This is a genomic window from Nocardia amamiensis (assembly GCF_015477605.1).
Lineage (GTDB): Bacteria > Actinomycetota > Actinomycetes > Mycobacteriales > Mycobacteriaceae > Nocardia > Nocardia amamiensis_A.
In genome coordinates, this window is sequence record NZ_JADLQX010000009.1 from 114,530 (window position 1) to 172,200 (window position 57,671).

Below are 57,671 nucleotides of genomic sequence, written 5' to 3' on the forward strand. Positions count from 1 at the left end.
CGAAGTCGACGGAACGCCGGTCGACGCGAGCAAGGCGCCCATTCTCTTCAGCAATTCGGTCGGGGGATACCTGTCGTCGTCGGTGACGAGCGGCGATGGCATCGACGACGGCGGCGATCGGTCCAGGAACCCGGACCTCGCCTTGGTCGCGGGTTATGTCGTGGTGGAGTCCGGCGCTCGCGGGCGTGAGCTGGTCGCCGAGGACGGCACGTACTACGGCGTCGCGCCTGCCGCCATCGTCGACCTGAAGGCCGCCGTCCGGTATCTGCGGCACAACTCCGGTCGCGTACCGGGAAACACCGACCGGATCGTCACCACCGGGGTCAGTGCGGGCGGCGCGCTGTCCGCACTGCTGGGCGCGTCGGGCGACAGCCGGATGTACGACCGGTACCTCGATGAGCTGGGGGCGGCGGACGCCAGTGACGCCGTCTTCGCGAGCGCCTGCTACTGCCCCATCGCCGATCTCGAACACGCGGATATGGCCTACGAATGGAATTGGGGCGCGAACCCGCTGGGCTCCGGGGAACTCGACCCGACCGTCTCACGGGAATTGAGCAGGGCGTTCGTCGATTACCAGGCGTCACTCGGCCTTCAGGGGAAGGACGGATTCGGGCCGATCACGGCCGACAACTACGGCCGGTATCTCGTGCGTACCTACCTCGAACCGGCCGCCACCGCATATCTCACGGATTTGAACGGCGCCGAACGATCCGGCTACCTGGCCGACAACACGTGGATCACGTGGGCGGGCGATCGAGCGGAGTTCCCATGGCAGGACTTTCTCGTTCACGTGGGACAGCGAAAGAAGAACGCCCCGGCGTTCGATGCGTTCGACCTGTCGTCGGGAGAGAACAACCTGTTCGGTGCGGGAACCACCAGGGCCAGGCACTTCACCCCGTACAGCCTGCGGCGCGCGACCGGCGACCCAGGCGCCCGACTCGACCGCGACCTGCCCGAGAAGATCACCATGATGAATCCGATGCACTTCCTGGAGCAGCCGAATCCCGCACGGGCCGAGCATTGGTGGATTCGCGTCGGCACCAATGACACCGACACCTCGCTGACCATCGTGGGCAATCTCGCCGCCGGACTCGAGAACCTGGGCGACGACGTCGACGCCGCCATGTATTGGGACGCGGGGCACGGCAGCAATGAAGACCCGGAGGACTTCATCGAGTGGATCGGCAAGGTGACCGGCTACGCCTAGGACGAGGACCGCGGTTGCCCGCGATTTCCGCGGCGCATCAACCGGTGAGAGACGCGGAGAGCAGTGCCGCGGTGCCGGCGAGGAGTTCGTCGGCCTGGCGTGACGCTCCGGTCGCCAGACCCGACTGTGTGCCGGGAAATCCGGTGTACAACTTCGTCCACGGTGACAGCTGCTGACAACCGTGTAGGTGTCGCGGCCGGGGCGAGGCATCGTCCGCCTCGTCCCGGCCGCGTCATCGGGGTCGTCCGGCCCCGGACGGTATCAGCGCAAGCGCAGGGGCAGAGTTTCGAGGCCGCGGAAGATGTCGGCGGGGCCGCCGTATTTCCACTGCAAGTCTTCCAGCGGCCGGGCCAGCGCCAGGTCCGGAAACCGATGCAGCAGTGTGCCTATGGCGATCTGCCCCTCGATTCGTGCGAGCGGGGCACCCAGGCAGTAGTGGATGCCGTGGCCGAACGCCACGTTGCCGTGACCGGTGCGCGTGATGTCGAGTTCGTTCGCCGCCGGCGTGTGATCGGGATCCCGGTCGGCCGAGGCCAGGGCTATGGAGACCACGCTGCCCGCCGGTATGGTCGTCTCGCCCACGTCGATGTTCTCCGTCGCGTATCGCGGCGTTGCTCGTTCAACCGGGCCGTCATAACGCAGCAACTCGTCGACAGCTCCGGGTAGCAGTTCGGGTTGCGCGCGCAGCAGCGCCAGCTGGTCGGGGTGGCGCAGCAAGGCGAGCATTCCGTTGCCGATCAGGTTCACGGTTGTCTCGTGTCCGGCGACGAGGAGCAATTGCAGCGTGCCGAGCAATTCCTGCTCGGAGAGCCGGTCGTGCTCATCGGCGGCGACAAGGGCGCTCACCAGGTCGGGCTGGTCATCGATGCCGAGGGTCGATTCGGTCTGTGACCGCCTACGCGCGATCAGATCGGTCAGGTAGCCGCCGATGTCCTGCCTGGCCTGCCGCATGGCTTGCAGACCGTCGGGTGTGAGCGGCGGCGCGGTGAGCGCTTGGCTCCAGACGCGGAACGAGTCCCGGTCCTGCGCAGACACACCGAGGAGCTCGCAGATCACGATGATCGGCAGTGGGAAGGCCAGGGCGGCGATGAGGTCGACCTCCGCCACCGGCATGGCGTCGATCAGCGTGTCGGTGATCTCCTGGACCCGGGGTCGCAGATCGTCGATGCGGCGGCGGGTGAACGCTTTGGAGACGAGTTTACGCAGGCGGGTGTGCGTGGGCGGGTCGGCGGCAAGCATGTTGAGGCCGACTCGCCCACCGTCGTCGGTGACGAGACCGAGGTCGCGCATCCACACCGGGGCATTGCGGGGATCCTTGGACAGTCGTGGGTCGTTGAGCGCGGCTCTCGCTTCCTCGTAGCGGGTGATCAACCACACCTCGACGCCCATGGGACCGTGCGCTTTGTGCACTGGTGACTGCTCGCGCAGTCACGCGTACCCGGGGTACGGGTTGTCGCGGAATTCTTCGCTGAACAGATCCATCTGCTGCCTTGCTATCGATCGGAACGACCAACGGGTCGTGACTGATGGGTGGCGGCGGCCGCATGGTGGATCACGGCCGCGAGACGATCGTTTTCGGGGGCGTTGAAGGCGAACGCGGCACGGCGGCGGGTATAGCCATAGGTTACGCCGCTGTGCGGGTCGGCGAATCCGTCCGACCCCGCGGACCCGGTGTGGCCGAAGGCGTGCGCGCCGAGGAACCGATGCATCAAGCCCTTCGCCTCGAAACCGACGGCGTAGGGCGCCCGGTCGCCGCGGACCAGATCCGCTCCGCTGGAGTGGATGGTGGCGATCTCGGCGATGGTGTCCAGCTCGAGCAACGGTGGGTGCCCGTCGATCCCGGAGATCGCCGCGGCGTACATGGCGGCCAGCCCCCGGGCGCTGCCCACCCCACCGCCGGAGCCCTGGCCGAGACGTCGCAGCCGGACATCGTTCGGCAGCGTCATGATGTCGGCCGGGGCGAATCCGCGGGCGTTCAGGTTGTACGCGATGCCCGGAATACTATACGGGCCAGGCGAATTCGCCGTGAACGCCGCCTCCATCTCCGGAGTCGCCGCCCAGGGCAGGATTTCCCGATAGCGGAAGTCCTGTTCCTCGGGTAGTCCGAGATACACGTCGAGCCCGTAGGGTGCGCGAATACGTTCCTCGAACAATTGCTGAATGGTGCGGCCGGTGATCCGCCGTACCACCTCGCCGACGATGGCAAAGGTGACGAAGCCGCCGTAGCCTTGCGCGGTGCCCGGCCGGAAGTACGGCCGCTGTCCCACCAGGCGCTCTACGATCACCCGCTCGTCGGCGAGTTCGGCCACGGTGAATCCGGCGTCCACACCGATGACGCCGGCGCGATGGGTCAGCACATCCCGCACGGTGATGTGCTGCTTTCCAGCCGCACCGAATTCCGGCCAGCGCGCGGCGATGGGCTCGTCGAGATCGAGCACCCCGTCCTGCACGAGCAGCGCGACGGTCAGTGCGGAGGCGCCCTTGGTGGACGAGTGCAGACCGGTCAGCGTATCGCCGGTGATATCCGGTCCGGCCCAGAGATCGACGACCAGCCGGCCCCGCAGGAACGCAGCTAGCTGCGCGCCCGACTCACCGTTCTCCTCGGCTACGACGGCGGCGAATTCGGTCCGCACCGCCTCGAATCCCTCGGCGACGGCGCCGTGTACTTCGATACTGTTCATGGTTCGAGCTCCTGATCTCGTTCTCGGTTACCACGCACGCGTGTTCCTGCGCGGTCGGTTGCGTTGGGGGGAATGCTTCAGCGGGACAGTGCGGCCCGATACTCGGCCGGCCGCTATGCGCGAGCGGAAATTCCGGTGAATGCAGGGGAATTCGTCCAAAGCTTCGATTCGCGCTGCGACTGCGAACTGAACGCCCACGACAGCAGTCCAGCGGCGAGGAAAGGCACCGGCATCATCGATCCGGAAACCCCGTCACCGGCGAGGAGATGCGAGAGGGTCGCACCGCTGTAGATGTAGGTCAATCCGGCGTAGGCCCATTCCTTCAACCGGGGAGCGCCGGGAGTCAAAACGGCGGCCACCGCGGCCAGCTTCGCCGCGCCCAGGATCGTCGCGAAATACATCGGATATTCGAGCCGATCGAACACCTGCCGCACATAGTCGACGCGCGAAAGGTCCCAATACGCGCCGTACAGCGTCTCGGCTACGAGAACAGCGGTGGCGCCCCAGTATGCGATCGTGCGCACCTTGGAGCGAGTGAAAAGTTTGCGTGACATGGTGGTGATACTCCGTTTCCGGGTGGTAGCCGGTGCCCGTCGATTCGGACGGTCCACTGCACTGACGAACCGCGGCCGACAGACGTAACCGCGGCCGAGCCCGGCGGTCGCGGTCACGATCGCCCGCGCCGATTCGTCAATATCTCGGAGACCGAAAAACGAGAGGCGTGACCACAGGTGAACGAATCCGACTACCTCGCCGGCCAGTTCGAGACGCACCGAACACATCTGCAGGCGGTGGCCTACCGGATGCTCGGCTCACTGGCCGAAGCCGAGGACGCGGTGCAAGAGGCATGGTTGCGGCTGGCGCGCTCGGATGCGGCCGAGATCGGCAACCTCGGCGGCTGGCTGACGACAGTGGTCGGCCGGGTGTGCCTGGACATGCTGCGCTCGCGTCGCGCACACCCGGTGGAATCGCTGGAGGTCCAGCAGTTGCCCGACCCGGTGATCAGCCGCGACAACGAGCCGGAGCAACAGGCCCTGCTGGCCGATTCGGTCGGCATGGCTCTGCTGGTGGTGCTCGAATCGCTCAGCCCCGCCGAAAGGCTGGCGTTCGTCCTCCATGACATGTTCGCGATGCCCTACGACCAGATCGCCCCGATCGTGGACCGCACCCCGAAGACCGTGAAGAAACTCGCCAGCCAGGCTCGTCGCCGAGTGCAGGGCAAGGCGCCGATCCCCGACCCGGACCTGCCGCGCCAGCACCGAATCGTCGATGCCTTCCTCGCTGCCGCCCGCGACGGCAGCATCGACGCACTGGTAGCGATCCTCGACCCCGATGTGATCCTGCGCGCGGACGCCGGAGCGGCCACCATCCCCGGTGGAATGCGCGTCATCCGCGGCGGCGCGGCAGTAGCCGGACAGGCCGAAACCTTCCAGCGCATGGCCACCAGCTACACGACCCACACAGCCCTGGTCAACGGAGCTGCCGGACTGGTCAGCACGCTCGACGGCGTGCTCATGTCGGTGATCGGCTTCACCGTCGTGGCCGGGCGGATCGCCGAAATCGACATTCTCGCCGACCCGGACCGGCTGGCCCGGCTCGACGTCGCCGCCATCACCGCAAGCCAGTAGGTCACGGCAGGCACCCGCCTCCGCGGCTAGCTCAGAGGCGGTTGGATGCCCAGCTCACGCAGGCGGTCGCAGTAGTGCTCCACGTTGGCGAGCTTGATGTCCTCGTAGCCCCGGACGAGATCGGCCAGGCCCGCGGCCTCCACGGCACGGTCGTAGTTCGCCGCGTCGAGGGTGTCGGCGAGGGTGGTCACCATCTCGAGGTAGTGGTCGCGCAAGGCACGCTCGACGCGGCGCACGTGGGCGTAGCCGAACGGATCGAACTTGGTACCGCGCAGTCGCTTCCCCTTGGCCAGCAGGCGCAGTGCGAAGTGGCCGCGTGGGCCGATGCCGATCTTCTTGTCCCGGCCCATGGCGCGCAGGATCGGCGGGTGCAGCCGGTAGGTCAGGTTCGCACCGTCGGGCAGCTGGGCGGCGACGTCGTCCAGGAAGGCCGGATCGGTGAGCCTGCGCGCCACCTCGTACTCGTCTTTGTACGCGGTGAACTTGTACAGCCCGCGCGCCACCTGTTCGCTGAACTCGGTGCGGTCACCGACCCGGCTCTGCGCTTCCCAAACCCGTTGCACGGCGGCCACGTACCTGCGAGCGAGCCGGACGCTCTGGAATCCGATCAATTCCCCGGCACGCAATTCGACCAGCCGCCGGGTCTCTCCCATCGCGGTGAATCCATCGAAAAGCTCTGCCGGAACCTCGGTTCCGGGTTTCGGCCGGCGCTGTCGTGCGGTGGCCGCGGCGAACTCGTCCGGCCGCGCCACCGCGACGCGGCCCCAGCGGAACGCGGCGATGTTCGCGGCGACCGCGACGCCGTTGATCTCGATCGCCTCCTCGATCGCCGCAGCGGGCAGCCGCAGGCCGCCGACCTGGTAAGCCGCGCCGATCAGGAGGAAGTTGGCGGCGGCGGTGTTGCCGAACAATGCTTCGGCCGCGGCCAGCGCGTCGAAAGAGTGCACCGAGCGCGACACCTGCTCCAGGCGGTTCAGCAGCAGCCGCGCGTCCGGATAGGACACCGACTTGTCGTAGACCATGTCGCCGGTCGGCGTCTTGCTGGTCGACGCCACCGCGACGGTGGCCGTCCGCGAGCCGTAGGCGAGATTCTTGTTGTCGGTGGCAGCGAGCAGGTCGAAGGCGACGACGCAGTCGGCGGAGGCGGGGGCCAGCCGGTTCGCCGGTTCCAGCTCGCCGAGCGCGAACCGGAGATGAGATACCACCGGACCCGCCTTCTGACTCAAGCCGATCTGATCCAGGCTCGCGACCTCGTATCCGGCGCGCATCGCCGCGGTGGCCAGCACCTGGTTGACGGTCACGATGCCGGTTCCGCCGATGCCCGCGAGGAAGACGTTCTGTGTCGAGGCCGGCGCCGCATGGGGAAGGTCGGGCACTCGCGGCGGCTCTGGGCGGCGAATACCCGTGCGCTTGTTCGCATTCGCCGGATCGGGCAACTCGACCGTGACGAACGAAGGACAGTCACCGTTCAGGCAGCTGTAGTCGGTGTTGCAGGAGGTCTGGTCGATCCGGGTCTTGCGACCGAATTCGGTGTCCACCGGCTGAACCGAGAGACAGTTGCTCTGCACCCCGCAGTCCCCACAGCCCTCACACACCGCCTCGTTGATGACCACCCTGGTGCGCCGCACCGGCAGCGTTCCGCGTTTGCGCTGCCGCCGGGCGTCGGCGGCGCAGTGCTGGTCGTAGATGAGCACCGTGACGCCGGGCACCTCGCGCAGGATGCGCTGCGCTTCGTCGAGCCGGTCCCGGTGCCAGAGCAGGGTGCCCGGGGCGAGATCGCGCTTGCGGTAGCGCTGGGGCTCGTCGGCGCAGACGATGATCCGGCGCACGCCTTCGGTCGTGAGCTTGTGGGTGAGCATCGGCACGGTGAGCGCACCCTCGGCGTGCTGCGCGCCGGTCATCGCGACGACGTCGTTGTGCAGCAGCTTGAAGGTGATGTTCACGCCCGCGGCGACGCACGCCTGCACGGCGAGCTGGCCGGAGTGGAAATAGGTGCCGTCGCCGATGTTCTGGAACAGATGCCCCACGTCTGTGAACGGGGCCTGACCGATCCATTGCGTGCCTTCGCCGCCCATCTGGGTCAGCCCGGTGACCTTGCTGTCGGCGCGACCCGACATGGTCACCATGGTGTGACAGCCGATGCCGCCGCCCGCCAGCGAGCCTTCGGGGACGGCGGTCGAGCGGTTGTGCGGGCAGCCGCTACAGAAGTAGGCCGCACGCTTCGCGGGCAGGACGTCCAGCGACAACGGCTGAGGCAGCGGGCGTTTCAACTCGAGATAGCCGTCGAGCGCGCGGCGCAGCGGGCCGGCGATGCGCCCGGAGGTCAGTTCGCCGTCCTGGCCGAACAGGGAGCGGCCGGACGTGTCACGCTTGCCGACGATTTCGGGGGCGCCGGGTGTGCCGTACAGGATGTCCCGGATCTGGGTTTCGATGAAGGCGGTCTTGTCCTCGACGACGATCAGCCGCGAGAGGCCCGCGGCGAACTCCCGGACACGGTCGGGCGCAATGGGATACGGCATGCCGATGCGCAACAGTCGAATTCCGGCGGCGCGCAACGCGTCGTCATCCGCGCCGAGGTCGATCAGCGCTTGCCGTACCGCGTCGAAAGTCGTTCCAGTGGCGGCGATCCCAACGGCGGCACGGTCCGGGTACACCTCGATCACGTCCAACCCGTTGCGCGTGCTGTATGCCTTGACCAATTCCCAGCGCGGGCCGTAGAGGTCCGCCTCCGCGAGCAGGCTGTCCGCGGGCGCGGCCATGGGACGCTGCCGGTAGCTGAATGGCCGGCCTTCCCAGTCGATCTCGGGCACCACCATGTCGATGTCGCCGACCGAGCCGTCGACGGTCCAGGCGCCGTCGGCGACATCGGCGACGATCTTGAGCGCCACGAGGCATCCCGAGGCACGCGACAGGGCCACGCCGTGCAGGCCCATGGTGATGATTTCGCGGGCGTTGCGGGGAAACAGCACCGGGATGTTCATCGCCGCCAGCGAGCGCTCGCTCACCGCGGGCACGGTGGAGGACTTCGACGCCGGATCGTCGCCGACCAGCAGCAGCACACCGCCGCGCGCGTTCGCGCCGTACATGTTGGCGTGGCGCAACGCGTCGGTCGCCCGGTCCAGCCCCGGCCCCTTGCCGTACCAGACACCGACGACGCCGTCGTGCGTGGCGGTACCCGCGGGCAGGTCGGCCTGGCTGCCCCACACCGAGGTCGCGGCCAGTTCCTCGTTCAATCCGGGAATGAACGTGATGTCGTGCTCGGCGAGGACATCCGGCATCCCGGCCAGCATCTTGTCGACGCCACCGAGCGGACTGCCCTGATACCCGGATACGAACGTGCCGACTCGCCGGCCCGCCCGCAGATCACGCACGTGCTGCTCGACCAGCTGCCGGGCGATGGCCTGGACACCGGTGAGGACAACCGTCGCCGCGCCGACGCGGTAACGGTCGGCAAGGTCATAGGGAGCTGCGATCAGATCGCGGTCAGCGAGCTCGGTCATACAGATCCACCCGTCCGCTCGGCACCGGTCGAGCGCCTCGCATCGTTGTGCACTTAGTGCCGACATCGTGTCTCTAAAGATCTGGTCGCACAACCTATACGTGACGGACTGAGCATTGTGCCCAATCCAAGGAGTTCATAATGAGCACCGCCTATGCACGATGCAAGGTAATTTGTGACGACGCCCACAGGGCGTCCCGGCCGGGTGGAGAGGTGGCCACGCCACACCGCGTTGCTCCCCCACGCGGGTCCGCACCTGTGTGAAGGTGGAGAGATGGGTATGCGCAGGAGGCGCGCGGCGGTCGTCGCGGCGGCCGCGCTGTGGGCGTTGACCGCGTGCGGGCAGCAGGCGCCGCCCGCGGATCCTGGCGTCACCTCCGCACGGGACCCGACCGGCGTGGCGGTGCCCGGAACCAAGGCCGACCCGGGTTCCCGCAGCTACTCGGGCGGAACGATGGTCGTCCTTCCACATGCGGCAGATCTGGAGCCCAGTGCGGCGATGGCCTTCTCGGAGTACGACATCGACGACGGCACGAACAAGCTCGCGATCCACATCCCCGGACCGGTCGGCTGCCCGAGCATCGGCTTCACCGCGCGGGTCGAGGAATCGGCCGAGCTGGTCGGTGTGCGGCTGATCCGTGGCCTGCACCGCGGCATGCCGCCATGCCAGGGCGCGGGCCCGGAGCAGAAGCGCGAGTACGGCGTGGTCGTGGTCGATCTGGAACGACCACTGGGCAATCGGACGGTGCTCAGTCTCGCGTGAGCCGCGCGCCCGGTCGGCGTACCTGGCCGGGGGACGACCGCTCAATAGTGATCTTGTCGAAACCCACGCCGCGCGTGTTGTGAATTGTCCCTTTCGTCGTTTCTCTTTCGCCACCGCGCTCGTTTCGACGCTATTTTCGCAGCGGATGGTGTCGCCTCCGCGGCCACCGGCGGTCCCGGAGCAGAAGGAGGGTGCACCAGTTCGCCGCGATCGGCCCACAGCCGGTAGCGGTGATTCCTTCTGTTCTTCCCGTGGTGAACGAGGTGGTTCGCCACGGCTTTCCGTGCAGTGCCGGTCCGCCCGAAGCGCCGACGCCGCGGCATGACTGCCGTGCGCCGGTGCGATGGCGGCTGACTTTCGAAGGAAAACCGTGTCCAGAATTCCGTTCCGGATCGCGATCTTGCTGCTGTTGAGCGTCATCTCGGTCGGCCTGCTCGGCCTCCCGGCGACGGCTCAGCCGCTCTATCCCACTCCCGATCCTGATCCGTTCTACACCGCGCCGCCGGACCTGGCGGCCCTCACACCCGGCGACGTAGTGCGGACGCGCAGGATCGACACCGGCCTCTACCTGGGGACCGAGGGCTGGCAGGTGGCGTTCCGGTCGACCAACTCGCAGGGCAAGCCGGTCATGGGCGTCACGACCGTCCTGCTGCCCGTCGGCGTCCGGAACCCGCCGCTGGTCTCCTACCAAGCGTTGATCAATTCCCTTGGCACCCAGTGCAACCCGTCGCGTTCGCTGTTCAACGGCGAATTGCAGGATGCGGTCGGCGCGATGCTGCCCGTCGGTCGCGGCTGGGCGATCTCGCTGCCGGACTACCTCGGCCCCACCTCCGCCTATGGAGCGGCGCGGCTGGGCGGCATGATGACGCTCGACAGCGTCAAGGCCGTGCAGAAGGTCGCCGAGCTCGGTCTGCGCGACTCCCCGGTCGCCATCGCGGGCTATTCCGGCGGCGGCATGGCCACTGCCTGGGCCGCCGCGCTGCAACCCAGCTACGCGCCGGATCTGCGCCTCACCGCGGCCGTGGCCGGCGGCATCCCCGCCGACCTCGAGGAGATGGCGCTCGCGCTCGGCTTCGAGCCGCACCCCGGCTTCGGGCTCGCGTTCGCCGCGGCTATGGGACTGGAGCGCGAGTACCCGGACCGGCTGCCGGTCTCCGATCAGCTCAACGAGAACGGCCTGTGGTTCCGGGAATTCACGCACGACGCCTGCCGCCGGTTCCTGCTCTTCCACGGCGCCTTCCGCAGTGCCGAGCAGATGGCGGCGACCAAGAGCCTGATGGACAGCCAGGAAGCGCGGACTGTGCTGCGGGAGAACAGCCTTCGCCATTTCCAAGGTGTGCCGACCGTTCCCACCTATCTCTGGCAGGGCCGATTCGACACGCTGACCTTCCACGGGCCCGTCGCCGAGGTCGCCGACCGGTACTGCAAGGCAGGTGCGCCGGTGCAGTTCCACACCTATGACATCTCCGAGCACATGACCGCGGCGGTCGCCGGATTCACGGACGCGTGGAACTACGTCGAGTCCAGGTTCCGCGGTGAACCCGCGACGACGAACTGCTGACCACTGACGAGCAGCGGCCCGGGAGACGGTCTCCCGGGCCGCTGTTCATTCCTCAGCTGATGGAGCGGACCTGCCGCTCGTATTCCCCGCGGGTCTTCTCGTCCGCGGGATGCAGCGCGCGGTCGCCGTCGAACAGCCTGCGGACCAGACGCACCGCACGTTCCGGCGCCGCGGCCAGCGCGATGTCCACCGGACCGAGGTAATTCGGCACGGCCACTTCGGCTTTGCGAGTCCCACAGGTGCGCACGATCGCGGCGGCGACGTCCTCCGGGTCGACGGTCGGCATGCCGTGGCCGAGCGCCAGGCCCGAGGAGAGACGGGTGCGCACCGCCGACGGCAGGACGCAGCTGACGCTGACGCCGTGTTCGGCGAACTCCAGACGCGTGGCCGCCGAGAGACCGACGGCCGCGAACTTGCTCGCGTTGTAGACGGCGAGGCCTGGGATCGGGACCTTGCCCGCCAGCGAGGCGACGTTGACGATATGGCCGCGGCCACGCTCGATCATGCTCGGCGCGGCGGCCCGCATGCCGTGGATGAGGCCCCACACGTTGATATCCAGCGTGGCCTGGCCGACCACGTCCGGCTCGTCCAGGAACGCGCCCGCCGGCATGACGCCCGCGTTGTTGACCAGGATGTCGACCGCACCCACCGCGTCGATCACGGTGTCCCACTGACCGCGCGAGCGCACGTCCAGTTCGTAGGCGACCCCGCCGATCGCGGCGGCGGCCGCTTCGGCGGCGGGCTTGTCCACGTCCGCGAGCACGACCCGAGATCCTTTGGCGGCGAACAATTCCGCGGTGGCTCGGCCGATGCCGCGGCCGCCGCCGGTGATCAGGACCGTAGCCGCACGCAGGTCGATGCCGGGATAACCGGTTCCGAGAATGCTCATTCGAAGGCTCCTTGTTCGAGCGCGCGGCGAGTGCTGCGCAGGCTGTGTTCGAAAGTGGCGAGACGGCGACGGCCGTCCATGAAGTTTGCGCCCATCACCGCGAGATCGTCGGCGGTGGCGCCCACGAAGAGGACCTTGGTTCCCGCGGCGCGCAACCGCACGATCTCGGCGTCGAGCCCGGCGCTCATGCGATTGCGCATCTGCCGCTCCAGCAGATGACCCACACCGGTCGCGGGAATCCGTCCCGCCGAGGCCATCGGGGCGAGCACGAGCACCTCGTCGAGCTTTTCGCGGGCGAGCAGGTCCACCGATGCGGTGGAGCCCGCGCCGCCGTCGACGAAACGCCGTCCGGCGATCGTGACCGGCGGGAACCAGCCGGGGATCGCCCACGACGCCCGCAGCGCTTCTCCGATGGTCGCGTCGGGTGCGTCCGGCGAACCGAACGCCACCCGCTGTCCGGTCTCGTAGTCCATTGCCACCAAGCGGGTTGCCGGATGCGGTACCCACGAGCGGCCCGGGTTGAGTTTTTCGGCCAGCCGCTGCAACCAGCCGGGGTCACCGCCGCCGATCGGCAGCAGCCCGCTTCCCGCGGACAGCAGTGCCTGCCCCGGCTCGTGGCGCCGCAGGAGCAGCCGCGGTGAGCCGAGCCGTGGGCGCGGCAATGGAGGAAAACGCCCCGGTTCGGTTTCCCCGTGCTCGCGCAAGATCGGATCGGTGGAGCTGCCGCGTTGCATGGCGACCAGCTCGTCGACCGAGACGCCGCTGCCCAGCATCGTCACCGCCTCCGCGCCCGCTGAGGTGCCGATCAGCACGTCGGCCTCGCGCGGATCCCAGTCGAGCACATCGTGCGCGGCGGCCAACGCGGCGACGATCCACGCGGCCCCCACGGTGCCACCGCATCCGATGGCCAGGCCGCGGCGCTGCGGCCCATTGTTGTTACTCATAGTCTCAGACACTAGCCGGACTACGCCGGAATGCCACCCCGCTCGGATCCTTCGACCGGCCTCAGGCCGTGAAGTGCAGTGTCCATTCGCCGCGATAGTGCAGGCGGGTCACGCTTCCGGGCGGGATATCGATGCGCCAGAACGATTTCGGCGGGGCGTCCAGGGTCACCAGCAGAGCGGCCCGGATGACCGCCGGGTGGGTCACCGCGATGGTGGACACGGCCTGGGCGGCGACCTCGGCCATCCACAGTCTGGTCCGCTCGATCACGTCCACCACGGACTCGCCGCCGTGCCCGCGGAACTCCGGATCGGTGAGCCACGCGTACAGCTCGTCCTGGGGTACCGACATGAGTTCCCCGCCGCGCCAGGCGCCCGCGTCCAGGTCGCGCAGACGGCTGTCCTCCTTGCCCGGCAAGCCGAGCAGAGCGGCGGTCTCGATGGTCCGGCGTTCGGGTCCGGTGAGCACCCGCGGAGCTGTCAACGGTCCGCATCCCGACATCGCCCGGCGACCCGCCTCGGTGAGCGATTCGTCCACCGGAAAACGTGCCTTGCGCATCGCCTCGGTCATGCCATGGCTGACCAGGTCGAGTCTGAGCACCTTTTGCACCTGTCGAAGCGTACGGCGCGACGGCTACCGCCGCGCACGACTTCGCCTCGCTGCCGCTCGGCTCCGTCGCGCGCGAGGCGGCTGGGCATTCGGTTCACTCGCTGACGCTCGGCTGTGTCCATTGTTCGCTCGCTGACGCTCGCTCATGTAACGGCACGCGCGTGCCTGTCGGTGGCGCGGTGCACACTGATGCCATGGCCCAGTTCTCCCGCGCGACCCAGGAGTGGTTCGACGGCGCGTTCCCGGCGCCCACGTCCGCTCAGCTCGGGGCGTGGCGGGCGATCGCGGCGGGCGAGCACACCCTCGTCATCGCGCCGACCGGCTCCGGGAAGACGCTGTCTGCGTTCCTTTGGGCGATCGATCAGCTGGCTACCCGGGATGGACCCGGCGAGCGTACCGGCACCTCGGTGCTGTACGTGTCGCCGCTGAAGGCGCTGGCCGTGGACGTGGAGCGCAATCTCCGGGCTCCGCTGGTCGGCATCACGCAGACCGCCAAGCGGCTGGGCGTCCAGCCGCCGGAGATCACCGTCGGCGTCCGTTCCGGCGACACCAGCGCCGCCGACCGGCGGTCCATGCTGCGCACCCCACCGGACATCTTGATCACCACGCCGGAATCGCTGTTCCTCATGCTCACCTCGGCCGCGCGGGACACACTGCGCGACGTGCGCACAGTGATCGTGGACGAGGTGCACGCGATCGCCGGTTCCAAACGCGGCGCGCACCTGGCCCTTTCGCTCGCCCGCCTGGACCTGCTGACCGAGCGGCCGGCCCAGCGTATCGGCCTGTCCGCCACGGTCCGGCCGCCGGAGGAGGTCGGGCGCTTCCTCGTCGGCAATGCGCCGATCACCCTGGTCGCGCCGCCCGCGCCGAAGACGTTCGACCTGTCGGTGCGCGTTCCGGTCGCGGACATGACCGAGCCGGGCGACTCCGACCAGCCCGGGTCGATCTGGCCGCACGTGGACGAGGCGATCGTCGAGCTCGTCCTGGAGCACCGGTCCTCGATCGTGTTCGCCAACTCCCGCAGGCTGGCCGAGCGTCTCACCGCCCGATTGAACGAGGCGTACGCGGCCCGGCTCGGCGAGCCGGTGCAGACCGAGCACAAACCGCCCGCCCAGCTCGGAGCTTCCACCGAGGTGATCCATGGCGCGGGGGCGCTGCTGGCGCGGGCGCACCACGGTTCGGTGAGCAAAGAGCAGCGAGCGCTGATCGAAGACGATCTCAAAAGCGGGCGGCTGCGCTGCGTCGTCGCCACCAGCAGCCTCGAACTCGGCATCGACATGGGCGCGGTGGACCTCGTCGTGCAGGTCGAGGCGCCGCCCTCGGTAGCGAGTGGATTGCAGCGGATCGGACGCGCCGGTCATCAGGTCGGCGAGATATCCCGCGGAGTGATCTTCCCGAAGCACCGCACCGACGTCATCCACTGCGCGGTGGCGTCGCAGCGTATGACCGCGGGGCAGATCGAGGCGATCCAGATCCCAGCGCACCCGCTGGACATACTCGCGCAGCAGACCGTCGCCGCCTGCGCGCTCGATCCGATCGACGTCGACGCGTGGTTCGACGTGGTGCGCGGCACGGGGAGTTACGCGGCGCTGCCGCGCTCGGCCTACGAATCGGTGCTGGATCTGCTCTCCGGGCGTTATCCCTCCGACGAGTTCGCCGAGCTGCGGCCCCGGCTGGTGTGGGACCGCGACGCCGGGACGCTCACCGGACGGCCCGGCGCGCAACGCCTGGCCGTGACCTCCGGCGGCGCGATCCCCGACCGCGGGTTGTTCGCGGTGTACATGGTGGGCGAGAAGGCATCGCGCGTCGGCGAACTCGACGAGGAGATGGTCTACGAGTCACGGGTCGGCGACGTGTTCGCGCTCGGCGCGACAAGCTGGCGGATCGAGGAGATCACCTTCGATCGAGTGCTGGTCACGCCCGCTTTCGGGCAGCCGGGCCGGTTGCCCTTCTGGCACGGCGATGGGCTCGGGCGGCCCGCGGAACTCGGTGCGGCGCTCGGTGCGTTCGTGCGCACGGTCGGGCAGCGGCTCGCGTCCGAGCCGGACGGTGCGACCGGAAGCCGGAAGACATTGCGGCCCAAGACGAGTTCGTCGGCCGGCCCAGCAGAGGACGACATCGCGCAGGTGCTGCGATCGGCCGGTCTGGACGACAACGCGACCGCCAACCTGCTCACGCTGCTGGACGAACAGCGCACCGCGGCCGGCCATCTGCCCAGCGACCGCACGCTGGTCGTGGAGCGTTTCCGCGACGAACTCGGCGACTGGCGCCTGGTCCTGCATTCGCCCTATGGACTGCCGGTGCACGCGCCGTGGGCGCTGGCAGTCGGGGCGCGGCTGCGCGAGCGGTTCGGCGTGGAAGCCGCGTCGAACGCCTCCGACGACGGCATCGTGGTGCGGCTGCCCGACACCACCGACGATCCGCCCGGCGCCGAGCTGTTCGTGTTCGAATCCGACGAGATCGACGACATCGTCACCGAGCAAGTGGGCGGCTCGGCGCTGTTCGCCTCCCGGTTCCGGGAGTGCGCGGCACGCGCCCTGCTGCTGCCCCGCCGCGACCCCGGCAAGCGCGCCCCACTGTGGCAGCAGCGCCAGCGCTCGGCCCAGTTGCTCGACGTGGCGCGCAAGTTCCCCGAGTTCCCGATCCTTTTGGAGACGGTGCGCGAATGCCTGCGCGATGTCTACGATCTGCCGTCGCTGCGCGAGTTGCTCGGCCGGGTCGGGCGCCGCCAAGTGCGGCTGGTCGAGGTGGAGACCGCGACGCCGTCACCGTTCGCGAGCGCCCTGCTGTTCGACTACATCGGCCAGTTCATGTACGACGGCGACAGCCCGCTGGCCGAGCGCCGCGCCGCCGCGCTGTCGCTCGACTCCGGTCTGCTCGCCGAGCTGCTCGGCCGGGTGGAGCTGCGCGAACTGCTGGACGCCGCGGTCATCGACCAGACCGAGCGAGAGTTGCAGCGGCTCACGCCGGAGCGGCGCGCGAGGGACGCCGAGGGCTTGGCGGATCTGCTGCGGCTGCTCGGGCCGCTCACCGCCGCAGAAGCCGCCGAGCGCTGCGAAGAGCAGCCCGCGGAATGGTTCGCGAGTCTGGTGGCCGCGCGGCGAGCGCTGGAAGTGTCGTTCGCGGGCCGGAGCTGGTGGGTGGCGGTGGAGGACGCGGCCCGCCTGCGTGACGCGTTGGGAGTTCCGCTGCCGATCGGAACGCCCGCGGCGTTCATCGAGCCGGTGGCCGATCCGCTCGGTGACCTGATCGGCCGCTACGCCCGCACGCACGGACCGTTCGGCACCGAGGCGGCCGCGGCCCGGTTCGGGCTCGGCACCGCCGTCGCCGCTTCCGCGCTGCACCGGCTCGTCGCCGAGAAACGCGTGGTGGAAGGCGAATTCACGCCCGGAGCCGCGGGGTCGGAATGGTGTGACGTGCAGGTGCTGCGCCGGCTGCGCCGCCGATCGCTCGCCGCCGCGCGGCACGAGGTCGAGCCGGTGTCCACCGCCGCGTTCGGCCGCTTCCTGCCGTCCTGGCAACACATCGGCACCGGCGCACTGCGTGGTGTCGACGGCGTCGCGGCCGTCGTGGAACAACTTGCGGGCGTGCCGATTCCGGCCTCCGCATGGGAATCGTTGATCCTGCCCGCGCGGGTGCCGGACTACACCCCCGCCATGCTCGACGAACTGATGGCGACCGGCGAGGTGATCTGGTCCGGACATGGCGCCATCACCGCGAAGGACGGCTGGATCGCCCTGCACTTGGCCGACCAAGCCCCGTTCACGCTCGCACCACCGGACGAGATAGATCTTTCGGACGTTCAACTGCGGCTGCTCACGGCATTGGGGGCGACCTTCGTGCCAGGTACATCGCCCGGAACCGCCGATGCCCCGGCAGGCCGCGAGCCGGTAACGCTGGACGAGCCCGATCCCTCGGCGGTCGACGGCAGCGGCGAGCATGCCGATTCGACCGGAGGCCGGTCCGCTGGGCGAGCACCACATATAGGCGGTGATGGGCTCAGAGCGAACTCCGCGGCACACAATGACGAATGGTCACCGATCGGCTTCGGGTCCCCGGACGATAGAGAACAACTCGGCGGAGGACAGCGACTGGTGCCGGTGCCGCAAGGAGGCGGTGCGTTCTATTTCCGGCAGCTGTCGGACGCCACCGGCCTGCTCGACGACTCCGTGGTGGTGACGGCGCTGTGGGAATTGGTCTGGGCGGGCTTGGTTTCCGGCGACACGTTCGCCCCGGTACGCGCGCTGCTGTCGGGAACGGCGCGGAGCACCACCGCGCATCGCACCCCCCGGCGCACGCCCCGCGGCCGTGCCTACCTCCCCAGGCCGAGTATGCCGACTCGTTCCGGTCCGCCTTCGGTAGCCGGACGGTGGTCGCTGTTGCCCGAGCGCGTCTCGGACAACACCGTGCGCGCGCACGCGACCGCGGATCAGCTTCTGGAGCGGTACGGGGTGCTGACCAGAGGATCGGTGCAGAACGAAGGAGTGCCGGGCGGATTCGCGCTGATGTACCGGGTGCTGACCGAATTCGAGGATCGCGGGCGTTGCCGCCGCGGGTATTTCGTCGACTCGCTCGGCGGCGCGCAGTTCTCCACCACCGACGTGGTGGACCGACTGCGCTCCTTCGACACCGAGCGAGCCCGCCCCGAGTCCAGGCAGCCGACCGGCACGGTGCTGGCGCTGGCCGCCTGCGATCCCGCCAACCCGTACGGCGCCGCGCTGGCCTGGCCGAAGAGCGACGTCGAGGGCGGGCATCGTCCCGGACGCAAAGCCGGCGCGCTGGTCGTGCTGGTGGACGGGGAACTCGTCCTCTACCTGGAACGGGGCGGCAAGACCCTGTTGACCTTCACCGAAGACCCCGACGCGCGCCGCGGCGCCGCGCAGGCCCTGGCCGGCCTGGTGCGGCACCGCCGCGTGGACTCGCTGGTCATCGACCGCGTCAACGGAGACACCGTGCACGGCAACACTTTCGCCGGCTTCCTCACCGAGGCGGGCTTCTCCACCACGCCACGCGGACTGCGCCTGCGGAGCCGCCCGTGAGTCCGGATGGTCTCCCTCGCGGCGGGAGCGTCGATGTCCGCGCCAGCGCACCGGGGCCGCCTTGTGCCTGAGGGTGACACCGTATTCCTCACCGCCAAACGTCTTCGGGCTGCCTTGGCAGGAAAAGAACTGGCGCGCAGCGACTTCAGAGTCCCCCGTTTTGCGACGCTCGACCTGCGCGGGCAAGTTGTCGAGAGCGTCGGCAGCTACGGCAAGCACCTTTTCATCCGTACGCCGACCGTGAGTATCCACACGCACCTGAAAATGGAGGGCAGCTGGAGGGTGTTCCACTGCGGACAGCGCTGGACCAAACCGCGAGTCACCGCACGGGTCGTGCTGAGCACCGAGGAAGTGGAAGCGGTCGGGTTCTCGCTGGGTACCGTCGACGTGGTGCGGGCCGGCGATGAACACCGGATCATCGACCATCTCGGGCCGGATCTGCTCGGTCCGAATTGGGATGCGGCGGAAGCGGTCCGGCGGCTGGAGCGGTATCCGAACCAGCCGATCGGTGTCGCCGTGCTCGACCAGCGCAACCTCGCGGGCATCGGCAATATCTACCGCAGCGAGGTCTGTTTCCTGCGCCGCGTCCACCCTGCCACCCGAGTCGGCGACGTCTCCGATCTGCTCGCCCTGGTCGACGAGGCGCACCGGGTGCTGACCGAGGCCGTGCGCAAACCTCCACGACGCCCGCTGGCCTACGGCCGAACCCACCGCCCATGCCAACGCTGCGGTACACCGCTGAAGGCCGGCTTGCTCGACTACACCGCCCCTGATTACGACCGCGTGGTCCAGCGCGAACGCGGCATCTATTTCTGCCCACACTGCCAGCCCGTTCCGCCGATGTAGTCCTCAGGCCGTGCCGATGCCGCCGCTCCGGCTTCCCGCGGTGTGCGCGGGACAGCCGCAGCCGGTGTCGTCCGGCGGCGGTAATCGCACTCCGTGAGCATCAACCCTCGGACGGCACCGGTTCCAGGATCTCCGGGCGGGGCTCGGGGGCGGCGATCCGCAGGGCGTCCGCGGAGGCGTCGTCGGGCTGGGTCTGCGAGCGGACTTCCGCGTCGACCCGCGCCTGATAGGTGCGGACCTCCCGATCGGTCTCCTCCTCGTCCCAGCCCAGGATCGGGGCGACCAGCCCGGCCACTTGCTCGGCACAATTGGCGCCGCGGTGCGAATACTCGATCGAGATCCGGGTCCGCCGGGCCAGGATGTCGTCCAGGTGCAGCGCGCCCTCGGCCGCGGCCGCGTAGACCGCCTCCACCTGCAAATAGGACGGCGCGTCCGTGATCGGTTGCAGCAGCTCGGGTTTGCCCTCGGCCAAGGCCATGACCTCATAGATCAGCGAGCCGTACCGGTCCAGCAGGTGCTTGATCCGGTAGGGGTGCACGCCGTACGTCTCGGCCAGCTGCACCGTCTGGTTGACCAGCGCGAAGTAACCGTCGGCGCCGAGCAGCGGCACCTTCGCGGTGACCGACGGAGAGACCCGGGCCGGAATGTCCTGCGCCGCCTCGTCCACCGCGTCGTAGGCCATCACGCGATAGGTGGTGTACTTGCCGCCCGCGATGCCGACCAAGCCGGGCGCGACCCGGGCCACGGCGTGCTCCCTCGACAGCTTGGAGGTCTCGTCGCTCTCCCCCGCCAGCAGCGGGCGCAGCCCCGCGTACACGCCGTCGATGTCGTCGGCTGCGAGGGGCGTGACCAGCACTTGGTTCACCCGTTCGAGCAGGTAGTCGATATCGGCCTTGGTGGCGGCCGGGTGCGCCAGGTCCAGGTTCCAGTCGGTGTCGGTGGTGCCGATGATCCAGTGCGTGCCCCACGGAATGACGAACAGCACCGAGGTGGCGGTGCGCAGGATGATCGCGGTGTCGCTGACGATCCGGTCACGCGGCACCACGATGTGCACGCCTTTGGACGCCCGCACGTGGAACCGGCCCCGCTGATGCGACAGGGCCTGGACTTCGTCGGTCCACACACCGGTCGCATTGATCACGACATGTCCGCGGACTTCTCCGGTGCGCCCGTCCTCGGTGTCGCGCACCTTGACGCCGACCACCCGATCGGACTCGCGCAGGAATCCCACCACCTGGGTGGACATGCGGATCACGGCGCCGTAATGCGCGGCGGTGCGCGCGACCATCATGGTGTGGCGCGCGTCGTCGACGACGGTGTCGTAGTAGCTGACACCGCCGATCAGCGAGTCGCGCCGCAACCCGGGCGCGAGCCGCAACGCGCCCGCGCGGGACAGATGCCGTTGGCCCGGTACGGTTTTCGCGCCGCCCATGGTGTCGTAGAGGACCAGCCCGGCGGCCACGTACGGACGCTCCCAGGCACGGCGGGTCAGCGGATACAGGAAGCGCAGCGGCTTGACCAGATGCGGCGCCAGGGTGGACAGCGAAAGCTCGCGTTCCCGCAGCGCCTCGCGCACCAATCCGAACTCCAGCTGTTCCAGATACCGGAGTCCGCCGTGGAACATCTTCGACGACCGGCTGGAGGTACCCGACGCGAGATCGCGAGCCTCCACCAGCGCGACCTGCAAACCCCTGGTCGCCGCGTCCAAGGCGATGCCTGCCCCCACGATTCCGCCGCCGACGACGACCACGTCGAAATGATCCTTGCCGAAGCGCTCCCAAGCCGTCGTGCGCTGCTCCGGGCCGAGGAACTGCGAATTCGGTTTGTTGGCCATGCTCGACTCCTCCCGCCGACGCGGATGTGTCCGACACGAGCCTTCCACACCCAGGCTAGGCGAATCGGCAGCGTTTGTTCCGCAGCGCCGGTAGCCGAGTACTGGAAATACTCGGTTTCACTTTGCTCGGAACACGCCAGCGCAGCCGCACCGGCCGAAAACCCTTTTTCGAGCATCGCGAGACAAGTAACCTGCACGAATGCGTCGTTATGTGGCCGCCATCGACCAGGGCACGACCTCGAGCCGGTGCATCGTCTTCGACCGGCAGGGACGCGTGGTCGGCGTCGCGCAGCGCGAACACGAGCAGATCTTCCCGCAGCCGGGTTGGGTCGAGCACGATCCCGGAACCATCTGGCGCAACACGGAATTCGTGCTCGGCGAGGTGCTGGAGCACACCGGACTCGGCGGCGGCGACATCGCCGCGGTGGGGGTCACCAATCAGCGCGAGACCACGGTGGTGTGGGATCGCGAGACCGGCGAACCGGTGCACAACGCCATCGTCTGGCAGGACACCCGGACCGATCGCTTGTGCACCGAGCTGGGCGGTGGCCTTGGACCGACTCGCTACCAGGACCGCACCGGCCTTCCGCTGTCCACCTACTTCGCCGGGCCGAAGCTGCGCTGGATCCTGGACAACGTTCCTGGCGTGCGGGAGCGCGCGGAGGCGGGCGAGCTGTGCTTCGGCACGATCGACAGCTGGGTGCTGTGGAACCTCACCGGCGAGCACATCACCGACGTGACCAATGCATCCCGCAGCATGCTTATGAATCTGCATACCCTGCAATGGGATTCGCGGATCTGTGCGGAGTTCGGCGTGCCGGAGTCGATGCTGCCGCGGATCGCGAGCTCATCGGAGGTCTACGCGCCGATCAGTTCCGGGCCGCTGGCCGGGGTGCCGGTCGCGGGCATCCTCGGCGACCAGCAGGCCGCCACTTTCGGCCAGGCCTGCCTGTCGCCGGGCGAGGCCAAGAACACCTACGGCACCGGCAATTTCATGCTGCTGAACACCGGAACCACGCCGGTGTTCAGCAAGCACGGCCTGCTCACCACGGTCTGCTACCGCCTCGGCGACGCCGACCCGGTGTACGCGCTGGAAGGATCCATCGCGGTCACCGGCGCGCTGGTGCAGTGGTTCCGCGACAACCTCGGCATCATCTCCGCCGCCGACGAGATCGAGCCGCTGGCCCGCAGCGTCCCCGACAACGGCGGCGCCTACATCGTGCCCGCCTTCTCCGGGCTCTTCGCGCCGCGCTGGCGGCCGGACGCACGCGGTGTGATCGCCGGGCTCACCCGGTTCGTGACCAAGGCGCACCTGGCGCGGGCGGTGCTGGAATCCACCGCGTTCCAGACCCGCGAAGTGGTCGACGCGATGCGCGCCGACGCCGAGTCCCAGCGGCTCGGCCTCGAGCTGACCACCCTGAAGGTGGACGGCGGCATGGTCGGCAACGACCTGCTCATGCAGTTCCAGTCCGACATCCTCGACGTACCCGTGGTGCGTCCGGTGGTCAACGAGACCACCGCGCTCGGCGCGGCGTACGCGGCCGGGCTCGCCGTCGGCTACTGGCCGGGCACCGACGACATCCGGGCCAACTGGGCCGCAGACAAGACCTGGCATCCGACAATGCCGCACGCGGACCGGGACGCACACCTCGCGGCGTGGAACAAGGCGGTCGAACGCACCTACGACTGGGTCGGCTGAGCGTTCTCCGGCGCTACCCGACGGCGTCCGCGAGCCGGTCGATGGCCAGTTCCAGCGTCGCCGCGTCGGACGTGGTGAAGCACATCCGCATCGAGTTGCGGTAGCCGCCGTCGACCGCGAACGCGGAGCCGGGGACGTAGGCGACACCGGACTCGAGCGCACGCGGCAGGAGCCGGTCGGTGTCGGTGCCGTCGGTGAAATCGGCCCAGACGAACATGCCGCCCGCGGCGTCGCCGCACCGCACGCGGTCGGCGAACCGGGTGCGCGTCGCGTGCACCAGCGCCTTCGCCCGCTCGCCGTAGACCGCGCGAACGTGGTCGACATGGCCGGCCAGCCACGTCGTGTCGGCGAGCAGGTCGGCGGTGATCTGCTGGGTGAGCGCCGAACCGCACAGGTCCGCTCCCTGCTTCAGCAGTTCGACCGCGCGGCAGACCGGTTCGGGCGCGACCATCCAGCCGACGCGCAGGCTCGGCGAGAGGATCTTCGACGCGCTCGAAAGCCGAATGACGTTGCTGGAGTACGACGCCACCGGCGCGGGTGCGGGGCTGTCGAACCACAGCTCGCCGTACGGATCGTCCTCGATCACCCAGAATCCGTGTTGCTCGGCCAACCTGGCCAGTTCCATGCGCCGCCGCGGGCTCATGGTCACGCCGCCCGGGTTGTGGAAATTGCTCACCGTGTGGACCACGGCCGGGCGCTCGCCACGCGCGATCAGCGCGGTGATCGCCTCGGTGCGCATGCCCTCGCCGTCCAACGGCACCGCGGCGATACGCGCACCCGCGGCCCGGAAGACCTGCAGCGCACCGACATACGCCGGATCCTCGACCACCACCAGCGCGCCAGGGTCCAGCAGCACCTCGGCCAGCAGCGACAACGCCTGCTGCGAACCATGCGTCACGAACACCTCGGCGAGCCGCACCGAACGGCCGAGTCCCGCCGACTCCCGGTGAGCGAGCACCTCGCGCAGCGGCGTCCACCCGGTCGACTCGGTGTACTGCAGGCAGCCGTTGTGGCTCAGCGCCGCGTCCGCCGCCGTGGCCAGGCGCTCGCGCGGCATGAGCTCGGCGTCCGGCAGGCCACCGGCCAGGCTCACGATATCGGCGCGCGAGGTGAGCTTCAGGAGATCACGGATCGCCGAACTCCGCAGGCCCTCCAGTTTGCCTGCCAGCGGTGGGATGGTCGGCGACATGGGAACCTCCGGGGGACGCCGCGGGACGCGATATCCCACTGTCGCATATCTCGACCAGAAGCTGAAATATTCATCCCATGATCTGGAACGTCCCTGGTAGAGCTGGCTACAGGCGGTCCCTGATCGCGTAGACCAAGGTTTTGCCGTCCCGGCTCGCCGTGGTGACCGTCTGCTTGTACACCGTGGTGGTCCCGTCGGGGCGATGCTCGGTCAGGTCGACGTCGAAGGTGTCGGCGGCCGCTTCGGTGATCCGCAGGCAATGCGTGGTGCCGACCGGCACCTGCTCGTCGATGCCGCGCTGAATGACCTCCGCGGCCGAGACGTTCTCCGCGTCGGGGGCGACGAACCGCCTGGCCCGCTCACCGCTGCGGTCGACGTAGAAGGCGTACTGCAAGCCGAGGATGGCCCCGGGGCCGCTGCTGGTGTCGCCCGCGCCGTTGCCCACCGTGATCTTGCCGTCCTTGCTCGACGGGCAGCTCAACGCCGCCGTGGTGGTGCCGACTACGGGAGCGGCGCCGGTGTCACCGTTGTCGCGGGAGACCGCGATGATGGTCACGGTCAGCGCGATCAGCACCACGACCGCGGCGAGCGCCCCGAGCACGACCCAGCGGTGCGAGGAGCCGGAGCGACGCGCGGGCGAGGATGGCGTCGGGGGCACGCGCAACGCCAGCCGCATGGCGATCGGGTCCTCGGCCCAGGACAAGCCGGACTCGGATGACGCGGGCGGCTTCGGCACGGCGCCCTCTGCGGTCGCCTGCTTCCACCATGAGTCCTGCTCGCCGCCCGTGTTCTGCGGACGCGCGGCCTCCGGAGCGGGCTGCTCGGGCTGGGCGGGCGCCGACGGCCGTTCGGTGTAGACCGTGGAATCCGGCGCGCGATACTGCGGGGCCGGTGCGGGCGTCGCCTCCGGCTCGCCCGCGGGGCGCCAGCCGAGTTCGGGGTGGTCGCTCGGCTGCTGCGGGACCTGCCAGCTCGGGCCGGTATCGGCGCCCATCGGTGGACCGAATTCCGAAACGGGCGGCCCGAATTCGGAAACCGGCGGCCCGAACTCCCCCAGCGGCGGACCGAATTCCGACGCGGACCGGTCGGAGTCGTTCTCCCTCGCATCACCCTCGGAGGTCACACCCAATCCTTTCCCAGGACACACGAGTGGGGCGGTCGTGAACGACCGCCCCACCCGTCGAGATCAGCACGCGTCAGTACTGGAGCGAACCACCCCACTGGGCGGTGACGCCAGCCACGTCGACGGTCTGCGGAGCAATCTCGCCCGACTGGAACGGAAGCTTAACCTGTGCGGCCGCCTCCAGCGCGGCCGCGCCGCCCGGCTGCTCCCGGATCCAATCCTCCACCGCGGCCTTGGCCATGTTCAGCTGCGTGGTGTCGAACACCGCGGTGGTGTTGTTGTCGGCCAGGCCCTCGCCACCGGTGTAGGTGGTCAGCTTGACGGTGTTCTTGTCGACGAACTCCACCGAGACGCCCGCTTCGCCCTGGCCGGTCGGCGTGCGGTAGCCGATGGTGCCGACGTAACCGGCCTCGTTGCTGAAGTGGTGCGTGTTGGCCACGTAGCCCGGCAGCACGTGATTGCCGTTGAGGTTCGCGCCGATCTCCGCGTGCGGACCGGTCATCTCCACGACCGGAGCGGGCGGGGCGGCCTCCTGTCGCGGCGCCTGCCAGCGCGGCTTCGGCTGCACCAGCGTGGAGTTCTCCGGCTGCTGCGCCTCGGTGTTCTCGCCACCTTGCGTGCCCGGCTGCGGGGTGGCCTGCTGTCCGGGCTGCGGAGTCGCCTGCTGCCCGGGCTGCGGGGCGGCCTGATCCGGCACCACCGCGGGCTGCGGCTCGCCCGGCTGCTGACCGGGAACCGGCAGCGGCGCCACGCGCGGGGTGGTCACACCCGGCTGCGTCGGACGGCCCAGTCGCGGATCCTTCTGATCGGGCGCGGCATGGTCGGAGTCCGGAGTGGTGACACCGGGCTGGCTCGGGGTCGGCTTGCTCTCCGGCTTCTGCGGATCCTGCTTGGACTCCGGCTTGTTCGGCTCGGCCTGGGTGGTCTCCGGCGTGCTCGGCGACTCGGTCACGCCCGGCTGCGTCGGCTGATCGTTGGGAGCCGCCCCCGCCGGCGCCGCGAAGAGAGTGGCCACTGCGGCCGCTGTGGCCAGTGGCAACGAGGTGCTCGCCATCGCTCGCTGCGCCCGACTCGGCTTACGATGTTTCACTTTTCGCAATTCCCTTCCGGGTGCGGCTGGTCGGCCGCATTCAGTTGTCCCTGGTGAGACGCCCGATCGTCGAACGACCCGAATCGTTCGCCGTGCCGATTTGGAAAGGAACCCATCCCCCCGCACCGAACCTCGCGACCGCCCTCCGATCGCATCTCCTGTCGAGGAGTGAACCACATGTGCGCACAATGAGCAACGCAGTGAATAGCCAAGGGTGGCAAGCCCACCCGCGCCGCATGCCGGCCCCGTGTTCGCGGGGCACGATGTCCGATACCGGACACGGCACGGCGCGCGTCAGGTCGACGTCAATCCAGGTCGTCGTGGCGCATCAGCAAACGGGCCGCCTCGGTCACCGAACCGGTGAGCGACGGGTAGACCGAGAAGGTCTGGGCCAGGTCGTTCACCGTCAGATTGTTCTGCACCGCAAGCGCGATCGGCAGAATCAGCTCCGAGGCGATCGGCGCCACGACCACGCCGCCGATCACGACACCGGTCGCGGGACGGCAGAAGATCTTGACGAAACCGCGTCGCAGACTGGACATCTTGGCGCGCGGGTTGGTGTTCAGCGGCAGCATCACCGTGCGAGCGGGCACCTCGCCGTTATCGATCGCGGTCTGGCTGACCCCGACGGTCGCGATCTCCGGCCGGGTGAACACCGCGGAGGCAACGGTCTTCAAGCGAATCGGGCTGACGCCCTCGCCGAGTGCGTGGTACATCGCGATCCGTCCCTGCATCGCGGCCACCGAAGCCAGCAGCAGCAGACCGGTGCAGTCCCCCGCGGCGTAGATACCGGGCACCGATGTGCGCGAGACGCGGTCAACCCGCAGATAGCCGCCACGATCGAGTTCGATGCCGACCCGGTCCAGTCCGAGCCCTTCGGTATTGGGTGTCGAGCCGACGGTCATCAGCGCGTGCGAGCCGGAGACCGTGCGCCCGTCGGACAACTTGACCACGATGCCCTCGGCGGTTCGCTCTACCGCGTCCGCGCGGGCGTGCTTGACCAGCTCGACGCCACGCTCGGCGAGCGCGTCCTCCAGCACGAGCGCCGCGTCGGCGTCCTCGTGGGGCAGCACGCGGTCGCGGCTGGAGACCAGCTTCACCCGCACGCCCATCTCGGTGTACGCGGAGACGAACTCGGCGCCCGTCACACCGGAGCCGACCACCACCAAGGTCTCCGGCAGCTCCTCCAGGTCGTAGAGCTGACGCCAGTTGAGAATGCGCTCGCCGTCCGGTTCGGCGCCGGGGAGCACGCGGGGGCTGGCGCCGGTCGCGATAAGCACCACCTCGGCCTCGATGGTCTGCTGCGCGCCGTCGGCCAGCTTGGCCAGCACCCGGTGCGCGGCCAGACCACTGCCGGGATCGATCAGCTCGCCGCGGCCGGACAGCACCGTCACCCCGACTGTCTGCAGCTTCGAGCGGATATCCGACGACTGCGCCAGCGCCAGCGCCTTCACGCGCGCGTTCACCTCGGGCAGCTGGACGTGCGCCTGGTTCGGGTCGAGGGTGATTCCGAGATCGCGGGCGCGGCGCAGGTCGGTGCGCACTCCGGTCGACGCGATGAACGTCTTGGAGGGGACGCAGTCCCACAGCACACACGCCCCGCCGATGCCGTCGGAATCGATCAGCGTCACCGACGCACCGTGCTGGGCCGCCACCAGCGCCGCCTCGTAGCCGGCCGGTCCGCCACCGATGATCGCGATGCGGGTCATTGATACCTCCGCTCGTGCTTCGCACCGGGATCTCCGGCACGATGTCAACGTTATCCGGCAACCACCTCGCACTGCCGACCGCGTTGCCGGTGCGCGGCAGCTCCCAGCCGTGCGCCGCGCCGCAGGTGCGGCAATCGAACGCGGTCGGCGAAGGTTATTGGCTACCCTTTGCTGGTGCCGATCTATGCCGCCTACGGGTCCAACATGGACGCAACGCAGATGCTCGAGCGCTGTCCGCACTCCCCCATGTCCGGGACGGGCTGGTTGGATGGCTGGCGGCTCACCTTCGCCGGTGACGACATCGGCTGGGAAGGGCCTCTCGCGACCGTCGTCGAGGACCCGGATTCCCGGGTGTTCGTCGTGCTCTACGACGTGTCCCCGGAGGACGAGCAGCGGCTGGACCGCTGGGAGGGCTCGGACTTCGGTATCCACAAGAAGATCCGCCTGCGGGTCACCCGCGACACCGACGGCGACAGCGAACCGACCCTCGCCTGGCTCTACGTACTGGACGCCTACGAGGGCGGGCTGCCATCGGCCCGCTACCTCGGCGTGATCGCGGACGCCGCCGAAAAGGCAGGCGCGCCAGCGGATTACGTGCACGAACTACGCACCCGGAACAGCCGCAACGTGGGGCCGGGCAACTTCGGCTGACCACGCGTTCCACGCCGGACGACAGCGAAGTGGCCGAACTTCCGGTTCGGCCCCTCCGCTATCCGATCAACGCACTACCAGCCCGGTCGGGTGCGAGACCATCGAGCACCGTTCGCGGCATGGCTCGTGTCCAAGTGGGCGAAGCGCATGCGCCGCAGGCGCGAGTCTCGCCCGCACCGCTCACCGGATCACTACCGAATCCCACCCAACCCCGCCGGGTGCGAGTCTTACGAGCACCGTTCGCGGCCCGTCTCGCGTCCGAGCCTGCGAAGCGCATGCGCCGCAGGCGCTGGAAATCAGGCAGAGAGCACGATATTGCTCAGCACCCGGACGCCGACCGCGAGCGCCCGCTCGTCGATGTCGAAGGTCGGCTGGTGCAGATCCAGTTGTTCGCCTTCGCCGGACCAGACGCCGAGGCGGGCCATCGCGCCCGGCACCTCTTCCAGGTACCAGGAGAAGTCCTCGCCGCCGCCGGACTGCATGGTGTCGGCCAGCGCGTCGGGACCGAGCGCCCGGATGGCGTCCTCGAACATGCGGGTGGAGTGCTCCTCGTTGACCACGGGAGGCACGCCGCGCCGGTAGTTGAGCTGGTAGCGCACGCCGGTCGGGGCGAGCAGCCCGTCCACGATCTCGCGCACCATCGGCTCCAGCAGCGACCAGGTGTCGTGATCGCCGGTGCGGATGGTGCCGGTGAGCATGCCGGTCTGCGGAATCGCGTTCGGGGCCTTGCCCGCGCTCACCGCGCCCCACACCATCACGGTGCTGGTGCGGGGGTCGATGCGGCGGCTCAGCAGACCCGGCAGGCCGGTGATCACGGTGCCGATCGCGTAGACCAGGTCGCTGGTCAGGTGCGGACGTGAGGTGTGGCCGCCCGGGGAGTCCAGGACCAGCTCGATCGTGTCGGCCGCCGAGGTGATCGCGCCGACGCGGATGCCGACCCGGCCCACCTCCAGACGGGGATCGCAGTGCAACGCGAAGATCCGCTCGACGCCCGCCATCGCACCGGTGGCGACCACGTCGATCGCACCGCCCGGCATGATCTCCTCGGCGGGCTGGAAGACCAGGCGCACACCGACCGGCAGCTCGGGCACCTCGGCCAGGGCCAGCGCCGTGCCGAGCAGGATCGTGGTGTGCGCGTCGTGGCCGCACGCGTGCGACACGCCCGGCACGGTGGAGGCGAAGCTCAGTCCGGTGAACTCCTGCAGCGGCAGCGCATCGATGTCGGCGCGCAGACCGATCCGGCGCCCCTCGGGGCCGATGTCACAGATGAGACCGGTGCCGCCCGGCAGGACCTGCGGCGACAGGCCCGCCTTGGTCAGCCAGGCCGAGACGAACTCGGTGGTGCCGAACTCGGTGCGGGACAGTTCCGGGTTGGCGTGGATGTGCCTGCGCCACCCGATCAGGTCGACCGTGTGATCGGCCAGCCACGACTCCACCGCTTCCCGCCCGGTTCCCATGGTCTCCGGCACCGCGAAGCTCCCGAGGCCTTCCGTGACTACGCGGGCGCCCGCTGTCGAACTCGACGCCTGCGCCGCCGAACGGCCGGTTGTGCTCACCGAATGTCCTCCTGTCGTTGAACTAGCCGTTGCAACAACCTGTCTCTATGGATGTCATCGCGTGCGACCCTGATCGCGGTACGCGCGAGCGCGAGCGCACCGTCGAGGACCGCGCGATCGGCCGAGGCGTTGACGCTCGCCGCGGCGAAGCCTGGCTGATGTGTCACCGCACCACCGGCATCGATGCCGATGACCGGGTGAATGCCCGGAATGACGTTGGTCACGTTGCCCATGTCCGTGCTGCCCAGCGGCCGTTGCGCCTCGAGTTCCGGGGCGAGCGGCACGCGTCCCAATCCGATGATCTGCTCGCGGTAGGCGAACAATAACTCCGGATCCGGCGTCAACTCGGTGTACGTCGGCGCGAGCGTCCGGATGTCGTGGGTGCAGCCGGTCGCGAGGGCGCCCGCCTCGAAGCAAGCCGACGCTCGTCGCGTCAGATCGTCGAGGGATGCGGAGTCGACTGCGCGTAGGTAATACAGCAGTTCCGCACGTCCGGGCACGATGTTGGGAGCTACGCCACCGTCGCCGACTATACCGTGCAGTTGCTGGCCCGGCAGGAGATGTTGTCGCAGCAACCCAAGGGCGACCTGCGCGACAGTGACCGCGTCACCCGCGTTGCGGCCCTGTTCGGGGGCCGCGCTGGCGTGCGCCTCACGCCCGTGGAAGACCACCGACACGTCGGCAAGCGCCAGCGACCGGGCCCCGACGATGTCGAGCGGACCCGGGTGCACCATCATCGCCATCGCGACGTCGTCGAACACGCCGCGTTCCAGCATCAGCACCTTGCCGCCGCCGCTCTCCTCGGCGGGCGTGCCGAATACCAGCACCGTGATGCCCAGTGCGTCGGCGACCTCGGCCAAGCCGAGCGCCGCACCTACCGAGGAAGCGGCGATGACGTTGTGGCCGCACGCATGTCCGATCTCGGGCAACGCGTCGTATTCGGCGCAGAGACCCACCGTGAGCGGGCCGCTGCCGTAGCTGGCGCGGAAGGCCGTCGGCAGGTCCGCGACCCCGGACTCGATCTGGAAACCGCGCTCGGCCAGCGGGGCGATCGTTTTGGCGACGCTGCGCGTCTCCTCGAACGCCAGCTCCGGTTCGGCGTGGATCGAGTGCGAGAGCGCGAGCAGCTCGGCGGACGCCGCGGTGATCGCCGCGTCGCTGCGACCAGCCTCGTCAGCGTCCGAGCACACAGCGTGGTCGTCGCGGTGCAATCGGTCGTGCCCGCTGCGCGGAGGTGGCATGCAACACAGTCTCGCACTGTGTGAGCAAACCGGCTCTGTTTGCGGAGGCGGGTCAGCCGAAGGCCAGGTTCTCCGGGGTGGTCGGCACCGCGAGGCCGGCCAGCGCGTTCGCGTGCAGCGCGCGCTTGATCACCGGCAGGTTCGGCTTGCGGTTGCCCGCCAAGGCGCCCGCCCGCTCGACCGCGGTCGCGAGCAGCGCGGATTCGTCCGCCTTGCCGTCCACGATGCCCGCGGCGATCGCCTCGTCGGCGGGATAGCGGTGCCCCGTGGTCATCGCCTGCACGCAGACCTGGTTGCTCAGCCGCTCGGTGAGCAGGGCGTTCATGCCGACGGTGAACGGCATGCCCAGGTGCACCTCGGGCAGCGACCAGAAGCCGCGGTCGGCGCGCATCACCCGGAAGTCGTGCGAGGTGGCCAGCATCGCGCCCGCGCCGAAGGCGTGGCCGTTGATCGCCGCCACGGTCGGCAACGGGAAGCCGAGCAGGCGGGTGTAGAGCGAGTGCACGCGGTCGAGGTAGCCGTGGATCTTGTCCATGTTGCCGAACAGCCAATCGGTGTCCAGGCCGTTGCTGAAGAACTTGCCGGTCGCGGTGGTCACCAGCGCGGCGGGACCCTCGGAACTCTCCACCTTGTCCAGCAGTGCGTGGACCTCGTCGATCCAGTCCGGGTGGAAGCGGTTCTCGCTGTCGGTCTGTCCCTCGGCGCCGAGGTAGACGACGAACACTTCCCCTTCACGTTCCAGATACGGCATGCGTGCAGCGTATCCGGCGGCCATGAAAGTCCTACTCGCGGGTAGGACTCCAGCGCGGCCCACCCGGCGTCAGCTCCCCTGGACAACTCATCCGTCCGCCGACCTGGCGCTAGAGTGACGATCATGCTTGCCCAAGAGGCCGCTGAGGCGATCGCCGAACGTACGGGAGTGCCACGCCATCGGGTCGCGGTGGTGCTCGGATCCGGCTGGCAGGACGCGGCCGCCGAGATCGGGGCGCCGCAGGCGTCGGTGCCGATGCCGGAACTGCCCGGTTTCGGCACGCCGAGCGCGCAGGGCCACGTCGGCATGGTCCATTCGGTCCAGGTGGACGACACCGCGGTGCTGCTGCTGATGGGCCGTCAGCATCTCTACGAGGGCTACCAGCCCGCCGATGTGGTGCATCCGGTGACGGCGGCGATCGCCGCGGGCGCGGAGATCGTCGTGCTGACCAACGCCGCAGGGGGCATCCGTTCCGGCCTCCGGGTCGGCGAACCGGTCCTGATCAGCGATCACCTCAATTTGACCGGCCGAACGCCGCTGGCGGGCGCCACCTTCGTCGATCTCGTGGACGCGTGGGATCCCGAATTGCGGGCCTTGACCCGAGAAGTCGACCCGAGCCTGACCGAGGGCGTGTACGCGGGCCTGACCGGTCCGCAGTACGAGACTCCCGCCGAAATCCGGATGCTGCGCACGATCGGCGCGGACTTGGTCGGCATGTCCACGGTGCTGGAGGCGATCACCTGCCGCGCGCTCGGCGCGCGAGTACTCGGCATCTCGCTGGTCACCAACTTGGCCGCGGGCGTCACGGGCGCTCATCTGTCCCATGCCGAGGTGCTCGCCGAAGGACACGCCGCCGCACCGCGCCTGGGCAAACTGCTGCGCGGCGTGCTGGAACGGGTGTAGATGCTGCGCTTCGGCACGGCCGGACTGCGCGGCCCGCTGCGCGACGGTCCGGACGGCATGAACGTCGCCACGGTGACCAGGGCGAGCGCCGGGATCGTGGATTGGCTGCGCGGCCGCTGTCTCGGCGGCGGCGCGGTGGTCGTCGGCCGCGACGCCAGGCACGGGTCCGCCGAGTTCGCCACGGCGACCGCGGAGATCTTCGCCGCCGCGGGCTTCCCGGTGACGCTGCTACCGCGCCCACTGCCGACGCCGGTGGTCGCATACGCGGTGCGTGAGCTCAGCGCGGTCGCCGGCGTGCAGATCACGGCATCGCACAATCCGGCTACCGACAACGGTTACAAGGTCTACCTCGACGGCGGTTCGCAATTGATCGCCCCGGCCGACACCGAGATCGAGCGCTGCATCGAGCAGGTCACCGAGCCGGTCGATCGTGCTCCGGTTGTCCCCGCGAGCGACGACATGGTGCGACGCTACTTGCGTCGCGTCGCCGAACTGCCCGCCCTGATCGGCGGTCCGGGCGAGCGCGCGGGTATCCGCATCGCGCTCACACCGCTGCACGGCGTGGGGGGCGAGCTCGCCGTCGAAGCGCTAACCGCCGCCGGTTACGCGGACATACACGTGGTCGAGGAGCAATTCGAGCCCGACCCCGATTTCCCCACCGTCGCGTTCCCGAATCCGGAGGAACCCGGCGCCACCGACTTGCTCCTCGCACTGGCCGACCGGATCGGCGCCGACGTGGCCATCGCGCTCGATCCGGACGCGGACCGCTGCGCGGTGGGCGTTCCGCAACCGGACGGCACCTGGCGGATGCTGCGCGGCGACGACACCGGCGCGCTGCTCGGGGACTGCGTGCTGCGCACCGCCGCGGCCGGCGCGCTGGTGGCGACGACGATCGTGTCCTCGCGACTGCTGTCCAAGCTGGCTCCGGCGCGCGGCGGCCGCTACGCGGAGACGCTCACCGGCTTCAAGTGGCTGGCCCGCGCGGGCGACGGACTGGTGTACGCCTACGAGGAGGCGATCGGCCACTGCGTCGACCCGGCGAAGGTCAGGGACAAGGACGGCATCTCCGCCGCGGTGCTCGTGGCCGACCTGGTCGCCCGGCTGAAGGCGGCGGGACGCACCCTGAACGACGAACTCGACGACTACGCGGTCGAATTCGGTCTGCACGCGGGAGATCAGGTGGCGCTGCGACTGGCGTCGGCCGCCGAGGCCGCGGCGGTGGTCGAGCGCTTGCGGGCGAACCCGCCGGACGAGATCGCCTGCGAGCCGGTGAAATACACCGACCAGCTTCAGGTGCGCGGCCGGATGCGTACCGACGCCCTGATCTTCGAGGGCGCCTCGTCCCGCTTGGTCGTGCGCCCGTCCGGCACCGAGCCGAAACTCAAGTGCTACCTGGAGGTGGTCGAGCCGGTCGGCTCGCGCGCCGGTCTTCCGGCCGCGCGAACCGCTGCGCGCTTGCGCCTTTCGGCACTGCGCGACTTCTGCCTGGCCCTCTGACTCCGCGCCGGATCAGCGCGGGCCGAACTGCCGATCGCCCGCGTCGCCGAGGCCGGGCACGATGAAGGCGTTCTCGTTCAGTCCGGCGTCGACCACCGCCGTGACCAAGCGCACCGGCAAGCCGGAGTCTTCCAGCGCCGCAATGCCTTCCGGAGCCGCGACGACGCACACCGCGGTGATGTCGGTGGCGCCGCGCGCGGCGAGCAGTTCGAGGGTGTATCGCATCGAGCCGCCGGTGGCCAGCATCGGGTCGAGCACGAAGACCGGAAAGCCGGCGAGATCCGCGGGCAGCGATTCCATGTAAGGCACCGGCAGATGGGTGTTCTCGTCCCTGGCCAGGCCGACGAAACCGATCCTTGCGTCGGGGATCAATTCGGCGGCCGCGTCGATCATGCCGAGCCCGGCGCGCAGCACCGGAACCAGCAACGGCGGCCGCGCCAAGCGGACGCCCTCGGTGGCGGCGACCGGCGTCACGATCGGGAAACGCTCGACCGGCGCCTCGCGCAGCGCCTCGTAGATCAGGATTCCGGTCAGATCACGTAGTGCGGCACGGAAAGCCGGATTCGCCGTGCGCTCGTCCCGCATCGTGGTGAGCAGGGCGGCGACGAGTGGATGGTCCACGGTGTGGGTGCGCATGAAGGAACGATAAGGTCGATCGCGGGCGCGCCGCCGAATCCGAGCCGACTTTTTTCCGAAGCGGCGGAACCGAACCGGAACAGCGCGCGTCGAACCAAGTGGATGACGTACTCTGCCTGGGAACAACAGATGGGGGAAGCTCTGATGCGAAAGATGTCTGCGGACACGGAGGGTATCGCGGCCTACGGTGCGTCCGCCCACGTCATGGCTGGCGAGATGGCGGCGGCGGGGGTCAGCGCGGCCGCGGCGGAGCCCGCGTTGCTAGGCCCGATCATGGGACTCATCGGCGCCGATTTCATGGCGGCCTATACGGCGGCGCACGCCGGGCACGTCGCCGCGATCGGCCAGCTGTCGGCGGTACTGACCAGCATGGGTGGCGCGGCCACCGGCGCGGCGACCGTCCTCACCGAGACCGACACCTCCGCCGCGACCGCGCTGCAGAACGCGGCCACCGAACTGGAGTGAGCCTGTGATCGATATCAACGCGCTGGCCAAACCGATCCTGGACCTGCTCGCCAGCTTCGGCACCGGAGTGCTGCCCGCAGGCGGTCCCACCGACGCGCTGCGCAGCACCTCGACCGTGGTCGACCAGATCCACCAGATGGGTCGCGACAGCATCAACGGGATGAACGCCGCGTGGGACGGCCGCGCCGCCGACGCCGCCACCGCCAAGGCGCTGCGTGTGCAGACCTCCGCGGCCACCATCTCCGATCGCGGCAACGAGATGGCCACCGTGGTGAACCAGGCCGCCGCCGAGGTGGAGACGGGCCAGAAAGAGCTCACCGATATCGCGCAGTCGTTCGTGAACACCGCGGCGAGCATGGGTCCGGCCTTGGCGACGCCGCAGGGGCTGACGGTGCTGGTCGGCTCGGCGATCGACCATCTCGGCCAAGCGCTCAACGTGGTCGGCCGGGTGCAGAACGAGTTGCAAACGCAGACCGCGTCGATGAACGAGCTGACCCCGCCGCCACCGACCCCGCCGCCCGCCGGACTGCCCGCCGCCGCAGCCTCCGCCTCCGGCGTCCAGCAGCTTGTTTCCACCGCGTCCGGCGTGCTCACCGGCGCGGGCCAGATGATGAGCACCGCGATGAGCTCACCCCGCTCCAACGGAACTCCGGGTACCACGCGGGGCACTCCTGGCGTGCCCCGGCCCGACACCGGTTCGTCGGGGATGCCCGACGACGGCAAGGGCGTGCAGATCACGCTGCCCGACGGCAGCGTCGTCGAGGCGCCCAACGAGCAGGCCGCCACGGCGGTCCGCTCGGCGATCGGCGCCGTCGGCACCCCCTACGTCTGGGGCGGCAACACCCCTGGCGCCGGACTGGACTGCAGCGGGCTCACCAAGTACGCCTACGGCGAGGCCGGCGTCGACCTGCCCCGGCTCGCGGCCGAGCAGGGCAACGGGGCCACATCGGTGTCCCCCGGCGACCTGATGCCCGGCGACCTCGCGATCTGGGATGGCCACGTGGCCATGGTGATCGGCAACGGGCAGTTGGTCGAGGCGGGCGACCCGGTCCAGATCAGCTCGATTCGAACGGAGAACTCAGGCATGGACTTCTACGGTTTCTACAGGCCGACAGCATGACCCGACCACAAGTCCCCAACGTCACCGTCGCCGCCAGCAGCAACCGGTCGGGCACCATCTCGGTGCGAGCGACCGACCAGGGCATGCCGGTGGAGATCAAGTTCGAGCGCAGCGAATACCGTTACGGCGCACAGTCACTCGCCAACGAGATCTTGCGCCTCACCCAGCGCTCCGCCATCGCGGCCCGGGCGCGGCGGCGCGAACTCCTCGCCGAAGCGGGCATGCCCGCGGACATTCTCGACCGGCTCGGCCTGCCCACCCGCCAACAGGCGGTGGACGAACTCGACCGGATCGACGACGCGGACACAGGACCGACGAGCTGGATGAGGCCGGTGTGAACGAGCCGAGCGGTAGCGGGGTGCAGGCTATGGGAGAGCGAATCATGGACACAGCCGCCTTCGCGGTCATGCCGGAGCCGAGCGCCAGCGAGGCGAAGGCATGAGTGCTGAGATGGACGCTCTGGTCGCCTCGGCGACCCAGAAACTGGAGGCGCTGGAGGCGGCGCTGTACGGGCTCGAGCAGGTGCGTGGACGGTTCACCAGCGAAGACGGCGCGGTGGGCGTCGAGGTGAACAGCGATGGCGCACTGGTGGGTCTGACGTTGGCGGAATCGGTCACGTCGCTACCTCCCGCCGAGGTCGGACAGTTGATCATCTGGGCGTGCAGGCAGGCCGCCGAAGACGCCGGCGCACAGCGGTCCAAGGTCGTTGCGACACTGAACGAGTCGTTCGTCCCATCCGGGCAGCCGCCCGGAGCGACGAATGGGGGCGGGCCGGATAGTGCCTGACGCGGAAGGTCGATAGGCTTCCGCACATGGCTTCTGGAGACATCGTCCCGATCGAGCTCGGCCTGACCGACGGCGATCTCGTCACCCTCTGGGCACCGCGCTGGCGAGACGGTGACGACGAGTGGGAGGCGTTCCTCGGACACGAGGACGCCCTCTACGGTTTCGAGTCCGTTGCGGAGCTGGCCGCGTTCATCCGCACCAACTCCGACAACGACCTCGTCGACCATCCAGCATGGAAAGTCGTCGCGGGTCTCTCGGCCGTCGAACTGGAGCCGGAGGAGAACTTCACCTTCGACCTGGTCGCGGTGCCCGAACTGGCCGCGGGCGAGCCCGACGTGGACACCGTCGCCGAGCTGGAGGACACCCTCGGCATGGTGCGCAACATCGGCGAGGTCTGCGAACTGGAGACGGTGACCAAGTTCTTCGGGTCCCATCCGGTGCTCGGCGCGCTGCCGGGTGGGGTGAGCGCCTTCGTCGGGCGCGACGGCGAGGAGCTGTGGGACCAGATCGGCGCGGCCATCGCCAAGGGCTGGGATGACGTCTTGGACGCCATCGACTCGGTCGTGCAGACCCCCGAGGTCGACGCCGAGGCGGTCGCGGTGGCCGAGGCCGAGCTCCTGGCCGCCGAGGAGAACGTGGTCGACGCCGATGACGCGGCCGACAGCGACGAGGACGAGGAGTTCGAACCCGTCGACCTCGACGAGGAGGACGACGAGGAAGAGGAGGAGGACGAGTCGTTCTGGCACGAAGTCGGCATCGACCCGATCAAGATCGTCACCTCCGAGGGCAGCCTCTTCACGCTGCGCTGTTACCTGGACGACGAACCGATCTTCCTCGGCGCCAATGGCTCGATCACGGTGTTCGGCTCCGAGCGCGCACTGGCCCGGTACCTCGCCGACGACCACGAGCACGACCTGGCCCGGGTGAGCACCTTCGCCGACGTGCAGACCGCGGCGGTGGACGGCTCGCTGGAGGTCGAGGTCACCGACGAGAACGTGTATGTGCTTCCCGGTCTGTCCGAGGACTTGGCGGAGGGACCGGAGGCGGTCGACATCGAACAGCTCGATTTGGCGGTCGAGCTGTTCACCGACGCCGCCGACTACGCCGACGACGACACCGTCGAGCGGGCGCTGGCGCAATCCACCCCGCTGGGCTGGTACGTCTCCTACCTGCTGAATCCCGATCCGACCCGGCTGGCGCCCAACCCGCCGTTCGCCGCCGAGGCACAGGCGTGGCGGGAGCTGGAACGCAACCTGGAGTCCCGGCTCGACAAGCAGTAATCAGGTCAACCGGATCCAGACCTGCTCGGCCTGGCCGAGCAGGCGTGCGTCCTCGCCGTAGACCGCGGAGGAGGCGAAGCATTTGCGGCCCTGCTCGCCGTGGTACTCGCCCACGACGACGCAGCGCTCGCCGACCTCGGGCAGGTCGTGCACGGTGGCGGTCATCGAGCCGAGCAGGGCGGGACGGTCCAGCATGCCGGGCAGCGACCAGCCGCCGGGGCAGTCCAGCGCGGCCCAGATCAGCGGCGGCCCCAGCGGCACGGTGTCGTCGGGTACCCACGATGCGGCTACTCGGCGGCGTTCGACCGGCGGCGTTCGCGGTCCCTCCGTGGTTACGCGAACATCCGGGCCTGCGCTCACGCCGCCATGGCCCACCAGGCCGGGTTCGATGCGCAGCCCGTCCGCGCGACCGCTGCCGCAGACGAAGCAGGACGCGAACATTTCGATGCTCGCATAGGTGTTCGACGCCGCGACCGCTTCGGCGAACGGGACGGGACGCGGCGCGTCCCGCTCGAGTTCGCCGCTGATCGACTCCGCGATCAGCGTGTCACCGTCATAGAGCCGTCCGTCGCGCACGTCGAGCGGCGTCTCCAGAGGCGGGGGGCTGCGCAGGATCACGGTCACGGTTGCCTCGTCGCGCTGCTCGGCGAGGCAACCTGCCACGTAACCGCCGTTGCCGGAGTCGGGCGGGCCGTTGAAACGGCGGGGGATCCGCAATGTCGCCACGGTTCCCACGCTAGCGAACCGGTCATCGGCCACCCAGAGGCCCTCTGCACCGATTCGATCGCATTCGTGTGCGTGGTAGCCCGGCGCGTCAGCATCCCCGACGAGGCCCTTTCGTGGGCTATCCGATCAACACCGCGTATCCGGGCTTGATGATGTCGTCGATGATCCGCAGCCGTTCGGGGAACGGGATGAACGCCGACTTCATGGCGTTGATGGTGAACCGTTCCAGATCACTCCAGCCGTAACCGAACGTCTCGACCAGCTTGAGCATCTCCTCGCTCATGCTGGTGTCGCTCATCAGGCGGTTGTCGGTGTTGACCGTGACGCGGAAGCGCAGCCGGGCCAGCAGGTCGAAGGGGTGCTTGTCCAGCGAGGGGACGGCGCCGGTCTGCACGTTCGACGAGGGACACAGCTCCAGCGGAATGCGCATGTCCCGGACGTAGTTGGCGACCACCCCGAGCCGCGCGTCCTCGATCGCGCCCGGCACGCTGATGTCGTCGGTGATCCGCACGCCGTGACCGAGCCGGTCGCAGCCGCAGAACGCCAGCGCCTCGTGGATGGACGGCAGACCGAACGCCTCTCCCGCGTGGATGGTGAAATGCGCGCTGTTGGCGCGCATGTATTCGAACGCGTCGAGATGCCTGCTCGGCGGGAAGCCCGCCTCCGCGCCCGCGATGTCGAAGCCGCCGACGCCGCGATCGCGGAAGCGCACCGCGAGCTCGGCGATCTCCCGCGAGCGCGCGGCATGCCGCATCGCGGTGAGCAGACAGGTCACCACGATGGTGTGGCCCTGCTCGGCGGCGGCCGCCTCGCCCTCGCGGAAACCGGCAAGGGTGTGTTCGACCACCTCGTCCAGCGTGAGCCCGCGCTCCAAGTGCTGTTCGGGGGCGAAGCGCACTTCCGCGTACACCACGCCGTCGGCGGCGAGGTCCTCGGCGCATTCGCGGGCGACCCGGCGCAGGCCCTCCGGGGTTTGCATCACGGCGACCGTGTGGGCGAAGGTCTCCAGGTAACGTTCCAGCGACCCGCTGTCGGCCGCGTCCCGGAACCAGGCCGCGAGCGACGCCTCATCGGTCGCGGGTAGGTCGTCGTAACCGCTGTGCGCGGCGAGCTCGAGCACCGTGGCGGGCCGCAGACCACCGTCGAGGTGATCGTGCAGCAGCGCCTTCGGCGCTTGGCGGATCGAGGCGAGGGTCAGAGGCATCGGTCCAGTCATGTATCGACGGTAGCCGCAGCACGCCGAAACGGCAGCGGACTTCGGCCGTGGCAACCATCTCGTTGCCCAGCGGATGCGGGCCGGTCCACAACGCGACACCAGCCGGACCGACTCCACACCGACGCGCGGTACGACACCACGGCTCTTCGCCGCTGCCATCGGCGCGATAGTTGCCACCCCACGAAGCTGGATCCCTTCCGACGGCATGATCGGCGCCGGATCGAACTGCACAACCCCATGCGGCCTGCGGGAGGCTGCGGCGGCATCGAACGAGCGCGCCCGTGCCTCGGCGGGAGGCTGCGACGGCATTCATAGCGAGCCCGTGCCTCGACTGATCCGAGCGGTTGCCTACTTCGAGTCCAGTCGTGCGACGAGGCCAACAGCGGTCCGGCACTGCTGAGGCAACCGGAACCGGCAGGCCCGTGGCATCGATCAGGGATCAGGCCACGATGCGATCGAGGATCAATTTTGCCGGTGCGAACACTTGCGTGGTGTCGATGGTGACGGAATCGCGCAAGGCCGCGGCGGCGCCTGCGAATGCCTCGGGCGTGTCGGTGTGCATAGTGAGCAGCGGCTGTCCCGCAGTGACCGGATCGCCCGGCTTCGCGTGCATTTCGACCCCGGCGCCGAACTGCACCGGATCGCCCTGACGCGCACGGCCCGCGCCCAGCCGCCAGGCGGCGATGCCGACACCCATGGCGTCGAGCCTGGTCAGTACGCCGTCGGTGTCGGCGCGAATGGTCTCGGTGTGCGTGGCGACGGGCAGCGGCGCGTCCGGGTCCCCGCCTTGGGCACGGATCATCGCGCGCCATTGATCCATCGCCCGGCCGTCGGCCAGCACGTCGGCGGGGTCGACGTCGAGCCCGGCCAGCGCGACCATCTCGCGGGCCAGAGTGAGCGTCAGTTCCACCACGTCGGCGGGTCCACCGCCCGCGAGCACCTCCACCGATTCCGCAACCTCCAGGGCATTGCCCGCGGTGCGCCCGAGCGGGGTGTCCATGGCGGTGAGCAGCGCCACCGTCCGCACGCCCGCATCGGCGCCGAGCGCGACCATGGTCGTCGCCAGTTCGCGCGCCCCGTCGAGCGTCTGCATGAAGGCGCCGGAGCCGACCTTGACGTCGAGCACCAGCGAAGCGGTGCCCTCGGCGATCTTCTTGCTCATGATCGAGCTGGCGATGAGCGGGATCGATTCGACAGTGCCGGTGACGTCGCGCAGGGCGTAAAGACGTTTGTCCGCGGGCGCGAGGTCCGCGCCCGCGGCGCAGATCACCGCGCCGATGCTGGGATCCGCCAGCAGGTCGCGCATGCGCGACACCGGCACGTCCGCCCGCCAGCCGGGGATGGATTCCAGCTTGTCCAGGGTGCCTCCGGTGTGGCCGAGCCCGCGCCCGGACAACTGCGGCACTGCGGCGCCGCAGGCGGCCACCAGCGGCGCCAGCGGCAGCGTGATCTTGTCGCCGACCCCGCCGGTCGAGTGCTTGTCCACGGTCGGTCGCGGCAGGTCGGTGAGGTCCATCCGTCGTCCGGAGGCGATCATCGCGGCGGTCCACCCGGCCGTCTCACGCCGGGTCATCCCGCGCCAGAAAATCGCCATGGCCAGCGCCGACATCTGCTCGTCGGCCACCACGCCGCGGGTGAACCCGTCGATCACCCAATCGATCTGCGCATCGGAGAGTTCCCCGCCGTCACGCTTGGTCCTGATGATCGAAACCGCGTCCAATGCCGTCACGTTCGCCAGTCTGGCATGGGCGGCTTCGACCCCGGTTCCTGTCGGTGGGCATGCACCGGCCTCCTGCCCACCAAGGACGACGCCGGCGCCACTCTCGAGGCGGAGTGCCGACGACCCGCGCCTACACCTGGCCGGAGTCCAGGTCGTCGGGGCCGAAGGCATCCGGCAGGAGCGTGCGCAGCGGCACCGCTCCCGCCTTGTGGTCGACCAGGAGGTCCGCTCCACCGTGCTCGTAGAGCATCTGGCGGCAGCGCCCGCAGGGCATCAGGATTTCGCCGCGAGAATCGGCCACCGAGACCGCCAGAAGGCGACCCCCACCCCCGGAAATCAAGTTACCGACGAGTACACATTCGGCACACAGGGCCAATCCATATGAGACATTCTCCACATTGCAGCCGCTCACAATTCGGCCATCGGAACTGAGAGCCGCCGCGCCGACCGGAAACCGCGAGTAGGGCGCATAGGCGTTGTGCATAACTCGAATTGCGTTGTCGCGCAGCAGTTTCCAGTCGATTTGCGACATGGCTGACCCCTCTCGAACCGAGCCGAAGATGGCCGCGCGAGGGCCAGGACAGAACCCCGCGCATGTCGAGAAAGGTAAACCTAACCCGATCCTTTGTCGCGCAACGCACGGCACGCCGAATTAGTTCCGGGATTGCTGGGGGATTAGAGTCCAGAACAGATCGGTTCAGGTTCCCCGCGACGGGCCGGAGCACAGCCACCTGGGCATTCGCCCCCAACGCCGCCGGCGTCGGACCTGCAACCGGGTCCATCAACGACGTTGGAGGCACCGCACTCTATGACCACGATTGAAGCTCCGGCCCAGCCGAAGCGGAAGACGCTGTACCGAGGCGACCCCGGAATGTGGTCGTGGGCGCTGCACCGGATCACCGGTGTCACCATCTTCTTCTTCCTCTTCGTCCATGTGCTGGACACCGCGCTGGTGCGCGTCAGCCCGGAGACCTACAACGAGGCGATCGAGACCTACAAGACGCCCATCGTCGCGCTGATGGAGATGGGCCTGGTCGCGGTCGTGCTGTTCCACGCGCTCAACGGCGTACGCGTGATCCTGGTGGACTTCTGGTCCAAGGGCCCGAAGTACCAGCGCCTGATGCTCTGGATCGTCCTCGCGGCGTGGTTCCTGCTGGCCGTTCCCGCAGTCGGGCGCCAGTTCTTCTACCTGTTCACGGAGCACTGAAAATGAGCGCACCTGTTCTCGGCAAGTCGTACGACCGCCCGGCCAGCCTGGATCTTCCGCGCTCGCCGCGGGCCCGCTCGACCAACAACTTCGAGAAGTACGCCTGGCTGTTCATGCGCTTCTCCGGCCTGCTGCTGATCGTGCTCGTGCTCGGCCACATGACGATCATGCTGCTGCTCGACGGCGGCGTGAAGCGGCTCAACTTCGCCTTCGTGGCCGGTCGCTGGTCCAGCCCGTTCTGGCAGTTCTGGGATCTGAGCATGCTGTGGCTCGCCCAGCTGCACGGTGGCAACGGCCTGCGCACCGTCATCGACGACTACTCCCGCAAGGACTCGACCCGGTTCTGGCTCAAGACCCTGCTGGCCATCTCGATGATCCTGATCATGGGCGTGGGCACCTACGTCATCTTCACCTTCGACCCCAACATCAGTTAGGAACAGGCCCCCTCCCATGAGTGAGCGCAGCGAGCGAATCATCAACACAGCGTGTTTCACACATGCCGGAGCCGAGCGCAGCGAGGTGCAGGCATGAGTGAATCCCGACCGATTCAGGAGCACCGCTACGACGTCGTGATCGTCGGCGCGGGCGGCGCGGGCATGCGCGCCGCGATCGAGGCCGGCCCGCGTGCTCGGACGGCGGTGCTGACCAAGCTGTACCCGACCCGCAGCCACACCGGCGCGGCGCAGGGCGGCATGTGCGCCGCGCTGGCCAACGTCGAAGAGGACAACTGGGAGTGGCACACCTTCGACACCGTCAAGGGTGGTGACTACCTGGTCGACCAGGACGCCGCGGAGATCATGGCCAAGGAGGCCATCGACGCGGTGCTGGACCTGGAGAAGATGGGCCTGCCGTTCAACCGCACGCCCGAGGGCAAGATCGACCAGCGGCGTTTCGGCGGCCACACCCGCGATCACGGCAAGGCCCCGGTCCGCCGCGCGTGCTACGCCGCCGACCGCACCGGCCACATGATCCTGCAGACGCTGTACCAGAACTGCGTCAAGCACGACGTGGAGTTCTTCAACGAGTTCTACGTGCTGGACCTGGTGCTCACCGAGACCGATCGCGGTCCGGTCGCCACCGGAGTGGTCGCCTACGAGCTGGCCACCGGCGACATCCACGTCTTCCACGCGAAGTCGATCGTGTTCGCCACCGGCGGCTCCGGCCGGATGTACAAGACCACCTCGAACGCGCACACGCTGACCGGCGACGGCATGGCGATCGTGTTCCGCAAGGGTCTCCCGCTGGAGGACATGGAGTTCCACCAGTTCCACCCGACGGGTCTGGCCGGGCTGGGCATCCTGATCTCCGAGGCCGTCCGCGGCGAGGGCGGCATTCTGCGCAACGCCGACGGCGAGCGCTTCATGGAGCGCTACGCCCCCACCATCAAGGACCTCGCGCCGCGCGACATCGTCGCCCGCTCGATGGTGCTCGAGGTGCTGGAGGGCCGCGGCGCCGGACCGAACAAGGACTACGTCTACATCGACGTAACCCACCTCGGCGAGGACGTGCTCGAGGAGAAGCTGCCCGACATCACCGAGTTCTCCCGCACCTACCTCGGTGTGGACCCGGTGAAGGAACTGGTGCCGGTGTTCCCGACCTGTCACTACGTGATGGGCGGCATCCCGACCCGCATCCGCGGCGAGGTACTGCGGAACAACACCGACATCGTCCCGGGCCTGTACGCCGCGGGCGAGTGCGCGTGCGTCTCGGTGCACGGCGCCAACCGGCTCGGCACCAACTCGCTGCTGGACATCAACGTGTTCGGCCGGCGCGCCGGTATCGCCGCCGCGGAGTACGCGCAGCGCAGCGAGTTCGTCGAGATGCCGGAGAACCCGGCGCAGATGGTGCAGGACTGGCTGGCGCTGATCCTGTCCGAGCACGGCGACGAGCGGGTCGCCGACATCCGCACCGAGCTGCAGCGGTCGATGGACAACAACGCCTCGGTATTCCGCACCGAGGACACGCTCAAGCAGGCGCTCACCGACATCCACGCGCTCAAGGAGCGTTACGCCCGGATCACCGTGCAGGACAAGGGCAAGCGCTACAACAGCGACCTGCTGGAGGCCGTCGAGCTCGGCTTCCTGCTCGAGCTGGCCGAGGTGACCGTCGTGGGCGCGCTCAACCGCAAGGAATCGCGCGGCGGCCACGCCCGCGAGGACTACCCGGACCGCGACGACGTGAACTTCATGCGGCACACGATGGCTTACAAGGAAGGCGCGGATCTCCTCTCGGACATCCGCCTGGACTTCAAGCCGGTGGTGCAGACCCGTTACGAGCCGATGGAGCGTAAGTACTGATGACTGCTGTTGCCGAAGCACCCTCTTCGCAGAAGCCCGCTCCGGTCCCCGAGGGCTCGGTGATGATCACCGTCAAGGTGGCGCGGTTCAACCCGGAGGACGACAAGGGCGCGCACTGGGAATCGTTCCAGGTGCCGGTCCTGCCGACCGACCGCTTCCTGAACGTGCTGATCTACATCAAGTCCTACCTGGACGGCACGCTCACCTTCCGCCGCTCCTGCGCGCACGGCGTCTGCGGTTCGGACGCCATGCGCATCAACGGTGTCAACCGGCTGGCCTGCAAGGTGCTGATGAAGGACATGCTGCCCAAGGGCGGCAAGCCGCTCACCGTCACCGTCGAGCCGATCCGCGGCCTGCCCGTGGAGAAGGACCTCGTGGTGGACATGGAGCCGTTCTTCGACGCGTTCCGCGCGGTGAAGCCCTACCTGATCACCACGGGTAACGAGCCCACCCGCGAGCGCATCCAGAGCCAGGCCGACCGCGCCCGGTTCGACGACACCACCAAGTGCATCCTGTGCGCCTGCTGCACCACCTCCTGCCCCGTGTACTGGAGCGACGGCAGCTACTTCGGCCCGGCCGCGATCGTGAACGCCCACCGCTTCATCTTCGACAGCCGCGACGAAGCCGCCCGCGAACGCCTCGACATCCTCAACGACGTCGAAGGCGTCTGGCGCTGCCGCACCACCTTCAACTGCACCGACGCCTGCCCCCGCGGCATCGAAGTCACCAAGGCCATCCAAGAAGTCAAACGAGCCCTGCTCTTCACCCGCTGACCCAGGCACCGAACGACGAAGGCCGCCTCCACCACCCGGTGAAGGCGGCCTTCGCCATTCATATCAGCGAGTTGCCCCAGCCATCGAACGCTCGATCACCTCGAAGATGTCGGCATCCGTCTCCTGCTGCCACTCGGGCAACTGATCCCAATCCGCCACATACCCCGGCTTCGGGTCGGGAATGTGCTTGTAGATCTGCGCGACCCAGCACAGCGCGAGCCATCTACCTTTCTGCGCCCGGCTGAGCTTGCTCGTATTCCCATCGCTGGCAGCTACAAACGCGGCCACTTGGTCGTAGACGGCAATCGCGCTGGCCTGCTCCCATTCAGGCATGTCCTCCCACGCGGCGATGTACCCCGGCTTCGGCTCACCGGGGTAATGGTCCTTCACTCCGTCGATCCATGCCTGTCGGAAGACGCGACCGCGATCGGATTCCTGCACAGCTCTCCTCAGATTGATTTGGCGTGGTTCTGTGACAATGCGTCGATCTGGCGATCGAGGTGCTCGACATGCCGGTCGTCTCCGAGGGGCGCGAGTCGCCGGCGTAGATCCTCGAGCCGACGAGCGATGTACCCGGAGCGGGTTTGCCGAGCGAGATCCAGCGCAGCGTCGCCGTACATGACGGCCTGGAAGGGGTCTCTCTTCACCGCACCGACGGCAGCCAGATCCACGAGAACGCTGGCGCGGCGCCGAGACGAAAGCCGGTTGTTCAGAGCAGCCTCGAGAATCTGTTCAGCGCGGTCAGGTTGATCGAGTTGGACAAGACTTGTAGCTCGTTCCTCGGCCAGGCGATCACCATCGAATCTCAACCACCCGCTGGATCCCAAGTAACCCATGGACAGGACACCTTCGGCTGAGTCGGCGGCACGCTCCCACCCGGCATAGTCGCCAAGTCCAGCCAGCGCTTGCGCCTGGACCGCATCGACCCAATAGCGTGTGGCCAGGGCATGATCCCCACGTTGCGCAAGTTGCCGTGCCGACTCGGTAAGTGTCACCGCCGCAGGAAAACAATTGTCATGGATGCTGATGTAAGCCTGCCGGGTCAAGGCGCAAGCCCAAAGATCCCACGCAGCAGCTTCTTTGCTGAGCGATGCTGCAACCGTGTAGCAGTATGCCGCCTCAGGATACCGATCACCATCGAACAGAATCTCTCCGGCCAATTGCGATACCTCAGCCGCAAGTTCGCAGAGCCGACGACGGACAGAGTGGCTATCGGTACGTTGCAGACCGCTGATCAGTACACCCAAGTGCTCGCGAACTGCCGGCAGGGCAGCAGCTTTCGTCGGTACCGACGAATACTCCTGCCACAGACGTCGGTTCACTGCCGCGTACTGATCAATCGCGGCAATCTCGATTCGGCGGTCGACGTCATCGGATGCGGCGACCCTGTCCCAGTCGATGGACGTCGTCGCCAGCGCCGCGCTGGACACGGATAGCAACTGCAACAGTTCGCGCCGGTTCATGTCATCGATCTCCGTAAGATACTGGGGGTCGTGCAGATCGGGCGATTCGTCGGAACCGAGCTTAGGCCCGCGTTCCGACACCCGACGCGGCCCAGACCGTCGTCGCAGATCATCACATCGCAGTTGGAACCTAGCCCGCTGGTCTGCGTCTGCTCGCGCGAGGAAGGTGTCCATGATCGCGGCGTGTTGCGCACGGAGGATCAGCTTCGCGCCTTTGCGTTCCCAGTTCCGAAGCGTGTCGAAGGGAACTCCAGCCAGTTGACAGAACCCGAGCCGCGTCTCGCGCAGGGCATCCCGCAGCGCACGTACCTCCAGCCCGGTCCACTGAAGCTGCACAGACATAGGCACTACCCCCAATACCCGTCGAGTGCACGCAGCATACCCCCGAGAAACCCCTGCAACGCCCCGGATGGCACTCCTACCAGGCCCCTCCTCCTGCGACCGTTGACGCAGCTCCACACACGACAGCCCCAACCCACGCAAGAGGACGGTCATGTTCGAAACATTGAAGATCGGCGCTTGGGCATGCATCGACGGACGCTGCCCCGTACGCCCTCTCCTGCACCTGGAGGACCAAGCCGTCACTCTGATTTTCGGTGACCGCGATACCTTCGAGGTCTACCTCGACAGTCCAGCGCTGCAAAACATCATCGAACTCGCGACCGTAGCTCTCAACGAACTCACGGGCCACACCTCCACGTAGACCCGAGCTGATCGCCCGGTTCGACGACACCACAAGTGCATCCTGTGCGGCTGCTGCACTACCTCCTGCCCCGTGTACTGGAGCGACGGCAGCTACTTCGACCACCGGAAACCGGGTCGACGGGCGCCGCGCCGGTGAGAACGGACTGAGCGAGCAGGCTCCCCGGCCCGGGGCATAAACGCCGGCCGGGGCAAGCGGCGTTCCCGCAAATGGGAACACCGGCGAACGTCGCTTATGCTTCGGCCCGGGTCGGCCTGGCGTGTGGCGGTTCGCCGATGCGCGACGTCCCGTTCAGCAGCTGAAGACGGCCGGGCCGTCTCGATATCGACCCAGGGGGTTGCGTGGCCGAATCACTGTCGGTCGACTTGGCCCAGCTGCGCGAATCGGCGGCGGAGTTGCGGCAGGCGGCCGAAGACGCCGAACGGGTGGCGAACGAGCTGAAGGCGGCACTTGCCGACGAGGGTGAGTTCTGGGGTGACGACGAGGCCGGCGAGACGTTCGCACGCACCTACAAGCCCGGTGCCGACCGTACGTTGGAGGGGTTCGACGACCTCGTCGCGGACATGCGGGCGATGAGTTCCGCGATGAAGGATGCGGCCGATGCGTTCGAGGACAGGGACCACTACGGCGGGCAGAACATCCGAAACCCCACCGGCGATGGCATCCCGGGCACGAACGCACCGAGTCAGAACTGGTCGGCAGGACCCATTCCGCAGGCGACGTCTACCGAATCCCTCAGCAGCACAGACGATTCCGCACGGCTGTCCGATCGCCCGGCGAACGGAGACTCCGCCCGTCCGCAGTCGGACGCCCCGAACGACCGCGGCAGCGTCGATACACAGCAACCCCCGGCCTCCGCCCAGCAGCCCGCGGAGTCCGGACAGCAACCCCCGGCAACCGGGCAGCCGCCCGCGGAGTCCGGACAGCAACCTACGGAATCGGGACAGCCGGACGATTCGACGGGCAATACCCCAGAAACCGAATCGCCCGATGACAAATCCGGCGACCAACCCCCGGCAGCCGAGACCGGATCGCCGACGACGCCCGGTAACGGCGCGGAGCGACAGGGAGCGCCGTCGAATACACCGACGGGGAAGCAGGCGGGTCCACAGACGATGCCGGGCGGCCGCAACGACTCTGGCAAGCCGATGGCGGATACGCCGTGGGCGCGGAACCGGTCGGGCACCCCTTGGGCAAAGGCTCCGAGTCCCTCGGGCGCTCCGGCGAACGAAACCCCGCCTCGGGTATCTCCTCCACGCACCCCGGACCGCCCGCCCGCGGGCAAGAAGCCGCAGCCGGCTCCGGAACGTCCAGAGCAGAAGCGGGCCCCGAAACAGGCAGGCGTGCGTGCGCGCCGAGCAACCGATGCCGAGACCATGCGGATCGCTCGGGAGATGGCCGCTCGGCACAACATCGAGATCGTCGGATTCGACGCGGCGGGTATCGCCGCGGCAACGGTCCAGGACATCGCCGATGCTGTCGACTCCGTCCTCCTGCGAATGCCGGCCGTGCTGCGCGGAATCGAGATCCGGGATGTGACGGGTCCGCTATCTGCCGTGGAGAATCGCAGCACGGCAGAGAAATCGGGAGAGGTAGCGCCGTGGATCGTGCTGGCTCGCACTGCTGTGATCGATCCTCGGATATTGGCCGGCGGTTTCCGGGCGACGACCGGATCCCGTCCCCCACGGCGACCGATGTATGCCGCGATCCTGCGGGAACTCGGCGCCGCGGTCGACCTCACCGGCGGGTTCCGGGCACACAGGGAGGCGCAACGCGCGCTCATCACCGAATACGTGCGGATCCACGGCCCCCGGGGCGAGACGCTGAGCCGGGTGGTCGCCGGCTACAAGCGATGGCGGGCGCAGCTCGGCGACAACTGTTTCGAGCAGGGTCTGTTCGTTCCGGGCAGGGCGCTGGCCGAGGGATTCGCCGCGGTCGAATCGAGTGAGGACGAGGCCAACGGCCCGCAGAAGGTGCTGGGTCGGCTGCTGGTGGTGATGTCGCGTGCGGCGTTGCCGGACCGGCAATGAGACCCGTTGCCGCCGGACCGGACGGCGTCTGGTTCTTCCCCCCTTCCCACCAGCGGTGAAAGTTGCCACGCACCTGTCGGTCATCATTATGGGCACGTTCGGAGGTCCGCGGTCGTCGCTGTCCGCTGAGAATTTCGAGTCGGAAGGTTGTGGCATGGATCGATGGGAGCGCGAAGGCCTGCGCTCGGCCAACAACGGCATGCGCAACCAGCTCGAACATCTCCTCGACTCCTTCGAACGTCAGCAGGGCCGACTCGCCGATGCGTTCCGAGAACTGGAAAATGCTCGCACGCAAGCGAGTTCTCCCGACCAATCGGTAGAGGTGACCGTTGACGCCGCCGGCGTGCTGACCGGCCTGCGCCTCACGGCCGCGGCAATGCGCCAGACACCGGAGCAGTTGAGCAGCGCGATCGTGGACGTCGCTCGGGCCGCGGCGCGCCAGGCGCAGCAGCGGACCGAGGCCATCGCCGCACCCGTCGACGCCGAGTTCGACGACCTGCCCGACCTGCCCGATATCTCCCCGGATGCCCCCAGCCTCCACGAGATTCGCGCCTTCTTCCGCGGGGACAACGAAGATTCCCCGAGGTAGTACCGGGGCGCGTAGTGCAGACAATGCCGCGTACCTGCCGCCGACCGGAGAGGAACTTCCCGCCGGCGGGAGGGCATGGGATTCGGGTGCGACCGTGCGACGCAGGCAGCAGTAGCGTTCACGGAGCCGCCTGGCGGATACGCATCGACGAACGCGAGCGCACATGACGCTGCGTTTGCCGGACTGGCTCCCCCCGGTTGTAGTGATGTGTGTCGCCGGGCACTTCCCTCTGGGCGACGAGGACGCGGAACGACGCGCCGCCGATGCCTGGTCGGACAAGGCCGAATGGTGTCGCGAGCAGGCTGAATATCACGAAGCGAAGGCAAAGCCGCCTGAGGGCTCACACGGCGAAACCGTCGACGCGATCGCCGACAAGCACCAGCGCACGGCCGATCGCTTCCGACAGCAGGCCAAGGACTGCGACAGCCTCGCCAGGCAGCTCTACGAGAGCGCCAACGCCACCGAGCTGCAGAAGATGGTCATCATCAGCATGGCCGTGATCCTGGCCATCCAGCTGGCCCGGTGCGCACTGATGTTCGCGGCTGGTGGTCCGATCCAGGCCGCCATAGCACAGATGGCGACCCGAACCGCGGCGCAGCGCGCGTGGATGAGATTCGTGGCATTCCTTTCCGGACGCGGTGCGGAACTGGCCGCGGAACGCGGCTCGATGGTGCTGCTGCGCAACGGAGTCATGATCGGGGTAGCACTGGGCGGCGGCACCCAAGCCGGCGCCCAGGCGATTCAGGTCGCCAAGGGCGACCGCGAACAGATGGATTGGAAGTCGGTCGGCGTGGCAACGGCCGCCGGCGCTGTCGGTGGCTTCCTCGGCATGCTGTTCGGACTCTGGGCCGGGCCGAAGGTCGCCACCATCGGCGCGAACGCCACCAGCACCGCGGGACGGGTGGCCCTGCAGCTCGCCGGCACCACCATGGTCGGCGCCGGAGCCGGAGCCGTCGGCGCTCTCGGCGGCACTGCCGTCTCGCTTGCGCTGTCGGATCAGCCGTTCAGCCGCAAGGCCTTCACTGAGGGCCTGATCCCCGGTATCGGTAGCGGATTCATCGGCGCGGCAGCCTTTGCGGCACAGGGGATGCGCAGCCGGGCACCACTTCCCGACACGACTGCCGACCCCCCTGCCGCACCGGATGTCACCACGGCCGCACCGTCGCCTGATTCGCTCGTCGACGCACTGCGCTCGCATGGCATCGTCACCGCTGACTTCGATCCGAACAACCCCTCCCACACCCATCAGCAACAGCAGATCGACAATCTTGTGGCGCTGCTGCGCCAACCGGGGGCCACCGCGGACGAACCAGCCCGTCCCACACTTCCGTTGAACAATGCCGACTGGCAGCCCGCGAATCCGCCGAATGTGTCGCCCGACAACCTCAACCCGGTCAAGTCCGTCAAGCCCCCCTCCGACGCCGGCGCCACACCCGCGGATCAGGCCCCCGCGGCCCCCGCAGCGACAACGCCGAAGGCTGACGGAGGCAATCAACCACCCGATGTGTTTCCGCCGAAGGAGTACAAGCCGCCTCCGGAGCAGCCGTTCTCCGTGCCGAACAACAGCATGGACTGGGAACCACCCGCAGGCATGCCCGGCGCCCTGATCGACAACGTCAATCCCGTCAAGACCGTCACCTTCCCCGCAGCCGCCATCGCGTCCACCGTCAACCCGGCCGGCGTGCCGAGCATCGGGACGGATCCGACGTCGGCGGAGGCGCCTGGGTCACGGAATGCTCCTGCCGCACAAGCTGATTCCGAGGTAAACGGCACCGCAAAGGCTCCTGCCGACGGTGAACTGCCACCGGCACCGCTCGACTCGGACAGCAGCGCCGCCGAGAACGCGGGCACGGCACGGCAGACCACCGAACATGATCACCCTGCGGCCGTGCCCGACGACTCGGTGCCGCCACACCCCACGGATACCGGCGAAGGCAGCGCTCGACCGGCCGATGCCGCGGCCGGATCGGCTCGCGGCGACCGGCACCGGGTCGGCTCCGAGACCACCTCGCCAGCGCCGCATTCCACTCCGGAGCACGCCGCGGCGCCGGACAACGGCGCCACCCCGGCCCGACCACAGCCCGTCGACCGGGACACGGCGGGCCAGGGGCCGTCCAGGCGAGACCGCGCCGTCGCCGCCGCGGACGTCAACAGCGGCGATCCGGCAGCCGGGCCGTCGGCACCGGTTCGGCAACGAGGTGTCGCAGCGGACGAGGAACCCGGTCCGCGACCCGTCACGGCCGACCCGCACGACGCATTGGCGCAGCCGGGTCCGGTGGCGTCGGCGACCGAGCGCCAAGGGGCACAACAGGCTCCTGACGCAGCGGCCGTTCCCGAACCAACCGTGTCCGAGCTGGTACCGGCGGGGGCGCACAAGGATTCGGCCGACGGATTGTCGTCGGACCAGAACGTGTCCCCGACAATGACGGTCGTCACCGACCCGGCGCCCGCTCCACAACGCGGTGATTCCGGTCCGCGCACCCCCGGCGGGGACAGGCCCGTGGACGCGGCCGGGCAGCAGCGGCAGACCGCGCAGCCGTCGGGCGGCCCGGCGCGACCGGCCGCCGGCGTCCAGCCCGGCACACCCGCTGCCGGTGGTTCGCCCGCTGCTGCCGGAGGCAATCGGCCGCCACGTGTGTCGGCTCCGAAGAATGCTGCCGCGGAGCGCCCTCCGGCCGTCGAACCGGTCGAAGGAGCGCGCGGGCGGGCCGAGGACGGCGATGCCCCGTCAGGGTCGGCGACCGCCCACGCCACCGACAATGACAACCGGAACACACCGCCCGCGGCCGACAATCCGCAGCACGGCCGCACGGCCGACGGTGCTGACGCCACGGACGCCGGCACCGCGCGAGCGCCGCATCCGGAAGCAGGGCCGGAGCACGGCCGCACGGCCGACGGTGCTGACGCGACAGGCGATGGGACCGCGCGAGCCCCGCATCCGGGAAGGGAGCCGGAGCAGGGCCGCGCGGGTGATGACGGCGCGAATGAGCAACAGGTCAAGGCTCGTTCCGATGACGGTGAGGAAGCGTCGCGGCCGAAGCCCGGTGAGTCCGATACCAGCGGAGACGATGTCCCCGGCGGCCGTGCGGGCGACGATGGTGCGAGTGAGCAGCAAGCGAAGACGAATTCCCCCGACGACGCGGACGCCCCACTACCTGAGTCCCGACCTGCTCGCGCACAGGATGATTCGGATGCGCCGCCCACGGCTCGCGGTGAAGACCCCGCCGCGGACGCGCGTGCGAGGGCGAGAGCCGAAGTAGAGCAGCGTAATGCGGCCGAGCGGCAGCAGAACGAGCTGGTGCGCGAACACCACCGGCAGCGTGTCGAAGCGGCGGCCGAGCGCGAGCGGGTCGCCCTTGCCGAGCTGCAGCGGCAGGAGAAGACCGTACGGGTGGCGGAGGAGCATGAGCGGGCCACCCGCGTCGGCTTCGGCGACGAGATACGCGATCTGTTCGGGCGGGGCACGGCGGAGGATCGGGTGGCCGTCGAAGCCGCGCGGGCCGCTCAGGAACAGCTCGGGCAGGCTCGGGCGAAGTTGGCCGAGTGCCGGGATGCGTACGAGGCGGCGGTGGCCCAGCACGACGCAGCGGCGCAGGCGAGAGCCCGTGACCTGGTGGAAATCTCGGACAACGCGGGCGTTTCGCTGATGAACGACTACGAGGCTGGGGTGCTCACCGATCGCGGCGCCGTGTTCGATGTCGTTGCCCAGGAGCGGGTACGCGCGGCCCTGGATGCCGGTCGCGCTATCGGGGCGTTGCGCGAACCGGGCAGCACGGCCGACGGTACGAGCCCGTTGGCGAACGCATCACCGGAGTCGTTGGTCGACACAATGGTGCGGGGATCCAGGGAGGAGCGCGTCGCGGCGATGACGGAATGGATTCGCCGGGGCGACGACCGGCATCGGCTGGTGCGTGAGACGCAGGCCGCGGCGTTCCTGCTGCTCGAGCACGGTCCGGTCGATATGAAGACCGGTGAGGGCAAGACCATCGTGATGGTGATGAAGAAGGTGTCCGACGCCATCGATCACGGCACCGCACATGCATGGACCAGTAGTGATCTGCTCGCCGGTGAGCTGGCCGGTGAGTTGCAGGCATTCGTGGCGCGGCCGGAGTCGGATACCGGGATCGATGTGGTCCGGATGGATCAGGACGGTCCGCTGCCGGATCCGGTACCCGGCCGTAGCCGGATCGTCGTCGGCACGAAGGAGGACTACCTGTTCCGCGCGTTGAAGGTCGCGGATTCGATGATGAACGAGCTCGCGGCCAGTGGCATGTCGCACCAGGAGGTGACGGCACTGCGGGACTTCCTCAACACGAAACCGTCGATCGATCTGATCAAGGAAAGGCTGGATACCGCGGCATCCGACCACGGCCTGGACCTCCGGTACGACCCGTTCCCGGCGGGCAAGCTCACCGTCGACGAATTCGACACCATCTTCGACGGCAATTCCGAATGCGTACTTTCCCCCGGGGCGGCGGAGGAGGCCACGCCCGAGGTGGTGGCCAAACTACAGGGAATCTGGGATCGACTGGCGACCGCCGAACGTGAACACGGTTTGACAGCAGCGGATTTCAAGAGGCCGGAGAACACCCGGGGAATGTGGGCCGCCGAAATAACCCCGGCGGCGGTCGCCAAGCTGGAGAAGGTGGCGGGTGGGCCGGTCACCGACTCGGAGCTGAAGCTGTACGCCGATGCCGCCAACGCCCGCTGGGGGCTGGAGAAGGGCACGCACTACATCACCCGGGCGGACGAAGGCGAGGGCGCGAAGATCGGCATCCTCGCTCACGAAACCAACGACAAGGCGATGTGGGACAGGACGAAGTCGACCGAGGTGCGCTGGCAGGACGTCGGTCAGTTCGTCGACATCAAGGAAGGGCTGCCGGTCCGGGCGAATCAGGAACATTCGCTGCGCATGTCGGATCAGCAGTTGATCGGCAGCAAATTGCTGTTCGATCCGTCTGGTTTGTCCGGGACCATGAAGGGCGTCGAGGGCATCACCTACGACCTGTACGGCGTGGGGCCGGTGCCGGAGCTTCCGACATTCTATACATCGCAACGAGTCGTGGAACCGCCGAAATTCTACGAGAACACGCATTCGAAACTCACGCAGCTGGCCCGTGACATTGTGCGGGATGCACATGTTGTCGACGGGGAGCAAACGGGCCGTGCGCAGTGGGTCGTGTGCATGGACAACGGCGAAATCCGGGGCGACCCGGATGCCGGGCGGATCGGACTGATCGACCTGCTTCGCACAGCGGCGAAGGAAGAACACGGCGAGGGATTCGAGCTGAAGTTCGAGGTGGTCGATGCGGAATTCTACGCCGAGCACGGCGGTAGCAATGCCAACGCCGAGGCCCTGGTGAGGCAGAAGATCGAGGAATTCGGGGACAAGGGCACCATCTATATCACCAACAAGGACGGAGGCCGCGGCGCCGACCCGACACCGTCGCAGGAGGTGATCGATCTCGGCGGTGTCGACGTCAAGGTCAGCGGCGGGCCGTCGTACTCCGAGCGGGTGAACGACCAGGTCGATGGTCGTGGCGCCCGGGGCGGATCCGGCGCCGACCGGGAGCACGGTGGCACCCCGGGTTCGGCGGTGCACTACGTCTCCCCCGAGGACTTTCTGGGCCGGGTCACCGACCACGGCGTCACGCAGCAGATCGTCCAGTACAAGGAAGCCGTCAAGGCCCACCGGGCCGCCCAAGAACAGCACGAAGCCCTCAACACCGAGGCCACCCGCATCGAGCTCAACA

Annotated in this window: 45 protein-coding genes and 1 pseudogene (2 of these 46 running past the window's edge); 24 read left to right on the forward strand and 22 right to left on the reverse strand. The window is 68.6% G+C overall.

Annotation, left to right across the window (positions count from 1 at the left end):
* On the forward strand, positions 1 to 1,207 hold the 3' portion of the coding sequence (locus tag IU459_RS14440; RefSeq protein WP_195130026.1) for a subtype B tannase. It extends 257 nt beyond the left edge of the window; 1,207 of the gene's 1,464 nt are visible here — the last part of the coding sequence; its start codon lies off the left edge, out of view; its stop codon occupies positions 1,205 to 1,207.
* A 261-nt stretch (positions 1,208 to 1,468) separates the two neighbouring features.
* Here IU459_RS14440 and IU459_RS39660 read toward each other — a convergent pair whose 3' ends face one another.
* From IU459_RS39660 to IU459_RS14455, 3 genes are all read right to left on the reverse strand, one after another.
* Positions 1,469 to 2,617, reverse strand: a complete 1,149-nt coding sequence (locus IU459_RS39660) for a cytochrome P450 family protein (protein ID WP_324198866.1) — start codon at positions 2,615 to 2,617, stop codon at positions 1,469 to 1,471.
* Between the two features lie 83 nt (positions 2,618 to 2,700).
* A complete protein-coding gene (locus tag IU459_RS14450) occupies positions 2,701 to 3,888 on the reverse strand; it encodes a serine hydrolase domain-containing protein (RefSeq protein ID WP_195130027.1) in 1,188 nt (395 codons plus the stop codon).
* A gap of 113 nt (positions 3,889 to 4,001) precedes the next feature.
* Entirely contained in the window at positions 4,002 to 4,442 is a 441-nt protein-coding gene (locus tag IU459_RS14455; RefSeq protein WP_195130028.1) for a DoxX family protein, read from the reverse strand.
* 177 nt (positions 4,443 to 4,619) lie between these two features.
* Here IU459_RS14455 and IU459_RS14460 point away from each other — a divergent pair, with 177 nt between their 5' ends.
* Positions 4,620 to 5,516, forward strand: a complete 897-nt coding sequence (locus IU459_RS14460) for a sigma-70 family RNA polymerase sigma factor (protein WP_195130029.1) — start codon at positions 4,620 to 4,622, stop codon at positions 5,514 to 5,516.
* A gap of 26 nt (positions 5,517 to 5,542) precedes the next feature.
* Here the strand turns inward: IU459_RS14460 and IU459_RS14465 are convergent, their stop codons facing one another.
* Positions 5,543 to 9,016, reverse strand: a complete 3,474-nt coding sequence (locus IU459_RS14465) for an indolepyruvate ferredoxin oxidoreductase family protein (RefSeq protein WP_195130098.1) — start codon at positions 9,014 to 9,016, stop codon at positions 5,543 to 5,545.
* A gap of 273 nt (positions 9,017 to 9,289) precedes the next feature.
* Between IU459_RS14465 and IU459_RS14470 the strand changes: the two genes are divergently transcribed.
* Both IU459_RS14470 and IU459_RS14475 read left to right on the forward strand, forming a co-directional pair.
* Positions 9,290 to 9,778, forward strand: a complete 489-nt coding sequence (locus IU459_RS14470; protein WP_195130030.1) for a hypothetical protein — start codon at positions 9,290 to 9,292, stop codon at positions 9,776 to 9,778.
* Positions 9,779 to 10,169: 391 nt separating this feature from the next.
* On the forward strand, positions 10,170 to 11,339 hold the full coding sequence (locus IU459_RS14475; protein ID WP_440446493.1) for a lipase family protein: 1,170 nt from the start codon (positions 10,170 to 10,172) through the stop codon (positions 11,337 to 11,339).
* A gap of 52 nt (positions 11,340 to 11,391) precedes the next feature.
* On the opposite strand, the gene IU459_RS14480 is transcribed toward IU459_RS14475, so the two are convergent.
* The 3 genes from IU459_RS14480 to IU459_RS14490 all read right to left on the reverse strand — a co-directional run bounded on the left by IU459_RS14480 (position 11,392) and on the right by IU459_RS14490 (position 13,779).
* Positions 11,392 to 12,228 carry an SDR family NAD(P)-dependent oxidoreductase gene (locus IU459_RS14480; RefSeq protein WP_195130032.1) on the reverse strand — a complete coding sequence of 279 codons (837 nt, stop codon included), beginning with the start codon at positions 12,226 to 12,228 and terminating at the stop codon, positions 11,392 to 11,394.
* Positions 12,225 to 13,172, reverse strand: a complete 948-nt coding sequence (locus tag IU459_RS14485) for a patatin-like phospholipase family protein (protein WP_195130033.1) — start codon at positions 13,170 to 13,172, stop codon at positions 12,225 to 12,227. The genes IU459_RS14480 and IU459_RS14485 overlap by 4 nt, the downstream gene beginning before the upstream one ends.
* Positions 13,173 to 13,233: 61 nt before the next feature.
* The gene (locus IU459_RS14490; protein ID WP_324198867.1) at positions 13,234 to 13,779 is read right to left on the reverse strand and encodes a histidine phosphatase family protein; all 546 of its coding nucleotides are present in this window, start codon (positions 13,777 to 13,779) and stop codon (positions 13,234 to 13,236) included.
* Between the two features lie 194 nt (positions 13,780 to 13,973).
* Between IU459_RS14490 and IU459_RS14495 the strand changes: the two genes are divergently transcribed.
* Positions 13,974 to 18,818: an ATP-dependent helicase gene (locus IU459_RS14495; RefSeq protein WP_195130034.1), complete on the forward strand. Its 4,845-nt coding sequence runs from the start codon at positions 13,974 to 13,976 to the stop codon at positions 18,816 to 18,818.
* A gap of 63 nt (positions 18,819 to 18,881) precedes the next feature.
* Positions 18,882 to 19,664, forward strand: coding sequence for an Fpg/Nei family DNA glycosylase (locus IU459_RS14500; protein WP_195130100.1), 783 nt, complete (start codon positions 18,882 to 18,884; stop codon positions 19,662 to 19,664).
* 100 nt (positions 19,665 to 19,764) lie between these two features.
* On the opposite strand, the gene IU459_RS14505 is transcribed toward IU459_RS14500, so the two are convergent.
* Entirely contained in the window at positions 19,765 to 21,498 is a 1,734-nt protein-coding gene (locus IU459_RS14505; protein WP_195130035.1) for a glycerol-3-phosphate dehydrogenase/oxidase, read from the reverse strand.
* 199 nt (positions 21,499 to 21,697) lie between these two features.
* On the opposite strand from IU459_RS14505, the gene glpK reads away from it, so the two are divergent.
* Positions 21,698 to 23,197 carry a glycerol kinase GlpK gene (gene glpK / locus IU459_RS14510; protein ID WP_195130036.1) on the forward strand — a complete coding sequence of 500 codons (1,500 nt, stop codon included), beginning with the start codon at positions 21,698 to 21,700 and terminating at the stop codon, positions 23,195 to 23,197.
* 13 nt (positions 23,198 to 23,210) lie between these two features.
* Here glpK and IU459_RS14515 read toward each other — a convergent pair whose 3' ends face one another.
* The 4 genes from IU459_RS14515 to IU459_RS14530 all read right to left on the reverse strand — a co-directional run bounded on the left by IU459_RS14515 (position 23,211) and on the right by IU459_RS14530 (position 28,308).
* On the reverse strand, positions 23,211 to 24,386 hold the full coding sequence (locus tag IU459_RS14515) for an aminotransferase-like domain-containing protein (RefSeq protein WP_195130037.1): 1,176 nt from the start codon (positions 24,384 to 24,386) through the stop codon (positions 23,211 to 23,213).
* Between the two features lie 106 nt (positions 24,387 to 24,492).
* A complete protein-coding gene (locus IU459_RS14520; RefSeq protein WP_195130038.1) occupies positions 24,493 to 25,509 on the reverse strand; it encodes a hypothetical protein in 1,017 nt (338 codons plus the stop codon).
* A 73-nt stretch (positions 25,510 to 25,582) separates the two neighbouring features.
* The gene (locus IU459_RS14525; RefSeq protein ID WP_195130039.1) at positions 25,583 to 26,524 is read right to left on the reverse strand and encodes a hypothetical protein; all 942 of its coding nucleotides are present in this window, start codon (positions 26,522 to 26,524) and stop codon (positions 25,583 to 25,585) included.
* A 380-nt stretch (positions 26,525 to 26,904) separates the two neighbouring features.
* Positions 26,905 to 28,308: an NAD(P)H-quinone dehydrogenase gene (locus IU459_RS14530; protein WP_195130040.1), complete on the reverse strand. Its 1,404-nt coding sequence runs from the start codon at positions 28,306 to 28,308 to the stop codon at positions 26,905 to 26,907.
* A 174-nt stretch (positions 28,309 to 28,482) separates the two neighbouring features.
* Here IU459_RS14530 and IU459_RS14535 point away from each other — a divergent pair, with 174 nt between their 5' ends.
* Entirely contained in the window at positions 28,483 to 28,959 is a 477-nt protein-coding gene (locus tag IU459_RS14535) for a gamma-glutamylcyclotransferase (protein WP_067476954.1), read from the forward strand.
* A 296-nt stretch (positions 28,960 to 29,255) separates the two neighbouring features.
* Here IU459_RS14535 and IU459_RS14540 read toward each other — a convergent pair whose 3' ends face one another.
* The 3 genes from IU459_RS14540 to IU459_RS14550 all read right to left on the reverse strand — a co-directional run bounded on the left by IU459_RS14540 (position 29,256) and on the right by IU459_RS14550 (position 32,507).
* Positions 29,256 to 30,416 (reverse strand): M20 family metallopeptidase, encoded by a 1,161-nt coding sequence (locus tag IU459_RS14540; RefSeq protein WP_195130101.1) that lies wholly within the window; start codon positions 30,414 to 30,416, stop codon positions 29,256 to 29,258.
* Between the two features lie 95 nt (positions 30,417 to 30,511).
* Positions 30,512 to 31,756, reverse strand: a complete 1,245-nt coding sequence (locus IU459_RS14545) for a M20 family metallopeptidase (protein WP_195130041.1) — start codon at positions 31,754 to 31,756, stop codon at positions 30,512 to 30,514.
* Positions 31,757 to 31,808: 52 nt separating this feature from the next.
* A complete protein-coding gene (locus IU459_RS14550) occupies positions 31,809 to 32,507 on the reverse strand; it encodes an enoyl-CoA hydratase-related protein (protein ID WP_195130042.1) in 699 nt (232 codons plus the stop codon).
* A gap of 123 nt (positions 32,508 to 32,630) precedes the next feature.
* On the opposite strand from IU459_RS14550, the gene IU459_RS14555 reads away from it, so the two are divergent.
* A complete protein-coding gene (locus IU459_RS14555; protein WP_195130043.1) occupies positions 32,631 to 33,410 on the forward strand; it encodes a purine-nucleoside phosphorylase in 780 nt (259 codons plus the stop codon).
* Positions 33,411 to 34,907: a phospho-sugar mutase gene (locus tag IU459_RS14560; protein ID WP_195130044.1), complete on the forward strand. Its 1,497-nt coding sequence runs from the start codon at positions 33,411 to 33,413 to the stop codon at positions 34,905 to 34,907.
* Positions 34,908 to 34,919: 12 nt separating this feature from the next.
* On the opposite strand, the gene upp is transcribed toward IU459_RS14560, so the two are convergent.
* On the reverse strand, positions 34,920 to 35,543 hold the full coding sequence (gene upp / locus IU459_RS14565; protein ID WP_195130045.1) for a uracil phosphoribosyltransferase: 624 nt from the start codon (positions 35,541 to 35,543) through the stop codon (positions 34,920 to 34,922).
* Between the two features lie 153 nt (positions 35,544 to 35,696).
* Between upp and IU459_RS14570 the strand changes: the two genes are divergently transcribed.
* The 5 genes from IU459_RS14570 (at position 35,697) to IU459_RS14590 (ending at position 39,194) form a co-directional block, all read left to right on the forward strand.
* Entirely contained in the window at positions 35,697 to 36,008 is a 312-nt protein-coding gene (locus IU459_RS14570; RefSeq protein ID WP_228837914.1) for a hypothetical protein, read from the forward strand.
* Between the two features lie 4 nt (positions 36,009 to 36,012).
* Complete coding sequence (locus IU459_RS14575; protein ID WP_195130047.1) at positions 36,013 to 37,128, forward strand: C40 family peptidase; 1,116 nt, start codon at positions 36,013 to 36,015, stop codon at positions 37,126 to 37,128.
* On the forward strand, positions 37,125 to 37,466 hold the full coding sequence (locus IU459_RS14580) for a hypothetical protein (protein WP_195130048.1): 342 nt from the start codon (positions 37,125 to 37,127) through the stop codon (positions 37,464 to 37,466). The genes IU459_RS14575 and IU459_RS14580 overlap by 4 nt, the downstream gene beginning before the upstream one ends.
* Before the next feature lie 100 nt (positions 37,467 to 37,566).
* Positions 37,567 to 37,914 (forward strand): YbaB/EbfC family nucleoid-associated protein, encoded by a 348-nt coding sequence (locus IU459_RS14585; protein WP_195130049.1) that lies wholly within the window; start codon positions 37,567 to 37,569, stop codon positions 37,912 to 37,914.
* 26 nt (positions 37,915 to 37,940) lie between these two features.
* Positions 37,941 to 39,194, forward strand: coding sequence for a primosomal protein (locus tag IU459_RS14590; RefSeq protein WP_195130050.1), 1,254 nt, complete (start codon positions 37,941 to 37,943; stop codon positions 39,192 to 39,194).
* Here IU459_RS14590 and IU459_RS14595 read toward each other — a convergent pair whose 3' ends face one another.
* The 4 genes from IU459_RS14595 to IU459_RS14610 all read right to left on the reverse strand — a co-directional run bounded on the left by IU459_RS14595 (position 39,195) and on the right by IU459_RS14610 (position 43,388).
* Positions 39,195 to 39,920, reverse strand: a complete 726-nt coding sequence (locus IU459_RS14595; protein WP_195130051.1) for a hypothetical protein — start codon at positions 39,918 to 39,920, stop codon at positions 39,195 to 39,197. It abuts the gene before it with no gap.
* 118 nt (positions 39,921 to 40,038) lie between these two features.
* Complete coding sequence (locus IU459_RS14600) at positions 40,039 to 41,136, reverse strand: adenosine deaminase (protein WP_195130052.1); 1,098 nt, start codon at positions 41,134 to 41,136, stop codon at positions 40,039 to 40,041.
* A gap of 439 nt (positions 41,137 to 41,575) precedes the next feature.
* A complete protein-coding gene (locus IU459_RS14605) occupies positions 41,576 to 42,865 on the reverse strand; it encodes a thymidine phosphorylase (RefSeq protein WP_324198868.1) in 1,290 nt (429 codons plus the stop codon).
* A gap of 121 nt (positions 42,866 to 42,986) precedes the next feature.
* Entirely contained in the window at positions 42,987 to 43,388 is a 402-nt protein-coding gene (locus tag IU459_RS14610; RefSeq protein ID WP_195130054.1) for a cytidine deaminase, read from the reverse strand.
* Between the two features lie 276 nt (positions 43,389 to 43,664).
* Here IU459_RS14610 and sdhC point away from each other — a divergent pair, with 276 nt between their 5' ends.
* The 4 genes from sdhC (at position 43,665) to IU459_RS14630 (ending at position 47,133) form a co-directional block, all read left to right on the forward strand.
* Positions 43,665 to 44,063 (forward strand): succinate dehydrogenase, cytochrome b556 subunit, encoded by a 399-nt coding sequence (gene sdhC, locus IU459_RS14615; RefSeq protein ID WP_195130055.1) that lies wholly within the window; start codon positions 43,665 to 43,667, stop codon positions 44,061 to 44,063.
* A gap of 2 nt (positions 44,064 to 44,065) precedes the next feature.
* Positions 44,066 to 44,497, forward strand: a complete 432-nt coding sequence (locus IU459_RS14620; RefSeq protein WP_195130056.1) for a succinate dehydrogenase hydrophobic membrane anchor subunit — start codon at positions 44,066 to 44,068, stop codon at positions 44,495 to 44,497.
* Between the two features lie 93 nt (positions 44,498 to 44,590).
* Complete coding sequence (sdhA, locus tag IU459_RS14625; RefSeq protein WP_228837915.1) at positions 44,591 to 46,360, forward strand: succinate dehydrogenase flavoprotein subunit; 1,770 nt, start codon at positions 44,591 to 44,593, stop codon at positions 46,358 to 46,360.
* Complete coding sequence (locus tag IU459_RS14630) at positions 46,360 to 47,133, forward strand: succinate dehydrogenase iron-sulfur subunit (RefSeq protein ID WP_195130057.1); 774 nt, start codon at positions 46,360 to 46,362, stop codon at positions 47,131 to 47,133. Before sdhA ends, IU459_RS14630 begins: the two co-directional genes overlap by 1 nt.
* A 63-nt stretch (positions 47,134 to 47,196) precedes the next feature.
* On the opposite strand, the gene IU459_RS14635 is transcribed toward IU459_RS14630, so the two are convergent.
* Both IU459_RS14635 and IU459_RS38475 read right to left on the reverse strand, forming a co-directional pair.
* Positions 47,197 to 47,574, reverse strand: coding sequence for a hypothetical protein (locus IU459_RS14635; RefSeq protein ID WP_324198869.1), 378 nt, complete (start codon positions 47,572 to 47,574; stop codon positions 47,197 to 47,199).
* A gap of 8 nt (positions 47,575 to 47,582) precedes the next feature.
* Positions 47,583 to 48,938, reverse strand: a complete 1,356-nt coding sequence (locus IU459_RS38475; RefSeq protein WP_228837916.1) for a transcriptional regulator — start codon at positions 48,936 to 48,938, stop codon at positions 47,583 to 47,585.
* A 151-nt stretch (positions 48,939 to 49,089) separates the two neighbouring features.
* Here IU459_RS38475 and IU459_RS14645 point away from each other — a divergent pair, with 151 nt between their 5' ends.
* The 5 genes and pseudogenes from IU459_RS14645 to IU459_RS14660 all read left to right on the forward strand — a co-directional run.
* A complete protein-coding gene (locus IU459_RS14645; RefSeq protein ID WP_195130058.1) occupies positions 49,090 to 49,299 on the forward strand; it encodes a hypothetical protein in 210 nt (69 codons plus the stop codon).
* Positions 49,300 to 49,312: 13 nt separating this feature from the next.
* Positions 49,313 to 49,398 (forward strand): annotated as a pseudogene (locus IU459_RS40500) (succinate dehydrogenase iron-sulfur subunit); the annotation flags it as partial.
* 242 nt (positions 49,399 to 49,640) lie between these two features.
* A complete protein-coding gene (locus IU459_RS14650; protein WP_195130059.1) occupies positions 49,641 to 51,329 on the forward strand; it encodes a hypothetical protein in 1,689 nt (562 codons plus the stop codon).
* Positions 51,330 to 51,483: 154 nt separating this feature from the next.
* Complete coding sequence (locus tag IU459_RS14655) at positions 51,484 to 51,918, forward strand: YbaB/EbfC family nucleoid-associated protein (protein WP_195130060.1); 435 nt, start codon at positions 51,484 to 51,486, stop codon at positions 51,916 to 51,918.
* 163 nt (positions 51,919 to 52,081) lie between these two features.
* Positions 52,082 to 57,671, forward strand: the 5' end (the start) of a protein-coding gene (locus tag IU459_RS14660) for a LuxR C-terminal-related transcriptional regulator (RefSeq protein WP_195130061.1). The gene runs 45,440 nt beyond the window's last position; 5,590 of the gene's 51,030 nt are visible here — the first part of the coding sequence; the start codon lies at positions 52,082 to 52,084; its stop codon lies beyond the right edge, outside the window.

Bases quoted from the DNA above. Each gene is read 5' to 3' on its own strand.
- IU459_RS14465 (WP_195130098.1), bottom strand. From the start codon at position 9,016: ATGACCGAGCTCGCTGACCGCGATCTGATCGCAGCTCCCTATGACCTT.
- IU459_RS14645 (WP_195130058.1), top strand. From the start codon at position 49,090: ATGTTCGAAACATTGAAGATCGGCGCTTGGGCATGCATCGACGGACGC.
- IU459_RS14630 (WP_195130057.1), top strand. From the start codon at position 46,360: ATGACTGCTGTTGCCGAAGCACCCTCTTCGCAGAAGCCCGCTCCGGTC.
- IU459_RS14655 (WP_195130060.1), top strand. From the start codon at position 51,484: ATGGATCGATGGGAGCGCGAAGGCCTGCGCTCGGCCAACAACGGCATG.
- IU459_RS14585 (WP_195130049.1), top strand. From the start codon at position 37,567: ATGAGTGCTGAGATGGACGCTCTGGTCGCCTCGGCGACCCAGAAACTG.
- IU459_RS14580 (WP_195130048.1), top strand. From the start codon at position 37,125: ATGACCCGACCACAAGTCCCCAACGTCACCGTCGCCGCCAGCAGCAAC.
- IU459_RS14570 (WP_228837914.1), top strand. From the start codon at position 35,697: ATGTCTGCGGACACGGAGGGTATCGCGGCCTACGGTGCGTCCGCCCAC.
- glpK (WP_195130036.1), top strand. From the start codon at position 21,698: ATGCGTCGTTATGTGGCCGCCATCGACCAGGGCACGACCTCGAGCCGG.
- sdhA (WP_228837915.1), top strand. From the start codon at position 44,591: ATGAGTGAATCCCGACCGATTCAGGAGCACCGCTACGACGTCGTGATC.
- sdhC (WP_195130055.1), top strand. From the start codon at position 43,665: ATGACCACGATTGAAGCTCCGGCCCAGCCGAAGCGGAAGACGCTGTAC.
- IU459_RS14610 (WP_195130054.1), bottom strand. From the start codon at position 43,388: ATGTCGCAAATCGACTGGAAACTGCTGCGCGACAACGCAATTCGAGTT.
- IU459_RS14555 (WP_195130043.1), top strand. From the start codon at position 32,631: ATGCTTGCCCAAGAGGCCGCTGAGGCGATCGCCGAACGTACGGGAGTG.
- IU459_RS14450 (WP_195130027.1), bottom strand. From the start codon at position 3,888: ATGAACAGTATCGAAGTACACGGCGCCGTCGCCGAGGGATTCGAGGCG.
- IU459_RS14620 (WP_195130056.1), top strand. From the start codon at position 44,066: ATGAGCGCACCTGTTCTCGGCAAGTCGTACGACCGCCCGGCCAGCCTG.
- IU459_RS14505 (WP_195130035.1), bottom strand. From the start codon at position 21,498: ATGGCCAACAAACCGAATTCGCAGTTCCTCGGCCCGGAGCAGCGCACG.
- IU459_RS14455 (WP_195130028.1), bottom strand. From the start codon at position 4,442: ATGTCACGCAAACTTTTCACTCGCTCCAAGGTGCGCACGATCGCATAC.
- IU459_RS14470 (WP_195130030.1), top strand. From the start codon at position 9,290: ATGGGTATGCGCAGGAGGCGCGCGGCGGTCGTCGCGGCGGCCGCGCTG.
- IU459_RS14495 (WP_195130034.1), top strand. From the start codon at position 13,974: ATGGCCCAGTTCTCCCGCGCGACCCAGGAGTGGTTCGACGGCGCGTTC.
- upp (WP_195130045.1), bottom strand. From the start codon at position 35,543: ATGCGCACCCACACCGTGGACCATCCACTCGTCGCCGCCCTGCTCACC.
- IU459_RS14600 (WP_195130052.1), bottom strand. From the start codon at position 41,136: ATGACTGGACCGATGCCTCTGACCCTCGCCTCGATCCGCCAAGCGCCG.
- IU459_RS14480 (WP_195130032.1), bottom strand. From the start codon at position 12,228: ATGAGCATTCTCGGAACCGGTTATCCCGGCATCGACCTGCGTGCGGCT.
- IU459_RS38475 (WP_228837916.1), bottom strand. From the start codon at position 48,938: ATGTCTGTGCAGCTTCAGTGGACCGGGCTGGAGGTACGTGCGCTGCGG.
- IU459_RS14545 (WP_195130041.1), bottom strand. From the start codon at position 31,756: ATGCCACCTCCGCGCAGCGGGCACGACCGATTGCACCGCGACGACCAC.
- IU459_RS14530 (WP_195130040.1), bottom strand. From the start codon at position 28,308: ATGACCCGCATCGCGATCATCGGTGGCGGACCGGCCGGCTACGAGGCG.
- IU459_RS14590 (WP_195130050.1), top strand. From the start codon at position 37,941: ATGGCTTCTGGAGACATCGTCCCGATCGAGCTCGGCCTGACCGACGGC.
- IU459_RS14560 (WP_195130044.1), top strand. From the start codon at position 33,411: ATGCTGCGCTTCGGCACGGCCGGACTGCGCGGCCCGCTGCGCGACGGT.
- IU459_RS14485 (WP_195130033.1), bottom strand. From the start codon at position 13,172: ATGAGTAACAACAATGGGCCGCAGCGCCGCGGCCTGGCCATCGGATGC.
- IU459_RS14540 (WP_195130101.1), bottom strand. From the start codon at position 30,416: ATGGGAACCGGGCGGGAAGCGGTGGAGTCGTGGCTGGCCGATCACACG.
- IU459_RS14515 (WP_195130037.1), bottom strand. From the start codon at position 24,386: ATGTCGCCGACCATCCCACCGCTGGCAGGCAAACTGGAGGGCCTGCGG.
- IU459_RS14550 (WP_195130042.1), bottom strand. From the start codon at position 32,507: ATGCCGTATCTGGAACGTGAAGGGGAAGTGTTCGTCGTCTACCTCGGC.